56 protein-coding genes (2 of these 56 running past the window's edge) are annotated in these 57,534 nt (G+C 62.6%); 32 read left to right on the top strand and 24 right to left on the bottom strand.

The genetic code is table 11. The annotated features are described in order from the left end of the window. Positions 1-1,299, bottom strand: the 5' portion of a protein-coding gene (locus tag VES88_08200) for an amino acid permease (protein ID HYN81468.1). 117 nt of this gene lie to the left of the window's left edge; 1,299 of the gene's 1,416 nt are visible here — the first part of the coding sequence; its start codon is at positions 1,297-1,299; its stop codon lies beyond the left edge, outside the window. A 96-nt stretch (positions 1,300-1,395) separates the two neighbouring features. Between VES88_08200 and VES88_08195 the strand changes: the two genes are divergently transcribed. The 3 genes from VES88_08195 to VES88_08185 are packed head-to-tail and all read left to right on the top strand — an operon-like array spanning position 1,396 to position 3,450. After that, positions 1,396-1,614, top strand: coding sequence for a hypothetical protein (locus tag VES88_08195; GenBank protein ID HYN81467.1), 219 nt, complete (start codon positions 1,396-1,398; stop codon positions 1,612-1,614). A gap of 13 nt (positions 1,615-1,627) precedes the next feature. Further along, complete coding sequence (locus VES88_08190) at positions 1,628-2,566, top strand: COX15/CtaA family protein (protein HYN81466.1); 939 nt, start codon at positions 1,628-1,630, stop codon at positions 2,564-2,566. Beyond that, positions 2,563-3,450, top strand: a complete 888-nt coding sequence (locus tag VES88_08185; GenBank protein ID HYN81465.1) for a heme o synthase — start codon at positions 2,563-2,565, stop codon at positions 3,448-3,450. Before VES88_08190 ends, VES88_08185 begins: the two co-directional genes overlap by 4 nt. 143 nt (positions 3,451-3,593) lie before the next feature. Here the strand turns inward: VES88_08185 and VES88_08180 are convergent, their stop codons facing one another. After that, positions 3,594-4,478 carry a carboxypeptidase regulatory-like domain-containing protein gene (locus tag VES88_08180; GenBank protein ID HYN81464.1) on the bottom strand — a complete coding sequence of 295 codons (885 nt, stop codon included), beginning with the start codon at positions 4,476-4,478 and terminating at the stop codon, positions 3,594-3,596. Positions 4,479-4,548: 70 nt separating this feature from the next. Beyond that, positions 4,549-6,267: an amidohydrolase gene (locus tag VES88_08175; GenBank protein HYN81463.1), complete on the bottom strand. Its 1,719-nt coding sequence runs from the start codon at positions 6,265-6,267 to the stop codon at positions 4,549-4,551. A 106-nt stretch (positions 6,268-6,373) separates the two neighbouring features. On the opposite strand from VES88_08175, the gene VES88_08170 reads away from it, so the two are divergent. Further along, complete coding sequence (locus tag VES88_08170; protein HYN81462.1) at positions 6,374-7,396, top strand: twin-arginine translocation signal domain-containing protein; 1,023 nt, start codon at positions 6,374-6,376, stop codon at positions 7,394-7,396. A 250-nt stretch (positions 7,397-7,646) separates the two neighbouring features. On the opposite strand, the gene VES88_08165 is transcribed toward VES88_08170, so the two are convergent. Beyond that, on the bottom strand, positions 7,647-8,825 hold the full coding sequence (locus VES88_08165; protein HYN81461.1) for a Xaa-Pro peptidase family protein: 1,179 nt from the start codon (positions 8,823-8,825) through the stop codon (positions 7,647-7,649). Position 8,826: 1 nt separating this feature from the next. After that, positions 8,827-9,459, bottom strand: a complete 633-nt coding sequence (locus tag VES88_08160) for a hypothetical protein (GenBank protein HYN81460.1) — start codon at positions 9,457-9,459, stop codon at positions 8,827-8,829. Between the two features lie 119 nt (positions 9,460-9,578). On the opposite strand from VES88_08160, the gene VES88_08155 reads away from it, so the two are divergent. The 8 genes from VES88_08155 to VES88_08120 all read left to right on the top strand — a co-directional run bounded on the left by VES88_08155 (position 9,579) and on the right by VES88_08120 (position 17,027). Continuing rightward, positions 9,579-10,331 (top strand): DUF92 domain-containing protein, encoded by a 753-nt coding sequence (locus tag VES88_08155; GenBank protein ID HYN81459.1) that lies wholly within the window; start codon positions 9,579-9,581, stop codon positions 10,329-10,331. A 22-nt stretch (positions 10,332-10,353) separates the two neighbouring features. Next, complete coding sequence (locus VES88_08150; GenBank protein ID HYN81458.1) at positions 10,354-11,871, top strand: radical SAM protein; 1,518 nt, start codon at positions 10,354-10,356, stop codon at positions 11,869-11,871. Beyond that, positions 11,864-13,180, top strand: a complete 1,317-nt coding sequence (locus tag VES88_08145; GenBank protein ID HYN81457.1) for an FAD-dependent oxidoreductase — start codon at positions 11,864-11,866, stop codon at positions 13,178-13,180. Before VES88_08150 ends, VES88_08145 begins: the two co-directional genes overlap by 8 nt. Then, positions 13,177-13,650: a flavin reductase family protein gene (locus VES88_08140; protein HYN81456.1), complete on the top strand. Its 474-nt coding sequence runs from the start codon at positions 13,177-13,179 to the stop codon at positions 13,648-13,650. The genes VES88_08145 and VES88_08140 overlap by 4 nt, the downstream gene beginning before the upstream one ends. 1 nt (position 13,651) lies before the next feature. Next, positions 13,652-14,347 carry a methyltransferase domain-containing protein gene (locus VES88_08135; protein HYN81455.1) on the top strand — a complete coding sequence of 232 codons (696 nt, stop codon included), beginning with the start codon at positions 13,652-13,654 and terminating at the stop codon, positions 14,345-14,347. Beyond that, positions 14,344-14,925: an SRPBCC family protein gene (locus VES88_08130; GenBank protein HYN81454.1), complete on the top strand. Its 582-nt coding sequence runs from the start codon at positions 14,344-14,346 to the stop codon at positions 14,923-14,925. The genes VES88_08135 and VES88_08130 overlap by 4 nt, the downstream gene beginning before the upstream one ends. 16 nt (positions 14,926-14,941) lie before the next feature. Next, positions 14,942-16,183, top strand: coding sequence for a beta-ketoacyl-ACP synthase II (gene fabF, locus VES88_08125; GenBank protein ID HYN81453.1), 1,242 nt, complete (start codon positions 14,942-14,944; stop codon positions 16,181-16,183). Positions 16,184-16,283: 100 nt separating this feature from the next. Then, on the top strand, positions 16,284-17,027 hold the full coding sequence (locus VES88_08120) for an aquaporin (GenBank protein HYN81452.1): 744 nt from the start codon (positions 16,284-16,286) through the stop codon (positions 17,025-17,027). 25 nt (positions 17,028-17,052) lie between these two features. On the opposite strand, the gene VES88_08115 is transcribed toward VES88_08120, so the two are convergent. Beyond that, entirely contained in the window at positions 17,053-18,342 is a 1,290-nt protein-coding gene (locus VES88_08115; GenBank protein ID HYN81451.1) for an MFS transporter, read from the bottom strand. A gap of 187 nt (positions 18,343-18,529) precedes the next feature. Between VES88_08115 and VES88_08110 the strand changes: the two genes are divergently transcribed. After that, a complete protein-coding gene (locus VES88_08110) occupies positions 18,530-18,874 on the top strand; it encodes a hypothetical protein (GenBank protein ID HYN81450.1) in 345 nt (114 codons plus the stop codon). Positions 18,875-19,002: 128 nt separating this feature from the next. Here VES88_08110 and VES88_08105 read toward each other — a convergent pair whose 3' ends face one another. The 5 genes from VES88_08105 to ccmA all read right to left on the bottom strand — a co-directional run bounded on the left by VES88_08105 (position 19,003) and on the right by ccmA (position 22,653). Beyond that, positions 19,003-19,542, bottom strand: coding sequence for an inorganic diphosphatase (locus VES88_08105; protein HYN81449.1), 540 nt, complete (start codon positions 19,540-19,542; stop codon positions 19,003-19,005). After that, the gene (hemC, locus tag VES88_08100) at positions 19,539-20,513 is read right to left on the bottom strand and encodes a hydroxymethylbilane synthase (GenBank protein HYN81448.1); all 975 of its coding nucleotides are present in this window, start codon (positions 20,511-20,513) and stop codon (positions 19,539-19,541) included. Before hemC ends, VES88_08105 begins: the two co-directional genes overlap by 4 nt. Positions 20,514-20,598: 85 nt before the next feature. Continuing rightward, positions 20,599-21,261 (bottom strand): cytochrome c biogenesis protein CcsA, encoded by a 663-nt coding sequence (gene ccsA / locus VES88_08095; protein HYN81447.1) that lies wholly within the window; start codon positions 21,259-21,261, stop codon positions 20,599-20,601. Beyond that, on the bottom strand, positions 21,258-21,992 hold the full coding sequence (locus VES88_08090) for a heme exporter protein CcmB (GenBank protein ID HYN81446.1): 735 nt from the start codon (positions 21,990-21,992) through the stop codon (positions 21,258-21,260). Before VES88_08090 ends, ccsA begins: the two co-directional genes overlap by 4 nt. Further along, the gene (gene ccmA / locus VES88_08085; protein ID HYN81445.1) at positions 21,931-22,653 is read right to left on the bottom strand and encodes a heme ABC exporter ATP-binding protein CcmA; all 723 of its coding nucleotides are present in this window, start codon (positions 22,651-22,653) and stop codon (positions 21,931-21,933) included. Before ccmA ends, VES88_08090 begins: the two co-directional genes overlap by 62 nt. 80 nt (positions 22,654-22,733) lie before the next feature. Between ccmA and acs the strand changes: the two genes are divergently transcribed. Beyond that, positions 22,734-24,707: an acetate--CoA ligase gene (gene acs / locus VES88_08080; GenBank protein HYN81444.1), complete on the top strand. Its 1,974-nt coding sequence runs from the start codon at positions 22,734-22,736 to the stop codon at positions 24,705-24,707. A gap of 87 nt (positions 24,708-24,794) precedes the next feature. After that, the gene (locus VES88_08075) at positions 24,795-25,169 is read left to right on the top strand and encodes a hypothetical protein (protein ID HYN81443.1); all 375 of its coding nucleotides are present in this window, start codon (positions 24,795-24,797) and stop codon (positions 25,167-25,169) included. 29 nt (positions 25,170-25,198) lie between these two features. Here VES88_08075 and VES88_08070 read toward each other — a convergent pair whose 3' ends face one another. After that, positions 25,199-25,657 carry a vitamin K epoxide reductase family protein gene (locus VES88_08070; GenBank protein HYN81442.1) on the bottom strand — a complete coding sequence of 153 codons (459 nt, stop codon included), beginning with the start codon at positions 25,655-25,657 and terminating at the stop codon, positions 25,199-25,201. Further along, on the bottom strand, positions 25,654-26,388 hold the full coding sequence (locus VES88_08065; protein ID HYN81441.1) for a thioredoxin domain-containing protein: 735 nt from the start codon (positions 26,386-26,388) through the stop codon (positions 25,654-25,656). The genes VES88_08070 and VES88_08065 overlap by 4 nt, the downstream gene beginning before the upstream one ends. 87 nt (positions 26,389-26,475) lie before the next feature. On the opposite strand from VES88_08065, the gene VES88_08060 reads away from it, so the two are divergent. Beyond that, entirely contained in the window at positions 26,476-27,321 is an 846-nt protein-coding gene (locus tag VES88_08060) for an alpha/beta hydrolase (protein ID HYN81440.1), read from the top strand. A 134-nt stretch (positions 27,322-27,455) separates the two neighbouring features. Beyond that, on the top strand, positions 27,456-27,713 hold the full coding sequence (locus VES88_08055; GenBank protein ID HYN81439.1) for a hypothetical protein: 258 nt from the start codon (positions 27,456-27,458) through the stop codon (positions 27,711-27,713). 28 nt (positions 27,714-27,741) lie between these two features. Here VES88_08055 and VES88_08050 read toward each other — a convergent pair whose 3' ends face one another. After that, a complete protein-coding gene (locus tag VES88_08050) occupies positions 27,742-28,251 on the bottom strand; it encodes a hypothetical protein (protein ID HYN81438.1) in 510 nt (169 codons plus the stop codon). After that, positions 28,248-28,790: a CDP-alcohol phosphatidyltransferase family protein gene (locus tag VES88_08045; GenBank protein ID HYN81437.1), complete on the bottom strand. Its 543-nt coding sequence runs from the start codon at positions 28,788-28,790 to the stop codon at positions 28,248-28,250. Before VES88_08045 ends, VES88_08050 begins: the two co-directional genes overlap by 4 nt. Before the next feature lie 64 nt (positions 28,791-28,854). Between VES88_08045 and VES88_08040 the strand changes: the two genes are divergently transcribed. Next, the gene (locus VES88_08040; GenBank protein HYN81436.1) at positions 28,855-30,399 is read left to right on the top strand and encodes a hypothetical protein; all 1,545 of its coding nucleotides are present in this window, start codon (positions 28,855-28,857) and stop codon (positions 30,397-30,399) included. 33 nt (positions 30,400-30,432) lie between these two features. Here VES88_08040 and VES88_08035 read toward each other — a convergent pair whose 3' ends face one another. The 6 genes from VES88_08035 to VES88_08010 all read right to left on the bottom strand — a co-directional run bounded on the left by VES88_08035 (position 30,433) and on the right by VES88_08010 (position 38,317). Then, positions 30,433-33,057, bottom strand: a complete 2,625-nt coding sequence (locus VES88_08035) for a pitrilysin family protein (protein HYN81435.1) — start codon at positions 33,055-33,057, stop codon at positions 30,433-30,435. Between the two features lie 58 nt (positions 33,058-33,115). Next, the gene (locus VES88_08030) at positions 33,116-33,826 is read right to left on the bottom strand and encodes a hypothetical protein (protein HYN81434.1); all 711 of its coding nucleotides are present in this window, start codon (positions 33,824-33,826) and stop codon (positions 33,116-33,118) included. Beyond that, the gene (locus tag VES88_08025) at positions 33,826-34,737 is read right to left on the bottom strand and encodes an ABC transporter ATP-binding protein (GenBank protein HYN81433.1); all 912 of its coding nucleotides are present in this window, start codon (positions 34,735-34,737) and stop codon (positions 33,826-33,828) included. Before VES88_08025 ends, VES88_08030 begins: the two co-directional genes overlap by 1 nt. Next, a complete protein-coding gene (locus VES88_08020) occupies positions 34,734-35,855 on the bottom strand; it encodes a tetratricopeptide repeat protein (protein HYN81432.1) in 1,122 nt (373 codons plus the stop codon). Before VES88_08020 ends, VES88_08025 begins: the two co-directional genes overlap by 4 nt. Further along, positions 35,852-36,967 carry a tetratricopeptide repeat protein gene (locus VES88_08015; GenBank protein ID HYN81431.1) on the bottom strand — a complete coding sequence of 372 codons (1,116 nt, stop codon included), beginning with the start codon at positions 36,965-36,967 and terminating at the stop codon, positions 35,852-35,854. Before VES88_08015 ends, VES88_08020 begins: the two co-directional genes overlap by 4 nt. 156 nt (positions 36,968-37,123) lie before the next feature. Beyond that, positions 37,124-38,317 carry an aminotransferase class V-fold PLP-dependent enzyme gene (locus VES88_08010; protein ID HYN81430.1) on the bottom strand — a complete coding sequence of 398 codons (1,194 nt, stop codon included), beginning with the start codon at positions 38,315-38,317 and terminating at the stop codon, positions 37,124-37,126. Between the two features lie 55 nt (positions 38,318-38,372). Here VES88_08010 and VES88_08005 point away from each other — a divergent pair, with 55 nt between their 5' ends. Then, on the top strand, positions 38,373-39,566 hold the full coding sequence (locus VES88_08005; GenBank protein HYN81429.1) for a patatin-like phospholipase family protein: 1,194 nt from the start codon (positions 38,373-38,375) through the stop codon (positions 39,564-39,566). 126 nt (positions 39,567-39,692) lie between these two features. Then, on the top strand, positions 39,693-42,479 hold the full coding sequence (gene acnA, locus VES88_08000) for an aconitate hydratase AcnA (GenBank protein HYN81428.1): 2,787 nt from the start codon (positions 39,693-39,695) through the stop codon (positions 42,477-42,479). On the opposite strand, the gene VES88_07995 is transcribed toward acnA, so the two are convergent. Then, the gene (locus VES88_07995; protein HYN81427.1) at positions 42,476-43,054 is read right to left on the bottom strand and encodes a DUF1003 domain-containing protein; all 579 of its coding nucleotides are present in this window, start codon (positions 43,052-43,054) and stop codon (positions 42,476-42,478) included. The genes acnA and VES88_07995 overlap by 4 nt on opposite strands. Before the next feature lie 129 nt (positions 43,055-43,183). Between VES88_07995 and VES88_07990 the strand changes: the two genes are divergently transcribed. The 11 genes from VES88_07990 to VES88_07940 all read left to right on the top strand — a co-directional run bounded on the left by VES88_07990 (position 43,184) and on the right by VES88_07940 (position 54,852). Then, positions 43,184-44,098: a carbon-nitrogen hydrolase gene (locus VES88_07990; protein HYN81426.1), complete on the top strand. Its 915-nt coding sequence runs from the start codon at positions 43,184-43,186 to the stop codon at positions 44,096-44,098. Beyond that, the gene (locus VES88_07985) at positions 44,095-45,198 is read left to right on the top strand and encodes an agmatine deiminase family protein (GenBank protein ID HYN81425.1); all 1,104 of its coding nucleotides are present in this window, start codon (positions 44,095-44,097) and stop codon (positions 45,196-45,198) included. Before VES88_07990 ends, VES88_07985 begins: the two co-directional genes overlap by 4 nt. Next, a complete protein-coding gene (locus VES88_07980) occupies positions 45,195-45,575 on the top strand; it encodes a DUF393 domain-containing protein (protein ID HYN81424.1) in 381 nt (126 codons plus the stop codon). Before VES88_07985 ends, VES88_07980 begins: the two co-directional genes overlap by 4 nt. Positions 45,576-45,638: 63 nt before the next feature. Then, positions 45,639-46,736 (top strand): ABC transporter substrate-binding protein, encoded by a 1,098-nt coding sequence (locus VES88_07975; GenBank protein ID HYN81423.1) that lies wholly within the window; start codon positions 45,639-45,641, stop codon positions 46,734-46,736. Next, complete coding sequence (locus tag VES88_07970; protein ID HYN81422.1) at positions 46,733-48,454, top strand: methyl-accepting chemotaxis protein; 1,722 nt, start codon at positions 46,733-46,735, stop codon at positions 48,452-48,454. The genes VES88_07975 and VES88_07970 overlap by 4 nt, the downstream gene beginning before the upstream one ends. 28 nt (positions 48,455-48,482) lie before the next feature. After that, complete coding sequence (queC, locus tag VES88_07965; GenBank protein ID HYN81421.1) at positions 48,483-49,193, top strand: 7-cyano-7-deazaguanine synthase QueC; 711 nt, start codon at positions 48,483-48,485, stop codon at positions 49,191-49,193. Then, complete coding sequence (gene queE, locus VES88_07960) at positions 49,190-49,822, top strand: 7-carboxy-7-deazaguanine synthase (GenBank protein HYN81420.1); 633 nt, start codon at positions 49,190-49,192, stop codon at positions 49,820-49,822. Before queC ends, queE begins: the two co-directional genes overlap by 4 nt. Positions 49,823-49,959: 137 nt before the next feature. After that, positions 49,960-50,682, top strand: coding sequence for a DUF4331 family protein (locus VES88_07955; protein HYN81419.1), 723 nt, complete (start codon positions 49,960-49,962; stop codon positions 50,680-50,682). 10 nt (positions 50,683-50,692) lie between these two features. Beyond that, positions 50,693-51,298, top strand: a complete 606-nt coding sequence (locus VES88_07950) for a DUF4331 family protein (GenBank protein HYN81418.1) — start codon at positions 50,693-50,695, stop codon at positions 51,296-51,298. Next, positions 51,299-52,630, top strand: coding sequence for a tetratricopeptide repeat protein (locus tag VES88_07945; GenBank protein ID HYN81417.1), 1,332 nt, complete (start codon positions 51,299-51,301; stop codon positions 52,628-52,630). Positions 52,631-52,707: 77 nt separating this feature from the next. Then, complete coding sequence (locus tag VES88_07940; protein HYN81416.1) at positions 52,708-54,852, top strand: TonB-dependent receptor; 2,145 nt, start codon at positions 52,708-52,710, stop codon at positions 54,850-54,852. 53 nt (positions 54,853-54,905) lie between these two features. Here VES88_07940 and VES88_07935 read toward each other — a convergent pair whose 3' ends face one another. Then, positions 54,906-56,072 (bottom strand): threonine synthase, encoded by a 1,167-nt coding sequence (locus VES88_07935; protein HYN81415.1) that lies wholly within the window; start codon positions 56,070-56,072, stop codon positions 54,906-54,908. A 69-nt stretch (positions 56,073-56,141) separates the two neighbouring features. After that, complete coding sequence (locus VES88_07930) at positions 56,142-56,735, bottom strand: hypothetical protein (GenBank protein HYN81414.1); 594 nt, start codon at positions 56,733-56,735, stop codon at positions 56,142-56,144. Positions 56,736-57,106: 371 nt separating this feature from the next. Between VES88_07930 and VES88_07925 the strand changes: the two genes are divergently transcribed. Next, positions 57,107-57,534 carry the 5' portion of an HD domain-containing protein gene (locus VES88_07925; protein ID HYN81413.1) on the top strand. The gene runs 142 nt beyond the window's last position, so the window shows 428 of its 570 coding nt (coding positions 1-428); its start codon is at positions 57,107-57,109; its stop codon lies beyond the right edge, outside the window.

The following is a 57,534-nucleotide window of genomic DNA, read 5'->3' as shown; positions in this document are numbered from 1 at the left end:
CAGGAGGAAAATCGTGGAGAGAATGAAAATCGCCGGAACGAGAGGATAAAGCGGGACGCGAAATGGCGGATCGTAGCCGGCGCGCTTCCTGAACACGAAAACCGACGCCACGGCAAGCGCGTAGAACGGAACGATCGCCGTCACGAACGCATCGGCAAGTTGCTCGAACGTTCCAACGAGCACGAAGGCTACCGCTATCACCGTGATCACGACGATCGAAGTGGAAGGCGTCTTGTACCGGGGATGAACGCGCCCGAGTGAGCGGAACAGCAGACCGTCATCCGCCATCGCGAAAATAACCCTCGGGCCGGTGATCATCGTTCCGTTCAGCGTCCCGAAGGTCGAGATCATCACCACCGTCGCGATGAACGCGACACCTGCGGCCCCCATCAGACGCTGGGCAACATCCGCCGCGACGAGCTTCGACTGGCGCATCTCCTCGATCGGCATCACCGCGAGGTAGGCAAGGTTCGCCAGAGCATAGATCACGATGATCACCAGGGTGCCGGTGATCAGAATCCGCGGAAGATTCCGCTGGGGATTCTTTACTTCGCCGGCCACGAAGCTCACGTCGGCCCAGCCGTCGTACACCCAGAGCACCGACACCAGGGCGAGACCGAACGCACCGATCGAGAAGCTTCCCGGAGGCACCGCCGGCGTGTAGTGACCACCGCTCGACGGAAGGGCGATGACGAACGCGAACGAGATGATGAAAAGCAGGCCGCCCACTTTGGCCAGAGTCGTGATGTTCTGAACCGTCCCCGCCGTGCGCACACCGATGTAATTGGTCGCACCCGCCACGATTATCGCTCCGGCCGCGACGTAGTGCGTGTATCCACTATATGGAGCGACCAATGGATCGTTGCCAGTCACTCGAATGAGATATTCTGAAAACGTGGTGGAGATCGCGCCGAGCGATGCGGCGCGAATCATCACCAGCTCTGACCATCCGAAGAGGAACGCAGCGAGTCGTCCCCACGCTTCGCGGAGGAACACGTACACTCCTCCCGTCTGCGGATAGGCGCTCGCCGCCTCGGCCAGCGTGAGCGCGCCACAGAGAGCGAAGACACCTCCCATCACCCAGACCGAGAGGAGCGGCAGTGGGCCGGGAAGCTTGTCGGCAATTCCTGCGGGCGAGCGGAAGATTCCGGAGCCGATGGTCGAGCCGATCAGAATCGCAACGCCAGTCCAGAATCCGATTCTCCGCGGGAGTATACGAGGGCGCGTCGCCAGCGTGTCCTGAAGCTGCGGGACGTCAGCGACCGTAAGCGGAGGCGTGTTCCGAAAGGGATCGGACATTCGGGAACGCTACTGCAAAGGCGCGGGGGCCGCGAGTAGCTTTCTGCGCGAGATGCATTCCAGTTTGAGACGCCGTGTGCGGGCTGAAGAGCAAACATGAGTCTGCAATTCGCCGAGATCCTCTTCTGCATCGCCGCAGCCTCGTGCGCTGTTGCCGAGCTGGCAATCCTGCGCGCCGTGTTTTCTCCGCACGGCAACGCCTCGTCTTCGGCCCCGATTCCGCATTCACCACGTGGAGCGGAGATGCTCTGGGCAGTGCTTCCCGCGATAGCGCTCGCCGCACTGCTGGCCGCGACCTGGCGCGCAATCCACTGACGAGCGCCGACGGGTGAAGTCCATCCGCCGCCTGGCGTACGCAACGCTTGCCATCGCGTACCTCCAGATCGTCTTCGGAGCAATTGTGCGAATCACCGGCTCGGGACTCGGATGCGGTGACCATTGGCCCGACTGCTACGGCTCCTTTACGCCGGTGCATCGCGGATTTGCGCTTCTGATCGAGATATCCCACCGCTACGGGGCCGCCGCGCTTTCGACCGCCATCCTCGCTCTCGTTCTACTCTCGGTGTTCAAGCGCGGGGAGCCAGGCGTCGGGGGGCCGGGAGGAGTGCTGCGGTCTTCACTGCTTGCGGCGGTCCTCGTGGTTCTCGCGGCACTCGTCGGCGCTGCGACTGTGAAGCTCGGGCTGAACGCTCTCATTGTCGCCAGCCATCTCACTATCGCGATGGCTCTGCTCGCGGTTCTCGCGGTCACCGTGCTCCGCTCCGGCGGCCTCGGCGCCGGAGCCGACATGAAGGGCGCGACTCCGCGAACATGGCGTTCCGCTTTCATTGCGATCGTCCTCGCATCACTGACACTGGTACTCGGAGCGCTGACAGCAAATCTTCCGAACGCCGCGGTCGCTTGCGGGGGCTTCCCGTGGTGCCGCTGGGTGGAAAGCGGAGGCGTCGGACTCTCGGTTCAGATAACACACCGCGTTGTCGCATTTCTGCTCTTCGGTCACTTGTGGGGAGCCGCGGTGGCGATATCAAAACGGAAGGAGCCGCGCGTTCTGGTACTCGCAGCCCGAATAGCGTTCGGCGCAGCGATTCTTCAGGTCCTTATCGCGGCGGCAATGGTTGAAATGCACCTCCCGACAGTTCTGCGCTCGCTTCACCAGGCGGCGGGCACCTTCGTGTGGCTATCGGTCTGCGTGCTTGCGGGACTCGCGCGAATTGCGTCTCCCGCGGCGGCGACTGAGAAGCGGGCCCTGGCGACGGCGGCCGCATGACATCGGTCGCAGCTACTGCGCAGAACACACTCGTGCGCGACATGGTGATGCTCACCAAGCCTCGCATCATCTCATTGCTTCTTGTCACGACCGTCGCACCGATGTATGTCGCAGGCACACCGACCTTCGGACTGGTGCTGGTCGTGATGGTCGGTGGTTATCTCATGGCCGGCGGCGCCAACGCGGTGAACATGTATCTCGACCGCGACATCGACGATCGAATGGCTCGCACTCGACTGCGGCCAATTCCGAGTGGGCGGATGAGCGGCAGGTCTGTCCTCGCCTTCGGGATCGCCCTCGCAACGGCAGCGACGTTTCTCTTTGCCGTGCTGACGAACGTTCTCACAGCGACGCTTGCCCTGGGCGGCTTCTACTTCTACGTCTACGTCTACACGCGGTGGCTCAAGCGAACCACCCCGCACAACATCGTCATCGGGGGTGCTGCCGGGGCGTTTCCACCGCTCGTCGGATGGGCCGCAATGACAGGCAGAGTGGACCTGATTGCGGTGTATCTCTTCCTCATAGTGTTTTACTGGACTCCCCCGCATTTCTGGGCGCTCGCGCTGCTGAAACAGCGCGACTACAACAAGGCCGGCGTGCCGATGGCACCGCTCGTCTGGGGTGAGCGCGAGACGATGCGGCAGATGCTCGCCTACGCGGTGATTCTCGTCGCGATCACCATTCTACCGGTGACGTTCGGAGCATTCGGCATTCTCTACCTCGCCTCCGCCGCCGTCCTCGGTGCACTCTTCATCGGCGGGTTGATCAGAATGATGCGGGCCGCAGATTGGACGGCGCCCGCGTGGTGGGTCTACAAGTATTCGCTTCTTTATCTGGCGCTTCTCTTTGTCGCAATGGCGGCAGACCGCAAGATTCATTTCTGATGGTCGAAGTAGCATCACCGAAGCGTTTCCCGTCGCCAAAGCCGCTCAGCCAGCTCCTTAAAGGCTCCTTCTGTGTTTCTGTGTTTCTGTGGCCAGCTCAGACATCCATCCCCGCACGAGAGGGAGAGGATTCGGACCAGGAGCTAGCGGGCCGGCGCCGCGCTCCGGAGAGATTCGGGCGTCGCAGGCGGTGCGGGCGAGACGTCAGCGGGCGCGCCATTCCCGGGCAGCTTCATCACGACATTCGCCTGGCCTCCGGAGCGGACCGTCACTGTCTGATCCATCACTCCGAGAGCCGGGTGCCACGCCCTCAGACGGTAGGTGCCCGGAGGGATTCCGTCGATCGTGAAGTCCCCCGACTTTCCGGTCACCGCATGGTAGGGGTGATCGAGAACGAGGAGATTCGCCTTGCTCCACGGATGAAGCTCGTCGACCACCTCCAGCTGCGCAGTCTTCTTGAGCAGCTGATCGAACGGCACCACCTGGCCGTTGTCGTTGAACGGAGCAATGCCAACGACTTCGCCAGTGGCTACGTCGATGATCTTGTTGCGGTGCATCACAACGTCCGCGCTGATCACGTTCAGTGTACCTCCGGCAACAACCGTCTGGAGGCGCGGGACCATCACACAGTCCTCGTTCTCCAGCTCGAAGCGGCGCTCCAGCGGAATCGGCCTGCCTTCCCTGATGTCGGTGATCCAGACTGCAGCGCCTGCGACGCGGTTGCCGCTTCTCTCCACGCGACGATCCACAACGGATTGGCCGCATCCGCCCTGCTCGACGCTGAGCTGAATGACCGAGTCCGCCGGAAACGCGCCGTCGAACTGGACGGTTCCCGCGATCTTCCCGCCGCCGGACACGTTGATAGCGCGGTACGGCTGCGAGTGAGCCGCAACCACGGTCGTGCGCGGAGGGACTGAGCCCTCCCTCTTTTGGGCGGGCTGCGCTGCGCTGGCCGGCTTATCGCCTGAACAGGCGGTGCCGAGCGCCATGACACAGGTGACTGCGAGCGCGATTCTGCTGCGATTCATTCGAGGATTCATGTTGTGATGGCAGGGGCCAGTCGGGCAACCGACGTGCCACGCTGCGCCATACATGAATCTACTTCAGCTCATGCACGATTCTGCCACCGAGATATGTCGCCAGAACACGAGCCGCGAGGATCTCCGTTGCCGGCACCTGCATGATGTCGCGGTCGAGCACGACGAAGTCCGCGTATTTCCCGGGCGTGAGCGACCCCAGCTCCTTTTCCTGAAACGCGGCGTATGCGGGCCAGATCGTCATCGAGCGAAGCGCTTCTTCGCGAGTCATGACTTGATCGGGGTACCATCCGCCGGCAGGCAGGTTCGACGGATCCTGCCGCGTGACAGCAGAATGGAAGGAGATCAACGGATTCACCTGCTCCACGGGAAAATCACTACCGTTTGGTATCACGACTCCGGTGTTGAGCAGCGAGCGCCACGCGTAGGCGCCACGCACACGCTGCGGGCCAACGCGGGCTTCCGCCCATCCCATGTCGCTTGTCTGATGACTCGCCTGCATCGATGGAATGACTCCGAGCTCCGCGAAGCGCGGAATGTCTTGCGCGGACACGATCTGCGCGTGCTCGATACGAAAGCGATGGTCTGACGTGGGAACCGCCTTGAGCGCTGCCGCAACCGCATCGAGCGCGACCCGATTGCCGCGGTCGCCAATCGCGTGGGTATTCACCTGAAAGCCACTTCGCAGGCCGAGCTCGGCCACCTGCTGGAGGTGAGCGGGCTGTTTTACGAGCAATCCAATGTTGCCCGGATCGTCCGAGTAGACGGCGAGGAGCGCGGCGCCCCGTGAGCCGAGCGCACCGTCGGCGTACGTCTTGATTGCGCGGACCCAGATGCGGCCGCCGTGGAGACCGCTCCGCGGACCGCGTCTCGTATAGTAGGCGATGTCAGCGGCGATGTCGGAGACCATCACGTAGTTGCGGAGATTGAACTTTCCCTCCGCGGCAAGAGACTCGAATATCTCGATCGCACGCCTCGACGCTCCGGCGTCGTGGATGCCCGTGAGCCCCCATCGATTCGCTTCGGCAATTGCGACGACCGTAGCCTCCCGCAGCGTTGCAGTCGACGCCGATGGAATGTGCCTGTTGACGAGGCCGGCGGCGTTGTCGACGAACACGCCGGAAGGATTTCCGTTCGCGAGCCTGACGATTCTTCCACCGTCGGGGTCTTTAGTCGAGGCGGTGATTCCGGCGAGACGCATTGCCGTCGCGTTGGCGAGGGTCGCATGACCGTCGACACGGCGGAGAACCACAGGGTTGTTCGGCGTGGCACGCGAGAGCGCTTCATGTGTCGGGAAGCTCGTCTCGGGCCAGAGATTCTGGTCCCAGCCCCTGCCCTCGACCCATTCGCCAGGCTTCGCTGTCCGCACGCGCTCAGTCACCCGCCTGATCACTTCATCGTAGCTGCTGGAGCCGGCAAGGAGAACATTCCGCATCGACGTTGCCAGACCCAGCAGGTGCGCATGAGCGTCGACCATGCCGGGAATAACGGTGCGGCCCCTGAGATCCACGAGCCGTGTGGCACTTCCGGCAAGCAGTCGGGCCTCTGAATCGGAGCCGACGAATATGACCCGGCCGTTTCTGACCACGAGAGCGGAAGCCATAGGCCTGGCATTGTCTACCGTATAGATGCGGGCGTTGGTCACGACGAGGTCGGCTCGTGCTGTTGTTGGACGAGACTGGGCCGGGACGCGCTGCGCGTGGGCGGTTGCGGCGGTCAGTGAAATCACGACGAGTGTCGCGACACCGGAGAGGACTCGCGCGGGGGGAACGCGAAGCATTCGATGTAAGCCGCGCCGACAGTGCGGCCGACGGCCCGTCTTGGGGTCCAGGGTCATGCCAGATTCTGCCTCGTTCGCGGAATCGGCGCCAGAGTAACTTGGTTCGATGAACAGGCGGGACGTTCTCACACTCGGCGCCATTGCCACCGTGGTCGGCGGCTGCACTCCCCTTCCGCCCGGCGTCAGAGCACCAACCGAGCTCTGGGCGATCTGGTCTTCCGATTCAAAACAGGTCCGCTCATCTGATGGATTCTCGGCGATTGCCGAGACGTGGATCGCACTCGACAGCGTGAGCTTCAGGCCTACTGTCATCTCATTCGTCGCGCCTCGGGATGCCGCATCCGGCCAACAATCTCCAGCCACTCCGTCCTCTCCGCGATCGGCTCGCCGACTCTCGGTGATCACCTCTTTTCAGGGCAGTCGCTATCACCCCGATGTCATCCGTGGCTTGACGGAGAGCAGCGACGCCGTTGCGGTGACCGCCGGATCCATTGCGTCGCTATTGGCGTCATCACCGGCGGAGGGCGTGATTCTGGATTTTCAGGAGATGACCGCGGCCGATCTGCAGATTCTCATGGACGTCTCCCGGGCAATCGCGGACTCGGCGCGCGCTCACTCCGCGGCGCCGATCACGATGATGATTCCCGCCGCGGACAGCTCGGGTTATCCCGCAAGAATTCTCGCACGAGTCGCCGATCTTCTCCTAATAAGGCTTTTCCCGGAGCACGGCGTCACCACTCCCGCCGGGCCAATCGTCTCTCCGTCCTGGTTCACCCGGCGGCTCGGCCAGCGTACGGGCGAAGCAGGCGTTAACAGGATCGTCGCCGGCATTCCCGCCGATGGAATTATCTGGGACAACCGTGGCGCGCGCCGGATCTCTTACCTGGACGCGGTTCGCCTCGCGCGGGAAGCGAACACTCCGATCATTCGCGACCCCGCATCAGGGAATCTCCATGCGGTGTCGAGCCGCGACGGCTGGGAGGTGTGGGTCGCGGATCACGAGCTGATCGAGCGGCTCATCGAGGAGGGGAGAAGGATCGGCGTCACTCGGTTCGCGTTGTTCGGGCTCGAGGGGGCTGATCCTCAGCTATTGGAATTTGTGCGCGAGGGTCGTGCCCCTGATCGCTAGCACTCGTGCAGCTGAGTATCTGTGAGCTTGCCACAGAATCACAGAACCACAGAAAACGACAAGCGCGGTCGCCGCGCCACTCGAAGGCCTTCGCAACTGAAGGTGTTTACTTTTCTGGGTTAAACTACAACTACAGTCGTAGTTGACCCTGCGGGTGCTGTTCCCCCATTCTTTTCAGTTTTCTGTGTTTCTGTGGCCAGCGCACAGATGCCGACGCAATCGAGATCTGTCCCGACGCGCGCAGAAAGCCTCAGACGATGATCAAATCTTTCTGAATCTTCGAGGGCGTTACGATCAGCTCGTTCTGTCCGACGTACGCATTCACTTCCGTCCGCATTCCGACCTCGCCGGGCACGTACACACCGGGCTCGATGGAAAAGCCGATGCCCGGAATGAGCAATCGCTCCTCACGCGTCTCGAGGTTGTCGATTTGCGGCCCTGACCCGTGCAAATCCTGCGGATCGATCGAGTGGCCCGTTCGATGGATGAAGTAATCGCCGAATCCGCGGGAGGCGATCACCCCGCGCGCCGCGTCGTCCACCTCTCCGCCCCGCACCGCTGAACCGCTGCCGATCCGCGAGCGCAACAGCTCCAGAGCCGCGTCACGGGCATCGCGTATCGCAGTCCACACCGTCACGTCCCGCTCGCTCGGTTCGCCCAGCGAGAACATCCACGTCTGGTCCGCGTAGATGCCATTCCTCTCCCGCGCCCAGAGATCGATCAGCAGAATATCTCCCCTACCGATTATCGATGACTGATCCGCCGATGGCTCGTAATGGGGATCCGCCGCATTTGCACCGATCGCCACGATTGGCCCATGATCGGTCTCGAGTCGGTCGCCGGCAAAGCGGTCGAGTATCCACCGCTGAAGCTCATACTCGTTGAGCGGCGATCTTCCTTTCGCCTTCTCACCGGCATTCGCGCCCGCGTCCATCGCGATTCCCGCTATGACCTCGGCCGCCCGCTTATGCGATGCGAGATTCTCCTCGCTCCACACCGCGTAGAAGCGGGAGACGAGCTCGCCGCTGGAAACGACAGTCGCCCCAGCGGCGCGGACCATCTCGAGAACGCCCGCAGGGACGCGATCGAGGTAGGGAATGGAATCCCCGGGTGAGTACTCCATTGCCACCTGCTTGCCCGAGACCAGGTCGCGAAGCTGGCTCTCGAGCATACGCCAGCTGCTGTATGTCGTCTTTTCCCATTGCGACGGCCAATCCCGCCATGGGCCCTGCTCGATCGCATGGGTGATTGCGGCCGGCCGGCCCTCGCGCGGAATGAGCACGAACGTTCGACGCGTTGCCATTCCGTTGAGGCCGAGGACTCCGCCGGCGATTGGATTGAGTCCGTGAAAATCAAAGATGAGCCAGCCGTCGAGTGACGCCTCGGCCAGCGCGGCCTGCACGGTCGGAAGGGTCTCGAGTGTCAGCATCTCAAGCGGCTTCGTACTGCTGATTGCGCCATTCTGCGCGCCATTCACAGAGTTTGTCGCCGCGCTGGAGACATGAGACGTGGTCGACCAATCCGCCTCCGCTCATCAGAAGGCGCAGCAGCTCGCGCAGGGCGGATGCGTAATAGGTGCATCCGACCGAATGCGGCCCGCTGTTCACTGTCACGGAATCAGTGATGCTGAGTGCGAGCGAGCTCCCGCTGCGCGTCAGTGTCCCGTCAAAGAAGCGAGCGGCGAACTGCCGGAGCTGGCTGAGAGCGAGGGGGCGGGCGAAAATTGAAGGCACGACATGAATCGTTTTTCTGAGCGTTCCCGAGATTGCTTCGTAAACGTCGTTGGCCAGAATCTTTCCGGCGTTGTCGAAAAGCTCTGCTGCGTCGGGCCGGCGTCCGATGAGCGTCCCGAGCCCGGTTGCTTCCGCATACGGAATGGCGTGACCCCTCTTTGCGGCGTCTGAATACCGCCTGATTTGCTGATACACCGTGTCGCTCAACCCAAGTCGCTTGTTGCGCAGCTCCTGGACATATTCCTCCTCCGTGTCAGTCTCGGGCGTGTCCTTGCGGCGAACGGCTTCGAGCAGACTGAGCGGAATTCGAGCGTTGACTGTCGGGGGCATGTGACCAGGTGGGAGCGAAGATTCCGGAAGTTACCGGCGCACCATAAAGCTATTCAATCCGGGATGAACGAGGTAACGTCATCTTTTCGTCGCTCGTAGCGCGTATTCTCGCCGCCTTCGTGATTGCCGGTGTCATCACACTCTCGGCGCGACGCCAGCGCAGCCTTTCGTCGAGTGGGGCGTCCGTTGCCTTCATCATGGGAGTCATCTGCACCGCGGCGGGATGGAGCTGGGGCGTGCTGCTCGTTGCGCTCTTCGTTTCCGCGACCGCGCTCTCACGCTACCGCCGCTCGACGAAGCTGGTGCGAGTCGGGGACATGCTGGAAAAAGGGAGCGAGCGCGACGCGTGGCAGGTCGCCGCAAACGGAGGCGTGTTCACGGCGGCGGCGATCGCTGCGCTGATCCATCCTTCTCCCATCTGGCTTCCCGTCGCCGCAGGAGCGATCGCCGCTTCAACGGCTGACACGTGGGCAACAGAGGTCGGAATTCTGGCAGACCATCCGCCCAAGCTCATCACCACGCGTGAACCGGTTCGCGCCGGTACGTCGGGAGGCGTCACCTGGGCAGGAACGCTGGCAGAACTTGCTGGTGCGGCATGCATCGCAGCTCTCACGGTGCTCCTCGGATGGGGCTTCCGATCGGCGCTCGCTGCGGTTGTGGGCGGAATCGCCGGCTCACTGGTCGATTCGGTCGTCGGAGCGACCTTGCAGAGGCGGCGATGGTGCGATCACTGCGGCCAGCCAACGGAACGGCTCCTGCACAATTGCGGTACAACCACCCGCCCGAACGGGGGTATCCGCTGGGTGGACAACGACGTCGTCAACGTCATCGGCTCCGCGACGGGGGCCGTCGTTGGGTTGGCGCTGGCTTAGCGATCCCTTCCGAGCAGAGCGAATGATCGCAGTTACTCGAAAATCCGACCATCCCCTGCCGGTCGCGCACGCTCCGACAGTCTCTGCGGATCGCGCGCGGGTTCTGCTCGTGAGCACGAATCGCGAGCGCCAGCCCTACCCGGTGGTTCCCAATGGACTGGCGTGCGTCGCCTCGGCGCTCGATGCCGCGGGACACGAGGTTCGGTTTCTGGATCTCTGCTTCGAGCGCGACCCGGTTGCCGCTTCAAAAGAAGCTGCCCGCGACTTCCGCCCGTCCGTCATCGGCGTTTCGATTCGCAACATCGACAACAGCGACGCCATTGCCCTTCGACATTACACGCCCGAGGCGCGACTGGTCTTTCATGCGCTGAGAGCGGCGGCGCCCGAAGCGAAAATGATCGCGGGCGGGGCGGCGTTCGGTGTCGCACCTGAGGCACTGTTCCGCGATTTCGGTGTTGACTACGCCGTCGCCGGTGACGGCGAGCGCGCAAGTGTTGCACTCGTGAACGCACTCGCGCGCGGCGACGCTGTAACATCGCTCGGAGGTCTTGTCCGCGCCGAGGGAGACCGGGTCCATTTCACGCCGCCCGGCGAGGATGCGGATCTCGATTCTCTTCCGTCGCCCGCGCTACATCGGTGGATCGACTTGAAGCGATACGAGCGCAATGGTGCGACGACTCCGATACAGACCAAGCGCGGGTGCGTCTTCAAGTGCGTCTACTGTACTTACCGGAATGTCGAAGGCTGGGGCTACCGAACCCGGTCTCCGGAGCTCGTCGCCGACGAGATCGAGGAGCTGAAGCGCGCTGCCGGTGTGACACACTTCGATTTCGTGGACTCGACGTTCAATTCCCCGCCCGGCCATGCGCTCGAGGTCTGCGAAGCGATCACGCGACGAGAGATGCGCGTTCATCTGGACACGACGAACTTCACGCCAGCCACGGCGTCGCCCGAGCTTCTCTCCGCCATGCGCCGCGCCGGTTTCAGGACGCTCGGCATCACTGCCGAAAGTGCGAGCGATCCCGTGCTGGAGAAGCTCGAGAAGGGCTTCACAGCGGCGCGGGTTCGCGAGGTCGCCGAGCGTGTGGAGCAGGCCGGCATACGAACTCTGTGGATTTTTCTTGTCGGCGGGCCGGGTGAAACAAGCGAGACGCTCGAGGAAACCCTCGGCTTTGCAAAGTGGCGTCTCGAGCGGGGCGATGCGGTTTATCTCACAGTCGGGCTGCGCGTCTATCCTGGAACGACACTTCATCGCATCGCGATGTCCGAGGGTCGCATCACGCCGGAAGACTCGCTGCTCGACCCGACGTTTTACTTCTCAGCCGGGCTCGATTTCGACGCGACGGTCATTCGGCTGAAGCGGTTCGCCGCAGATCACCCGCGATTCATGTTTTCGGCGGATTCGCGGTCGGCAATTCTGCCATACCTGACGCGAGCCGCATCGATTCTCCGACTTCCGCGCCCGCACTGGCAGTACATGGGACTTTTCCAGCGCATTTCCCGCTCGACGAACCGGTTTCTGGCGCCGCAGCATGCGTGATGCGCAGGTGGTCGTCGTCGGTGGTGGTCCGGCCGGATCGTCTGCGGCGTACTTCATGGCCCGTGCGGGTCTCGACGTTGTGATTCTGGATCGCGCGCGGTTTCCCCGTGACAAACCATGCTCGGAGTACATGAGCCCGCAGGCTTCGCGGATCCTGGAGGAGATGGGCGCGTTGAGCGCCGTCGAGAGCTCTGGCGCCGCTCAGCTAACGGGCATGCGCGTGCATGCGCCCAATGGAGCTACCATCCACGGTGAGTTCCTCGCGGATCACGGGTATCGTGGGTATCGCGACCGGGGGCTGGCCGTCCGTCGCACTGTGCTCGACGCGATCCTGCTCGAACGCGCGCGCGAGGCGGGCGCTCGAGTAATTGAAGGCGTGCGTGTCACTGACGTGGTCCGGGATGTGTCGGGGCGAGTCATTGGGGTAAGGACCAACTGCGCGCTGCGGGACTACACTGCGGGCTCCGGACTAAACTGCGGACCGCGGAATAGCGATCAGAGCGGCCCTGCCGATGCCAACAAACTTTTCGCCGACATGATCATCGGCGCTGACGGACTTCGGTCTGTCGTCGGACGGAGGCTCGGTCTCATCCGCTCCAGCCGGTGGCCGCGGCGGATTGCGCTCGTCACGCACTATCGAAAGGTTCGCGGGGTGCATCGATTTGGCGAAATGCACGTGGATCGCGGCGGATACCTGGGCATTGCCGACGTCGGAAATGGCCTCGCGAACGTGGCCGTCGTCGTTCCCGTTTCACGCGCGGCGGAGATTGCGGCCGATCGTACGGAGTTTTTCGAGAGCTGGATAGCGGAGCGACCGAGGATCGCTGAGCTGTTCACGGCGGCGGAGCGCGTCGATCCTGTGCAGGCCACCGGTCCCTTCGCTTCCGCGGCTCGCCGAGCATGGACGCCCGGAGCAGCCCTCGTTGGGGACGCGGCGGATTTCTTCGACCCGTTCACGGGCGAAGGGATTTACACCGCGCTGCGCGGAGGTGAGCTGCTCGCCGGCCACGTAGTTCAGTCGATGGCGGACCGGCGCAGCGCCGCGCGCTCCGCAGGCGACGCAGCGATTCGTGCCTACGACGGGGTGAGACGAGCCGAGTTCTCGGGTAAATGGAGGGTCGAGCGGCTCGTCGGCGCGGCAATAGCGTTCCCCGCGCTGATCAATCGAGCGGCGAACGTCCTTTCGCGGCGGCGGGACATGGCGGACCTTCTCGTCGGTGTCGTCGGAGATTTCGTGCCCGCGCGCGAAGTGCTGAGCCCGCGCTATCTGCTTCGCCTTCTGCTTCCAGCCCCGGCGGGGGGCGCATGATCGACCACGATGCATTTCGTGCCGTCATGGGCCGCTTCGCATCGGGAGTAACAGTAGTGACGTCGGTGGACGCCGACGGTATAGACGAAGGAATGACGGTAAGCGCGTTCTGCTCGCTCAGCCTCGATCCACCGATGGTTCTTTTCTGCGTGGATCGAATTGCATCGATGTTCGAATCGCTGGCCACCGCGCCGGGCTTTATCGTGAATATTCTTTCGGAGAGTCAGGAAGCCCTTGCCCGTCGCTTCTCGGGCCCCGATCCGAACCGCTTCGAGGGGATCGGCTACACGCGGGGGCCTAGTGGCCCGGTGGTCCTCGAGGATGTACTGGGATACCTCGAATGCCGGCGTGTCGCAGCGTACGAGGGCGGAGACCACCGCATCTACGTCGGCGAAGTGGAAGCCGCTCAGTCGAGGGAAGGACGGCCCCTGCTGCACTATCGTGGGGGCTACGCTCAGCTGGAGCGATAGAGTGTCAGACCTCCTCACTCCCCGAAGACGGCGCGGCGTCGAGCTGCTCGACGATCCGTCGGTACCGGCGGAAGTGATGACTCGCTCGATGAGGGACGTCGAGCGGGCGAACCATGTCTTCGGAGGAATGCGCGCCGCGCTGATGGAGCTCGAGCCTGCGCTCGCCGAGACTCGCGGCTCCGCCACGATGCTCGATGTCGGCACGGGCGCGGGTGACATCGCCGAATCCGCGCGCGCGTTCGCCGCGCGCAATGGTGTCACTCTCAAGACCATCGGGCTCGACAGCTCGGAGGCGTTGCTTGGCCGCCACCGCGCGCGCAACGACTGGGTAGTCGTCGGAAAAGCACTCGAGCTCCCGTTCGCTGACCGGAGCGTGGACATCGTGATGTGCTCGCAGCTGCTGCATCATTTTCCCGAGCCTCAAGCAGTTGCCCTGATCAGCGAGATGAATCGCGTTGCGCGCTTTCGCGTAGTGATCAGTGACCTCCGCCGCAGCTGGTTGGCCGCCGGCGGCCTGTGGCTGGCTTCATTCGTGCTTGGATTTCATTCTGTGAGTAGACATGACGGAGTCGTCTCGGTTATGCGCGGTTTCCTGCCGCGGGAGCTGGCCGGCCTCGTGGCATCGGCGACCGGGCAGCCGATTGCTGCGCAGCGCCGGCTGGGGTTTCGTGTAACAACCAGCTGGAAACCGAAATGACCGCGGCGATGCGGGAACCCTGCGAGCTTGGCCCGATGCCGCTGGGACGGCCAATGGAAATCGTCGACGAGCGGCTCGTGCGCGCGCCCTGGCGGACGATGTTCGACATCGCGAAAAACGTCGAGCTCTGGCCGGCCTATCTGCCCCATTACCGGTACGTTCGCTTCCACGAGCGAGCGACCGACGGCGGCGGCCTCGTTGAGATGGCGGCGTATCGGCCATTCGGGATAGCTGGCTGGCCGACGTGGTGGCTTTCGGAGATGTCCGTTGACGAAGGCGCCCCGGCGATCCGTTTTCGACACGTCGAGGGTATTACAAAAGGTATGGACGTCGAGTGGAGCTTTCGTACTGTAGGCGCTCAGAGTGCCGCCCCGCCCGGACGGGCAGCCAGGGGTACCCACGTCAAGATCCTGCACGTCTGGGACGGACCACCAATCCCGCTGCTCGGCATCGTTGCAGCGACGATGATCATCGGGCCGGTGTTCATCCATGGAATTGCATCCCGCACGCTCGAGGGACTTGCCGTGACGGCAGAGCGGGATGTCACAGCACCAGCCGCCGCAGCAGCGTCGGGCTGAGCCAAGAGGGGGAATCGTGTCGAGGCGGAGGGCGGTAATCACCGGGATCGGAGCGGTCACGCCGATCGGAACGACCAGCGATGGACTGTGGGAGGGAATCCGGCGCGAGCGCTCGGCCGTCGGCTCGGTCACTCGCTTCGACCCCTCACCGTTCCGCAGCCACAACGCTGCCGAGGTGAACGATTTCGTTCCCGCAGATCACCTCGAGCACAAGAAAGCAAAGCGCCTCGACAGATTCGGGCAGTTCTCCGTCGCAAGCGCGAAGATGGCGCTCGCCGACTCCGGAATCAACCTGGCCGCGGAGGATCGCGACCGGATCGGAACCATCATGGGCACAGCGCTTGGCGGCGTTGCATACGGTGAAGAGCAGTACGGCTCGTTTCTCCAGAGAGGACTGCGCGGCGTCGACCCGCTGCTTGCGCTGACGGTGTTCGGAGGTGCCTCGAGCTGCAACATCGCAATCGAGTTCGGCGCCTACGGTCCGAATTCGACGAATTCGATGAGCTGTGCGTCGGGCACCATCGCGCTCGGCGATGCGTTCCGTCAGATCCGCGACGGATACGCGGATGTGATGATCTCGGGGGGAGCCGAAGCGCCACTGGCTCCTCTTTGTTTTGGCGCCTTCTCGATCATCAAGGCGATGTCCACGCGTAACGACGACCCCGCGGGAGCATCACGACCATTCGACCGCGACCGCGACGGTTTCGTGATGGGTGAAGGCGCAGCCGTGATGGTGCTCGAGGAGCACGACAGGGCCGTGGCGCGGGGTGCGCGCATTTACGCCGAGGTCATCGGGTACGGCGTGACGAACGACGCCTACCATATGACTGCGCCGCGGCCCGATGGAACGCAGGCCGCGCGCGCAATGCGTATCGCGCTCGAAGACGCGCATGTCGCGCCGGGGGAGATCGATTACATCAACGCTCACGGGAGCTCCACACCGCTCAACGATCCGACCGAGACGCTCGCGATCAAGGACGTATTCGGCGACCACGCTTATCGTCTGCCGATGAGCGGAACAAAGGGTTACTACGGCCACGCGCTCGGTGCGTCGGGAGCAATCGAGGCGGCGATCTGCGCGCTGGCGATGGAGCGCGAATGGCTTCCTCCGACTGTCAATCTCGCCGTTGCCGATGACGCGTGCGATCTTAACTTCCTGCCGCGAAGCGGCAAGAGCGCGCGCGTCGATCACATCCTCACGAATTCCTTCGGATTCGGCGGAATCAACGCAGCACTCGTCCTCCGTCGCGTAAACTGAGGTCCGTCTTCAGCTAGCATGCGGCGCTTGGCGGCCGGCGGCTAGCTTGTAGTCTTCGGCTGAAGATCGAAAGTACTCTCAACGATAACGGAGCCCAGTTATGCGCGACTCATGGCGCCACTTCGTGGCTGAATTGATTGGCACCTTCGCCCTGGTTTTCGTTGGGGGCGCCTCCATCATGATCGCGAAGGACAGCGCGACCCCAACAGGACTCGTTGAGATAGCCCTGGCGCACGGGCTCATCCTCGCGGTCATGGTCAGCGCATTCATGCGCATTTCAGGCCACTTCAATCCCGCGGTGACGATCGGCTTTCTCGCGACGCGACGCATCGAGCCGATCATGGCCGGCGTCTACATCTGCGCCCAGATAATCGGCGCGCTCCTCGGCGCGTATTTCCTGAAATGGACTTTCCCGTTCACGTTGTTTCAGTCGACCCACGGCGGGGGGCAGGCGCTGGCGCTTCAGGTATCGGGCACGCAAGGCTTTGTGCTGGAAGCGGTGGCGACTTTCTTCCTCATGCTCGCAGTTTTTGGAACCGTCGTGGATCCGAAGGCGCCACGCATCGGGGGCCTTGGCATCGGCTTCGTTGTCGCTGCCGACATCCTCGCAATCGGACCGTTGACGGGAGCGGGGATGAATCCCGCGCGCTCGTTCGGCCCGGCGGTGGCCAGCGGATTTTTCGAGGCCCAGTTCCTTTACTGGATGGCACCAATCACCGGTGCAATCGTCGGCGCGCTTCTTTATGAGCACCTGTTCCTGCAGCGCGGCGTCGAGCCGGTGGATCACGGGGTGCTCAAACCCGCGACGCCGGGCAAAGGACGGCACGGAGCGGAGCACGGATGAAAATGAACACCGAGTGATGTTGTTCTCAGCCGGCTGACTTTCGTACCGGAACGGGATGTTCAGCCGTAGTCGGCTCGATCACCGGTGAGCTCTCCGCCGGCGGCGCAAGCTCGGGAGATGGTTTTGGAGCGGACGCAGGCGGCTCGGCGTAACGCTCCATCTGCGATGTGAGCGCCAGGCTGATTAAAACCAACGCGCCCGCGACGACATACGGCACGCCTTTGCCGAGCCTGTCCATCGCGAATCCCGTCGCCAGCGGAAATGACACACGCGATATGCCGCCGAACGTGTGCTGCACTCCCATATAGAGACCGCGCTCCGATTTCGAGACCACGCGCGAAAGCATCGCGGTGACTGCGGGAAAAATGAACGCCGTCCCGAGCGGCATCAGCGTGAAGGACAAGAACAGAATCGGGTACGAATTGATCGCGGCCACAAGCGCGAGACCCGCTGCAAGGAGTACAAGTCCGAGACGGCACAATCTCGCTTCCCCCAGCCACTCGATCATCCGGCCAAGTATCCCGGTGCGAACAATCACGCCAATTCCGCCGAGGTACATGATGAAGTAGCCGACGTTCTGCTCGTCGACGGCGAGGCGATCGGCAAGGATGAGCGGCAAAATCGCTCCGGTGCCGTAGAAAGCGCCGATGGCAATTGCGTAGATCAGGATCAGGCGCGTTGCGGGATCATGGGGATTCATGAGCACTCGCATGACCCCTCCGCCTCCACTCTGCTGATGACCCGCTGCGGCCATCTCCATAGTCGCCGTCCCGCGCGATTCGCGCAGGAACTTCCATGCGAATCCGGCCACGAGAATGCAAAGCGCGGCAGATCCGAGACCGGGTGCCTGCCGTCCACCGAATCGCACAAGCGCGGAGCCGATCGCCGGCCCGATCACTGCGCCCAGACTGGTCACCGCAGACAGCCAGCCGAGCATCTTCGCGCGATCCTTCGTGTCGCTGACGTCGGACACGTAAGCCTGTACTACCCCGATGGTTCCACCGCCCAGTCCCTGCACGATCCGGGAGACGAAGAGGAGCCAGAGCGAGCTGGCGAATGCGAAGATCACATAGGCAACCGCCGAGAGCAGCAAACCGACCAGGATCGCTGGCCTTCTTCCGTAGCGGTCGGAGAGCCAGCCCCAGACGGGGGCCGCAATCATTTGAGCAACGGAGAAAGCGGCGATGAGCGCGCCGATGATTGCGGCGTCGGCACCCAGGTCCTCCGCATAAAAGGGGAGGAGGGGATAGAGGATTATCAGTCCGAGCATGTCTACGAACGCCGTGATCATGAGGACCGTCAGCTTTCCTTTCATCCGTTGCTTCCTCGGGCGAGCGTCTCCGACTACGGACTAACGCGGATCATGGCGTAACTGTTGACTCCGGACCGTCTACGGAGCATCAACTTCCGATGACAAACGGCTGGCGAAACTGGGCGACAAGTATGGAACGTAACCTGCCACGAAACATGGCCGAACGGACGGGGGGCAACAGGAGACCGCTATGAGAGTGTCACGAAGGCTTTTTGTAGTCGCGGCGGTTGGGCTTCTCGCCGGATGCACCAGCTTGCGCGTTCCGATCGATCCAAGTGCGCCGACCACTATCAGAGTTGAAAACCAGGCGACGCTGGACATGAACATCTATGTAATCCGAGGCAGCGAGCGGATACGCCTCGGCACTGCGAACGGACTCAACACCAGCGTGTTCACGATTCCCAGGCACGTGATATTTGGCGCGACGCCGTTGAGATTTCTCGCCGATCCGATAGGCTCGAATCGCTTACCCGTGAGCGACGAGATCGTGGTGACGGCGGGGGATCAGGTCACGCTCAGAATTCCTCCGTTTTAACGGGTCCTGGAGGATTTAGGGCATCTGCGCGGTTCTGAGCACCGCGTCCGGTCGAGCGATGCGAAGGAAGCCACTCGATATCCACGTCATGATCCGGCGGATCTTCGGCGACTTCCTTCATGACGTTATCACGGCCCGACCCGGAAGTATTTCTCGTCGTAGCGTTTGATGGAGTCGGTTATCACCTGCATCGCGACTTCGCTCTTTTCCCATCCTACGATTTCCACGCGCCGTCCCTCCAGATCCTTGTAGATGTGGAAGAAGTGCTCCACTTCCTTGAGGTAATGCTGCGACAGATCCGCAATGTCGAAAGTGTCGTTGTAAAACGGGTCATGCGAGGGCACGGCGATGATCTTGTCATCGGGCTCTCCGCGGTCGAGGAGCTTGAGAACGCCAAGGGGGCGGCAGTCTATCTGGCAACCCGTAAAGGTCGGCTCGTTGATGCTGACGAGAATGTCGAGCGGGTCGCCGTCCTCGTGGAGGGTTCGAGGGATCAGGCCGTAATCGCCCGGATAGTGAACTGCAGAGAAAAGAACGCGGTCCAGTCTGAACTGGCCGGTGACCTTGTCGAGCTCGTACTTGTTGCGGCTTCCGCGCGGAATCTCGATCACTGCGGTGATGCGTTCCGGCGGGTGCGCGCCAACGAGGAAATCGTGCCAGGGATTCACGGGCTAAAGATAGACGAGTCCGCTGCCTTTGCCCGCTCCGCACTCCGGAGCTCAGCCAGGAGACTTCCGGCGCCGCGCTCGCGCAGCTCCGCAGCGAGTGACTCACCGGATTCCTCCGGCAACGAGGGATCGACGCGACGCGAGCCTCGCACGATGGTCCGGCCGCTTGGATCGCTCACGAAGCCGTGCAATGTCATGTCGGCCTGAACGAGCGCACCAATCGGCGCGTGGCCTCCACTGTCGAGCGCCGCAAGGAACGCGCGCTCGGCCCGGATCGCGATGGAAGTGGGTGGATGATCGTGTTCCGCGAGCAGCAGGCGCATCTCATCGTCGTCGGCGCGGATCTGCACTGCCGTCACCCCCTGGCCGGCGACCGGCAGCCAGCCGGGCGGCTCGAACCACGCTGTGATCCTCTGTGTCGCGTTCAGTCGGATGAGATCGGATGCGGCGAAGATCGTCGCGTGGACCTGCCCTCGCTCCACTTTGCGAAGCCGCGTCGGAACGTCGCCGTGAAGCTCGACGACCTCGAGATCGCGCCGGCGAGCGAGGAGCTGAGCCCGACGGGCGGGGCTGGATGTGCCGACGCGCGAACCCGCGGGCACGCTCTCGAGTGAATCGGCCTGCGTTACGGCATTCACGACAAGGACGTCACGCGGGTCGTCGCGCTCGAGGCACGCAACGATGTCGAGATCCGCTGACATTTCGGTGGGCAGGTCGCGCAACGCGTGAACGCAGTAATCGACCTTCCCCTTCGCGAGCGCATTCTCGAGCTCTCGCGTGAACAGACCCGTTTCACCAACGTGACTGGCGAGATCCTTCCGCTTCCTGTCACCGGTGGTTTTGATCGTCACGATCTCGCATTTCGCGCCTGCGGCCTGGAGCAAAGCCTCGACCGTCCGCGCTCTTCTCATCGCGAGCTCGGACGGGCGACTACCGATGCGTATCAGCTTTTCGACCGTACGCGCTTCCACCGCCAGTAGATGGTCAGCGCGTAAATCGCGTAGACCGCGGCTGCCATTCCGTATGCGGCATGATAGAAACCCGCGTTGTCAGGCATCAGTCGCCCTCCGGAAGCTTCACACCATCCCTTTCCACTGCATAGCGATAACGTGCCCTGAGGAGGGCGACGTAAAGCAGCGTGAATGCCGCGAAGGCGATGATGAACGTGCTCAACATCTCATTCGGCAACGAGGGCCTCTCCGGCTTCCCAAGAATCGGCATCGGATGGAGGGTCCTGAAGAGGTAGACGCTCAGATGAATGAAAGGGATTAGAAGCGCGCCGAGTATTCCCAGCACGGCACTGTAGCGTGCGCGCATATCGCGATCTTCGACAGCGCTGCGCAACACCATGTAGGCCACGTAGACGAACCACAGAAAAAGCGTCAGCGTCAGCCGTGCGTCCCACGTCCAGTACGTTCCCCAGATCGGCTTTCCCCACAACGGGCCGGTGATGAGCACGACAGTCGTGAATACCACTCCCACTTCCGCCGAGGACTCCGCGATCCTGTCGAGACGGTCTTCCCGAAGGGCGAGGTAAAGCGCACTGGTGAGCGCAACTAGAAAGAACGCCAGGAACGCTACCCACGCCGACGGCACGTGGATGTAATAAATCTTCTGAGCAAGACCCTGAATCGCCTCAGTCGGCGTGAAGAAAAACACGCGAACAAAGGCAACCACCACGCCGATCGCGGCAGCGATCGATAACGGTGTCGGTTTCATTCCTCGATTGTGAATGGATAGGCGAGCGTGCACGCCACGACGAACAGAAGATCGAAAGCCAGCAGCAATCTAAGCCACGGAAGTGCGTCGCCAACGGGACGCCCGCTCAAAAGCTTCGCTGTGGCCTGCGCCGCGGGAATCACAATCGGCACGAAAAATGGAAGCGACAGTATGGGCAGCAGCAGCTCGGACAGCCGGGTATTCGCGGCCATCGAGCTGAAAAGCGTTCCCACGACAACGAGTCCGATTGCCGCCAGCACGGCAATCGCGGCGAGCGGGGCAGCCACACCCGCGAGGGGAAGCCCGTAGAAGAATGACACCGCGGGAATGGCGATCACCTGAACCGCGAGAACGAACAAAAGATTAGCGAGCGCCTTGCCAAGAAAAATCGCCTCGCGCGAGACTGGCGACGCGAGCAGTCCGTCTATCGCACCCTCTTCCTTCTCGACCGCGAACGACCGATTGAGACCAAGCAGTCCCGAGAACGCGAATATCACCCAGAGCACGCCCGGAGCGAGATCGGCTGCCGACACGGCCGTGACGTCCCACGCGAAGTAGAAAATGACAATCCCGAGCAGAGCGAAGACGAGCACCGCGAGAAATGCGCTCCGCGTGCGGAACTCGATCATCAGGTCTTTTCGCGCAATGAGAAGCGCGTCACGGAACAGACTACCCACCGGCCGACACCATCTGGCGATACCGCAGGTTGAACTCCGACGGAGGGATGGCATCGGCAACGCTGTTCAGAAGCAGCTGTCCCTCGTGCATGATCGCCGCGTGCGTGGCGAGCGACAGTCCCTCGTCGATGTTATGGGTAACGAGAACGAGCGCCGCTCCCGAGCTCCTTAGCTCGCCGAGCAGCGCCGACAGCGCGGTTGCACCGGAAACGTCGAGACCGGCGAACGGCTCGTCCGCCAGAACCACGCCTGGCCCATGAACAGTTGCGCGCGCGATGGAGACCCGCTGCCTCATGCCACGGCTCAATGCACGCACGGGCGTGGCGGCGCGGTCAGCGATCTTCATCCGCTCGAGCGCACGCGTCGCGGCATCGCCCGGATTGGCAACTCCGTAAAGTCGCGCGAAGAATTCCACGTTTTCGCGCGCGGTCAACGCTTCATAGAGGAGCGTACGGTGAGAAATGAGGCCGATTCGCCGCCGAATCTCCGGCCCGCCCGGTACCTTTTCGCCCGCAATGCGTGCAGTGCCGCCCGAAGGCTTGAGCAGTCCGCCGAGCAAGCGGAGCAGCGTGGTCTTGCCTGCGCCGTTCGGACCGAAGACGGCCAGGCATTCTCCGGCGTGGACACTGAGGCTCACCCCATCGACGGCGCGCCGCGCTCCAAATGCCCGAGCGACGGAATCAGCCTCCACCACCGCGGCCGGATTGGAGTTCATGTATCGGAAAGGTGCTACTCTGGCGCGTCCCGTGCAAAACAGGATAAGCTTCGCGAAACACCGCCACTCATCTCCCTGCCATGAACGACATCGACGTTCTCCTTCAGGAAAACCGGAAGTTTCCGCCCAGCGAAGAGTTTCGCGCGTCCGCCATCGTCTCCTCGACCGACGTGTACGACGAGGCCGCGCGCGACCCCGTCGCTTTCTGGGAGCGAAAGGCCGGCGAGCTGCAATGGATCCGCAAATGGGACAAAGCTCTCGACTGGACGCCGCCTCACGCGAAGTGGTTCGTTGGCGGAAAGCTGAACGTCTCGGTCAACTGCCTCGACCGCCATCTCGACGGGCCACGTCGTGGCGCGCCCGCCATAATCTGGGAAGGCGAGCCGGGCGATGAGCGCACGCTGACCTACGCCGAGCTCCACGCCGAGGTCGCCCGGATGGGGTCCGCGCTGCGCTCTCTCGGGGTGACAAAAGGCGACCGCGTCGCGATCTATCTGCCGATGATTCCCGAGGCGGCGATTGCGATGCTCGCCTGCGCCCGAATCGGTGCGATTCATTCAGTGGTATTCGGCGGCTTCTCACCCGAGTCGCTGCGGGACAGGATCAACGACGCACAATGCAAAGTCCTCATCACGGCTGACGGCAGCTATCGCCGCGGTCAGGTGATTCAGCTCAAGCGAAACGCGGACGTAGCGCTCGACGACACCCCGTCTATCGAGAAAGTCGTCGTCGTCCAGCGCTGGCGGGTTGCCGAGGGAGCAAAAGGCACTGACATCGAAGCCCCGATGAAAGAAGACCGCGACCTATGGTACCACGACCTCGTCGCGGAAGTCGCGGCCGAGTGCGAGCCGGAGACGATGGACGCGGAAGACGTGCTCTTCATTCTCTACACTTCGGGGACCACAGGAAAGCCAAAGGGAATCGTCCACACCACAGGCGGCTATCTGACGGGAGCAGCCTCGACGACGAAGATCGTCTTCGACCTCCGCGACGACGATGTGTTCTGGTGCACCGCCGACATCGGCTGGGTGACGGGCCATTCCTACCTCGTATACGGTCCGCTCGCGAATGGCGCGACGTGCGTGATGTACGAGGGAGCTCCGGACACGCCGGCGAAGGATCGCTTCTGGGACATCTGCGAGCGTCGCGGTGTGACAATTCTGTATACCGCGCCGACTGCCATTCGCGCATTCATGAAATGGGGCGCCGAGCATCCGAAGCTCCACGACCTGTCGCGCTTACGACTCCTCGGCTCTGTCGGCGAGCCGATCAATCCCGAAGCGTGGATGTGGTACCGCGAGCACATTGGTGGGAGCAGATGTCCGATCGTAGATACGTGGTGGCAGACCGAGACAGGCGCCATCGTGATCTCACCACTGCCCGGCGTTACCGTATGCAAGCCCGGCAGCGCCACGCGCGCGCTCCCTGGGTATTCCGCCGAGCTGCTTGACCATGAGGGCACGAGAATCGAAGTGGGAGGCGGACTCCTCGCACTGACGCAGCCGTGGCCCTCGATGCTGCGTACAATCTGGGGAGACGATGCGCGATACGTCGAGACCTACTTTTCGAAATGGCCCGGCCGCCCCGATCTTTATTTTCCCGGCGACGGCGCCAAACGTGACGAAGACGGCTATTTCTGGATCCTCGGCAGAGTCGATGACGTGTTGAACGTCGCCGGACACCGCATCGGAACCATGGAAGTGGAATCGGCTCTCGTGGAGCATCCGGCGGTTGCTGAAGCCGCAGTGGTTGGGCGGACACACGAGCTCAAGGGGCAGGCGATCGCCGCCTTCGTGACGCTCCGGGACGGGAAGACCTCGAGCCCCGAGCTCGGCGAGGAGCTGAGGCAGTTCGTGGCGAGGAAGATAGGCGCTCTCGCCCGACCCGACGACATCCTTTTCTCCGCAGACCTGCCAAAAACCCGCTCCGGAAAAATCATGCGGCGCCTTCTGCGCGATATCGCCGAGGGTCGCATACTCGGTGACACTACGACTCTCGCTGATCCGTCTGTGGTGGCAAGTCTGAAGGAGCAGTATGAAGGGCAGGAGAGCTGACGATTCGGAAGTGCACCAGCGCATCTGACCGTGGTATGAACCGTGCCTTAGATTAAGAAAGACGAGAACCAGAAAGAGGAAGGCTTCATGTTCGGTGGTTTGTTCCCTGAATCGATCTTTGGACGCAAGCTCAATCCAAATGCGGAGAGGCGGCTGCGGCTGTCGCAGGCCCGCGCCGAAGAGACGATAATCCGTGCCCACGTCGACAACGCCCTGATGTTCGTCGACACGCTTGCCGAGGATCTTTCATTCGACCGGGCGATCGACACGTACATCAGGGTGATGGGAATCCCCGAGCCGCTGGCAAGCACCGTCGCCACGCGCGCGCTGGTGAGCCTTGGACGTGATCTGGTTCCCTTCCGCCGGCGTGCTCGCGAGGAAGGCCAGGAAGACGAGGAAGTAAAGCCACGCCTCCGTCTCGACGACGCCGCAGCACGAGCGAGGAACGTCAAGCGGGCCTGAAAAACCCAATCGGTGCCTCGGTGTCCAGCTCACAGATCCTGAAGCGTCGACGAGTCCAGCCCGGCGACAGAAGAGCGGTCCCGCAAATCCAGCAGCGCGAAAATGACGATGATCGTCACGATGACAGCTGACACCACGCACCACTGACAGACCGCCTGGATCACGAACAACTCCAGGTACGTGAGCCAGGCCGAGAAAGCGAAGCCGCTGCCAGAGACGAGGGCGAGAATCTTCGACATCCCCACCGACTCGGCGTACCGGTCCTGAAGACTCGCGAGGGCCAGCACGAACATCACGATGTAGAAGCCGACCCCCCACGCCGCCACCGGAGCGCCGAGAAACGTCGCCCATTTGCTGAGATTGACCGTTTCGCACGAACCGATGCTGCAGGCGAGGTTTCCGACAATCCCGAGCTTGTAGAGAAGCAGGTACAGCGCGACGAAGATCCCGGCGAGCGAGAGCGTCGCCACGATCATTCTTTTTGTCATTTCTTCGCTGCTTCGTCCACCATCGCCTTCAGCTCGTCGTAAGAGAGGGCGTTCGCCACCTGCTTGTCTCCGACGATGAACGTCGGCGTCGAGTTGACTCTCCGGCGCTCACCCTCGGCGAAATTTGCGACGATCCGGCTCTGGTGCTTCCGGGTGTCGTAGCAGGATTCGAATTGACTCATGTTGAGTCCGATGCCCGATGCGTAGCTCATGAACATCGGCTTCGGGTTATCCGTTGCCTGTGAGTTCCACTGATCCTGCGCTCCGTAGAGCCGGTCGTGCATCGGCCAGAATTTGCCCTGCTCATCGGCGCAGGCGGCAGCATTCGACGCTGACTGGCTGTTCAGATGCTGCGGCAGCGGGTAGTCGTAGTAGGTGAAGCTCGCCAGCCCCGTATCGATGAGGCGCGTGCGAATATCCGGCTCGGTGATGGTCGCGAAACGCCCGCACGCCGGGCACTCGAAGTCGGCAAACTCGAGAATCTTGACCGGGGCATCAGCCTTGCCCAGGAGATATCCCTGTGGCGGGCCGGCGGTGGCCGAGCTGGCGCTGAGAGGGGCGGGGGCTGCGGCTGTCGATGGTTTGCGGGTCATCGTGTAGGCGAGTATGCTTGCGCCGGCAACTGCGATGAGCAGGAGGATCGCATAAAAACCCTTTGGCCGGGTTGATGCGTTGCGCACGACGTTCGGACGCCGGTCCTTCGATCTTCCAGACGGTGGTTTTGCGGCCATTTGTACGGGTGGTTATTAGCGAGGAATGTGCGCGGCACGAAGTTGGCCGGCGGCAGGGTAGAAAAAAGCTATTGACGAGGTATCGATATGCAAGCTGATGAGCTGCGCGTTCCTGTTGGGCCCGGAGCAATGCACGTAGAGAGGTACGGGCACGGCGGCACCGCGGTAATTCTCATACACGGGTTCGCCACTTCGAGTTTTCTGTGGCGAAACATCGCGCCTTCGATAACGGACGCCGGCCATACGGCATACGCGGTTGACCTCTTCGGGCATGGAGAATCCGACCGCCCGTTCGACGCAGATTTCGGGATTGCGGCGCAAGCCGAGTACCTCGACGCGGCGATGACGGCGCTGCGAGTGGCACGCGGCGTCCTCGTGGGAGTGGATCTCGGCGCCGATGTCGCGCTGCGCCTCGCTGCAACCCGGCCCGAGCGCGTTGAAAAGCTCGTTTTGATAAATCCTCCCGCCTTCGACGAGCTGCCGGCGAAAGACATAACGCAGATGCAGCGGAACACTGCGAAATTCGCCTTCCGTACGAGGCGCGGTATTCTGGGAGCCGCACCCTTGATCGAGGCTGTGCTCAAGAAGAGCGTTTCCGATCCTGAGAAGCACATGCCGACAAAGCTTATTGCTCGCTATCTCGCCCCATTCGTCGGGAAGGACGGCACGAATCATCTATTGGCACTCGCCAGCTCGATCAGCGCCGAGGATCTGGAGGACATCGATCTCCGCAGCATTCACGTTCCTTCGATCATTCTCTGGGGAGAGGAAGATCCATTCGTGGAAGGCCGGGTAGCCGAAAAACTGGCGAATGCCCTGCCCGACGGTCGGCTGGTACGAATGCCGGGAGTCGGCCGGCTGCTGCCGGAGGAAAACCCTGAGCGGTTGGTTGAGATGCTGCTCGACTTCATGAGGAAGCGCGCCGTTGCCTGACCCTTAGCGGATGAGTGGCTCGCTGGCGAGCAATTCCTGAGGCCGACAATGACTGAAACGCGGCGTTTACAGCAATTCGCGGCACTTATCCGTTAGATTTGGGTATCAGAATCACCAACATTCAACCAGAATTGATGAAGACTCAGAGGAAATACAGGAGAGAGGTCGCGCCGGCTGCAGCGCCGTTTGTCGAGGCGCGCGACGAGATGTTCCAGCATATCATGAAGTGCGGAGTTATCGGTGCGGCCGCCGAAGATCAGCAGGAGTGGTTCGACGGCACGATGGCGTACCTGGCCGACCGGTACCATGAGCTGAGCGAGGAAGAGATCGCCCAGCTGCGCGTTCTCGGCGAGCGCTTCATTCAGCCCGCCAAAGTCAAGACAGCAGTCTAGAAGCCCCCATGCCCTGCCGGAGCGCGGATTATCGCCGCTCCGCAGTGGCTCGGCGGACAATCACGCCAATGCGTGTTCCGCCCCCCAATCCAAGCTCGAATGAAGGCGTAGCCCCGCTGTAATCGGGTCCGTCCAGACCGAGCAGCAACATGAGATACGCTCGCGCCTTTTCGCCGCGGTCGAACCTTCCCGACAGCCCGCCACCTCCATACGGCGCCCAGCGACTCTGCCTGAAAGGATCGAAATGGAATCGGGCCATGCCGTCGAGCCTCCCGCTCAGCCCATCGCGACTGAATCCTACGCCGGCCACCGCTCCGGTGCGAACGTAAGTCCCCGCAGCGGTGGTGAAGCCTGCGCCCGCGTGGAGGGCGCTCAGGGTGGCGATGATTGCGTCCAGCCGTACTTCAGGGGCGACCTTGCCCGGGCGATTTTCGGGTGGCGGAGGTGCGGGCGGTTGTTGCGCCTCTGCCCTGCCGGACGCAAAGAGCGATGTAACCGCGCACAGGACGAAAGTCGCTGTGCGCGATGGCAAGCTCATCGCGACGCCTGCCTGGCCCGCGACCTCGCTCGCGAAAGGGCGATCGTATAGTCGATGATCGAGATGGCGGAAACACAGCCGATGATTGCGATGAGGGGTCCGGTAGCGCTCTCGAAATGAAGCACGGCAACGAGAGCTACGAGCTGCAGCATCGTGACGGTTTTCCCGAGCATTCGAGCCTGAAAGGCGGACGCGCCGAGGCCGGGAATGAATCGTGCCACCACAAAGCCGACCGCTGTGGCAATATCCCGCGACAGAAAAATGAAAAACTGCGCGGTCGACAGAATGCCGTCGATCAGGTAAGCCGAAATTGCGGTAAGGACGAAGACACGGTCGGCGAACGGATCGATCAGTGCGCCGGCAACGGATGAGCTGTTTCCCATGCGCGCGAACCAGCCGTCGAGAAAATCCGTTGCGCCGGCAGCGAGAATGAGAAACGTGCGCTCCCATCGGCCGTCGACCAAAACGAACGCAAGCGCGAGGATGAGGCGTGAAAGCGAGATGCTGTTGGGAAGATTTAACAATGCGCCGCGCTTCATCTGCCAAAGCTAGATGCGCTGTGATGTGCTTGCCACCTCATTGCGTGACACCTAGGTTCCGGCCGTGTCAGCCGCGCTGAACAGTGACCACCTGCTCGCCGTCGCCTTTGCCGCGGTGGCGGCGATTCTCATCATGTGGGACGTCCTGGTCGCGGGAAGAGTAGCGCAGCTGCGCCGCGCACCCCGGTCATTCGCAGCGATTACCGCGTTCGCGGGCCTGCTGCTTCTTCCCGCCCTCATAGTCGCGTATTCAGCTGCGTCGATTCTCTACGGACGAGCTATCCAGCCCATTTCCTGGATCTGGCCCGTCACCGCGTGCCTCTGTGCAATTCAGTCCGCGTACGCTCTCAGCCGCCGGTTCGTCACGCCCTGGTTCGGCGTTCCTGTCGCCGTTTACAACGCGATAATCGCAGTGGTCGTCGTGGCGCGGTACGTAGTGTCGAAGGGTGGATCGCCCCCCGAATTCTCGCTGGCTCTGTCGGCGGCGCAGACGGCCAGTCTTGGATTTTTCTTCGGTCCCGCCGCGCTGTGGAGCGCTGCATATCTCATGGTGCCGGTGCTTTCGCCGTCACTGCCGGCACGATGGCGAATGAGCGGAATAATCCGCGGCCTCATCGCGGCATCGGTCGCTGCCATGGCGGGCCTTGTCCTGATCGAGATGCCGAGCGCCTTCGAGACTATGCGCAGCTACAAGAAGTACGCGAAGGAGCAGCTGCAGGAGCACCCTGAGGGCGACTTCGAGCTGGGCCTGAAGATCTTCCCCGACCTCGACGGACCACCTCCACCGCTCGCGCTCGAGCAGGACGCGAAACTGGCGGACTCGCTCGGCCTCGATGCCGTGTCGATCGTGGTCGACGCGCGCGGCGCTCGACTCTCCTCACTCGACTCGATTGCCAGTACAGTCGACGTCCGGCGCGCGGACAGTGTCCGGATCATCATCGCGCTCGGCTATCCCCCCGACGCGACTCGCCAGTTTCGCGAGTCTGAGGCGGAATACACGAGAAAGCGACTGGCCGACGTGGACCGCATTTCACGACGACTGCGTCCGGATATCCTCATTCCCGCGCTCGAGCCATACGCCGCGGGGTCGAGGGCTCTCGGTATACAGGAGCCCGAGTACTGGATCGATTATCTGACGCGCGCGGCGGCGATAGCACACCACGTGAACCCGCGGATACGCGTCGCCTTCGCCGCGTCGAGCTACGGTGCGCGGGACAGCACTCTTTTCGCGTGGGCGGCATCGCGCGGCTCACCCATCGACATCGTCGGTTTTTCACTGATGCCCGGGTTCGACGGCGCGCGCTCACTCGACACTCACATGCGCGTCGCGCAGAGGTGGATGCGGCCGTTTACGGCGCGGCCCAAGCCGGCGTGGGTGTTCGCGGCCGGAGGGTATCCGATCGCTCACGGGGAGACGAATCAGGAGCTGTCACTCTGGGGCGTGCTCGCCTGGGCGACGAGTCAACCATCGATCAAGGGCTTGATCGTTTACGAAGCCGGGGATTACGACGCAATGCGAGGACTCCGGGCGCCCGGTGGCCGGCTGCGATCCTCAGTCGCGGCTGTCAGGCGGGCTCAGACCGGGCTCAAGGAAACTGCTGTTAGATAAGGTCAACTGATACCTTGCCTTTATCAGTTGATTTTAGACCGTCCTTCCAACTCCTCTGACGATTCCTTCAGCTCGCCGTGCCGGATCGAAGTACTCCTGAGCCAGACGGAGCACGTCATCGGCCGTGACGGCCGAAACGCGGGCGTCATGCTCCTCCAGCTCCGACAGCCCCGTGCCGAGCATCCACGCGTCCATCATGTCACCGAGTATAGCGCCGCCGCGTTCCTGACGTATTGCGCGCGATCCGATCGCGTATCGCTTTGCGCGATCCAGCTCGTCGGTCGTCACAGGCTCCCGGCGCAACTTCTCGAACTCGGCGAGGAGCCCGGCGCGGGCAACATCTTCCTTCTCGGGGGAAGTAGCGATGTACGCCACAAATGCGCCCGCAAGCTGATGCTCGCTGTTGAACGCGTGCACCGTATAGGCGAGCGACTGACGATCCCGCAGCTCATCGAAGAAACGGCCGCCCAGGCCGCTGCCGATGCTGGCGACGATGCGGGCGGCGAACCGATCGGGATCTCTGCGCGCCGGGCCGGGGAATGCTATCGCAAGCGCCGTCTGTGCCTTGTCGCGTGAATCATCCCGCGCGGACATTTCCGCGGGCCACTCCGGCGACGGCAACGGGAGTGGCGTGGATGCTGAAAGCGATCCGAACTCACCAGCAACGATGCGCGCGGCCTCCGCCGGATCGACATCACCGACAATGCCGGCGACCAGCGTGCCCTTCAGAACGCGTGAGCGATACCAGTCCCGAACGCTGCGTACCGAGACTTCGCGCAGCGAGCGCTCGGTGCCGAGCGACGAAACCGCATACGGATGACCCTTGAACGCAGCGCACATGACGAGGCGAACCGGATACCTGTACATGTCGTCGCGCATCGCAACGACGTCCGCGACTGCAACTGCGCGCTCGGTCTCGATCGCGTCTTCGCCCAGCGCCGCATTCTGAACGACATCGCCGAGGAGCTCCGCCGCCGCGGCGAGATGCCGCGCGGGGACCGACAGCGTCCATCCGAAACCTTCCAGTGCTACGCCGGCCTTGAGTCTGCCACCGAGCATCTCGACATCTTCCGCGAGCTGAGCGGCGCTTCGCCGCCGCGTTCCCTTGAGCATCGAGCGCGCGACGAGCGTGGTGATTCCCTTCAGCTCACCGGGCTCGTCGCGGGCACCTCCGGAAGCGAATACACCGAGGTGGACGATCGCCGAGCCGCGCTTTGGACGCACCAGCACTGGAAGGCCGCTGCGAGCTCGAAAGACGGAGACTCCGGCCTCTTCACGCTCGAACGCCGGCGCGGTCGCGCCAGGCGTGAGCGGAGCCCGGCGTCGAGGCGGCAGCGACTCGAGCGGCCGGGCGGGCTTGCCGCGAAGTATGCCGAGCATCTCATCCATACCTGACGCCACGGCAGGAGAGGCACCTGGACGGTACAGCACAACACCTGCGCGCTCCGTCGTGAGGTAACGCTCCGCTACTCTCCTGACATCGGCGGCTGTCGCGGACATGAATGCTGCTTTGTAGTCCTCACCAATCTCCCAGCTTCCCAGAGCTTCCCACTCGGGCAGATAGTTTGCCTGGCCCTCCATGGTTTCCAGGCGGCGGATCCAGCGAGCCTCGAAGACATGGCGAACACGCTCGAGGTCGGCGGTGGGAATGGGGCCCTCGATGAGCGCGCGCATCTGTGCCGCAATTGCGAGCGCCGCCTCCTCCGCGCGCTCGGGATTGGTCTCAGCGTGCACAACGAAGACACCGAGCTCGGTCGGCGTATAGTTGTAGGCCGTGACCGACGAGGCGAGCTGTCGCTCCCGCAGAGCGCGGTACAGCCGCGAAGCGCGGCCGGTGCCGAGCAGTGAAGCCGCTACATCCAGCGCCGCAGTATCCTCGTGCAAGGTACGTGGAGTGCGCCATCCGAACACCAGCTGCGATTGGGAAATGTCGCCGGACATTTCCCGATAACGAAAGTCATCGTGCGGCGGCTCAGCCGGCCCGGGATTGCGCGCCGGCGATGAGTCCGGAAGCGGTCCATAGAGATCCGACACACGCGACAGCGTCTGCGCTGTATCGAAATCGCCGACTATCGAAAGGATGGTGTTGGACGGCTGATAGAAGTTCCGGTAGAACCCGACAAGGTCTTCGCGGCTCAAGCTGCGAAGGCCGGGTTCGTGGCCGATGCGCCAGCGGCGGATACGATGCGCGTCGTGTATCAGCTCGTAGAGCGATTCGACGGCGAGAGCGCCCGGCGTGTCCGTTTTTCTTTTCACTTCCTGGATGATCACCTCGAGCTCCTTCGTGAGCTCGGCGGCGTCTATTGCGGAGTTCGCGTATGCGTCGGCCTGGATGTCGAGTCCGGCCGCGAGGCCGGACGAAGGAAGCACCGTGTAATACGTTGTGCTGTCATAGATCGTATGGGCGTTCAGATACCCGCCGCTCGCCTTTGTCTCCTTCGCGATCTCGCCAACGCCGCGTCGATTCGTTCCCTTGAAGAACATGTGCTCGAGAACGTGGGCGATCCCCACGATGTCGTCGGTCTCGTCGAAGTAACCCGCTTTCACATGCGTCACGATCGCGACGACCGGAGCTGAGTGATCCGACCGGAGAAGGACCGTCAATCCGTTCGGGAGGACGGCTCGCTCGACCGAGCCTGGCTCTATCAGCGCAGCCACTGTCGGTAGCGGCGGCGAGCCACGCGAGTGAAAGTCATCGGGACGCTACCGTTTCCGATCATCCGATTGGGCGTTTCCAGAGGACGACGAGTCCCGCGACAAAGCAGATCGCGCTGTAGCCGAGGAGCCACACAACTGCCCGGGTGTCCACCGTCCCGAGATTGACGAGGTCGTTGGGCGACAGCTGGTGCAGGGGCGGAAGGATGTTGCGGATGAAGAGCTTCCAGCCTGTTTCCAGTCCCCAGAATCCGTTCACCAGGGCGGACCCGAGGTAAATCCCCGCGAGAATCGGCCAGTCGTACCTGAACAGGCTGGAGACGAGAAACGCAATCCCCCCGAACGAGAGATACACGAGCGCGCAGAACGCGAGCGCACCGACCGGATTGATTGGTCTGATGACAATCGCAAAGACGCCGAGGAGGAAAACGAAAACCGTGAGAAATCCAACGACGGAGACGACGAAGTACTGCGTGTAGTACGCGGGGATACTGACGGGCTTGGAGAATAGAAAGCGATAATAGCCGAGCTTCCTGTCGGTCGAGACGATTCCATTCAAGGCGATGAACGCGGCGATGAAAACGACCTGCGGAAGCGCGAGTATCAGAATGCGCTTCGCATCGGCCTCGCCGATATTCGAGCCGAGCATCGCCCGCATCGGTGCGACCACCGTGAACCCCAGCAGCACGCTGGTGATTATCAGCGCCAGTCCGCGCTCTCTCACGAAGTCGCGGAAGTGCCAGTACGCATAGCGTGTGAGGTTCTGCGCCATCAGTTCTGTTCTCCTACTGCTTCGCGGAATTGCTGCTCGAGCACGGAACGCGCGGGCATGACCGCGGCAATCAGCACCCCCCCTGCGATGAGCCGCGAGAGCGCGGCGTTGAGCTCGACGACGCTTCCTACTGAAAGCTCAAACTCGCCCTCGCCGGTATCGACCGCAGCCGGAAAAAACTCCCTCACACGGGGCGCCCCGGCGGCGATCGACAGGCGATACTTGCCGCCGGTGTCAGTCGCCTCGTCGTAGCCCGTCTGAACCAGGCGTTGAAGCCGGCCACGGTCGATGATTGCGACGCGGTCGGCGAGCCGCTGCAGCTCATCGAGATTGTGCGAGGCGATGATTATTGTCCGTCCCGGCCGCCGGAGCCCTTCGACGATTCCCCGGAATCGCTGTGTCCACACGGGGTCGAGGCCGTGCGTCGGCTCGTCGAGAATCATTATCTGCTCGTCGCGCAGGAGGGACTGTGCCACTCCCAGCCGCTGCAGATTTCCCTTGGACAGCGCCTTGATCTTCTTATCGCGATGCTCGCCGATTCCGAGCTCCTCGATCACGGCGTTCACACGAGTCGGGATTTCACGCGGCGGCACCGCGGCGAGCGTGGCGAACCGCGTCAGCGCATCTTCCGCCTTCCAGTTCGGGTTGATCGACATGAGCTCCGACAGATAGCCGATGCCGTTTTTCTCGATGAATGCGCGCGGATCCATTCCGCGAATCAGGACCGTGCCGCTCGTCGGTTTCAGATAGCCGAGGAGAAGCGAAAGCAACGTGCTCTTTCCCGCCCCGTTGGGCCCGGCGATCCCGAGGACTTCGCCTTCGGCAATATCGAGCGAGAAATCAACGACCGCCGTTACCGAGCGGCCGAACAGGGGGCGATAGGTTTTAGAGGTGTTCTTGAGTTCGATCACAACGGCTGCAATGGCTGCTGCATGCACGAGCTCCAGACGCCGGGTCCGGCGCGGCTCAGGAAGCGCTGCGCTTCCTCCAGCCTGTTGAGTCGTGCCATGGCGCAGCCCAGGTAGCCCTGCGAGCTCTTGTCGTCCGGGTTCACCTGCACCGCGCGAACGAAGAATCGGCGCGAGAGCTCGTAATCCCCGGTCGAGAAAAGGATCAGTCCCATCTCGCGGAGCGCTATTGCGTTCTTCGGCTCGAGACGGATGGCAGCTTCCAGCTCGCGGCGCGCCGTGTTCACATCGCCGTCCTCGCGCGCCATGCGGGCGAGAAATACGTGCGGGGTCGCAAGCTCCGGATGCTCGCGAACGATCCGTGAGAATTCTCCGCGCGCGGCTTCACGCCGCCCCGTCTGCATCATCGTCACCGCTTCGTCCATGATCTTCGCCGGATCGCTGCGTCTTGCAATCAGCGCATATGCTCCGATTGAGCCGACGATTATCACGACCACGGACAGAATGAACCACAGGTTCTGCGGTATGCGCCGCGTGGCGGACGCGTAGGTCGGAGCCGGCTCTACCGGCGTCGAATACTCCGGCGGCGGCGTTGCTCCCGGCGTCGAGCGGTACACGCCGGGGGCGAACGGAGAGACGGGCGACGTGCGGTCGCGCGTATAACCGCCGGGCGCATAGGGCGAGCTCGCCGCGGCGCCTGCCGCAGCGCCGGCAGCCGCGCCTGCCGCAACCTCGCCTGGACGCGGGGGAAGTGGAGGAGCCTCGACAGCTCCAGCCTCCAGTCCGGCCTCGAGCTGCCGGAAGCCTTCGCGTGCGACTGCGACGTCGTTATCGGTGGCGCGGTATGTCGTACGGTTGGCACGGTCGCGCGCGCCCAGGAATTCTAGAAGCGCATAGGCCTGGCCGAGCGAGATGAGCTCGAGCTGGCGAAGCTCGCGGATCAAAGCCTGGCCTCCGAGCGACGACCCGCCCATCAACGCGCGAAGTGCCGTCTCCGTTCCCTGCCAGAGCTCCAGAATGTCTGCTGCCCGATCCTCACCATCGCGTGAGCGATCGAGCCGCCCTGCAATCGGTGACACCGCCCGCAGCGCGGCTAGAGCGGACTGCTGATTTGCGTTCATCTGACTATCCGCAGAAGTCCGGCATCGGCACTTCCGCGGATAAAGCTCTCCGCATCCTCGGTGGGGATGGTGCAACCGGTGAGCGAGTAGCCTCGACGCGCCTCGTTCACCATGAACTCCTTGATGGTTCCGCCTGCTTCCCCGCCCCGTGCGTCGCTCAGCTTCAGCAGAATCTCCTCCCAGGTTCCCTCGAACGAGTGATCCTCGTCGATCGTGATGCAGTGCGCTGTCGGCCCCAGGAGCTTCTCTTTTGCGAAGCTGCCGAGAAGTGCGCCGAACAGCTCGAGCTGTCCGCGCGCGTCGTTATCTGCCGACTCGGCGGCCCTGGCTTCGATCTCGGCGAGCATCTCGTCGATATCGTCGGGCTCGCCCGCCAGCTCGGCGAGGCGCTCCTCCCAGGGCTTGAGCTCCGGGTCGTTGTCTCGCAAACGGTAGACCATCTTCTTCAATTCTATCAGGCGCCAGATGCCCAATTCGTCCCAGTGGTCGTCGGGGGACGTCCGATCCAGATGGTACAGCGCGGCCTCGTAGTCCCCGCGGTCGTAAAAGATGTTTCCGAGGTAAATCCGCGCTTCAGTGTGGTCCTCGTCGATTTTGAGAGCCCGCCGAAGCGTGGCAATGGCCGACTCGTCGTCGCCCGCGCGGTGCTGGGCGTAGCCGATGCAGGAAACGGCTTCGGCGGAATCGGGTGTTTGCCGCGCCGCGATCTCGAAGTATTCGCGGGATTCGTCGATCAGTCCTTCGCGGAAAAGCGCCCGGCCGATCTGCAGCATGAGCTCGATGTCGTCCTCATAGCCGAGCTCGAGCGTGTGATGGAAACTCTTGAGGGCCGCGGCTTGCTGGCCGAATTTGAGAAGGGTCTCACCGAGTCCGGCTAGCGCGTCCTCATGTTCGGGGTCGAGGACGAGTGCCTCCTCGAAGCTGCGGCGGGCCCACGCGAATTCTTCGCGCGCGTGGTACGCGTAACCGACGCCAATGTGCAGCTCTACCGAATTCGGGTAGAGTGCGAGCCCCTCGCGAAGTACGTCCAACGCCTCGTCGTACTGGCCTTCGTTGTACAACTGATGCGCTCTCTCATCATACTCCTCGGAACTCAGAAACGGGGTAGCCATGGCGGGTTATTACCTCCGACTGATCGAGTTGCCCTATTGTACTATCGAAGCGCCGTTTTGTTCAAGCCGAAATGCTAAGGGTTCGAAGAGTTTTTCCGCAGACCACCTCCGCTTTTCTGAACGATCACGAAAAAGCGTTCCGGTCGTTGCCTGGACTCACGTCACGACGGCCGTTTGCTCGCTGAAACGCTGCCACTTTCCACTCTCCAGAATCTCTGCGATCGAGCCGACGACTTCCTCGATCTCCTCGTCGCGAGTGAAGAAATGGGGAGCGACCCTGATGCCCGCCCCCACTCTGTAGTCGACGAGGATCTCGCGAGCGAGCAACTCCTGAGCAACTTCGTAGCCATGATCGACATCGATCGCTACGGTGCCTCCCCGGCGCTCAGGATCCCTCGGCGCATTGACGCGAAAGCCGCGCTCGTCGGCAAGCTCAATCAGACGCGACGTCAGCTCGGTGCTCCGCGCGCGAATTGCTTTCATTCCGGCTCGACGGAGTATTCGCGGCCCCTCCGCGGCGGCATAAAGCGCGGGAATGACTGGCGTGCCGTTCAGCCAGCGGAACGGACCCGACGTGTACTCCATCTGCTCCTCGAACGCGAACGGACGCGCGTGCGCCTGCCATCCGGTGATGGCGGGCGCCATCTGGTCGCGCACACGAGGTGAGACGTAGAGAAAACAGCCCCCCGGACCACCACACAGCCATTTCAGAACGCCGCCGGTCAGAAAGTCCACGCCGCTCGCTTTGACGTCGACGGGCAGAATGCCTACCGAATGAAACGCATCAAGCGAGACCAGCGCCCCCATCTCGTGGGCTCGTCGGCAAATGGCGTTCGCGTCCATGACAAATGCCGATTTGAAGATCACGTGCGATACAGCCACGAGCTTCGTCCTCTCGTCGATCGCCGCGAGGAGCTTCTCCTGGTCGATACCGATGCCGTCCCCGGATTCCACGACCACCACACGCGCGCCGAACTTCTCGGCCAGCGCATGATACGCGTAGAGCACGGATGGAAAGTCCAGCGCCGTCATCACGATCGTATTTCTGTCGGCCGAGAAATCCATCGCCGATGCGACGGCTGACTGAGCAATGGATACGTTGGGCATCATCACGACTTCGTCGGCGCCGGCGTTCATCAGAGGCGCGATCTCGTTTCCGACTTGAACTGGCATTTCCCACCAGCCGCGTGCCCAGGCTTTTACGCCGAGGCCACCCCAGTCGCGCGCGTATTCGGCGAGCTTCCCGGGCACCGTCCTCGGCATCGGACCGAGGGAGTTCGACACGAGGTAGGTCGTCTTCTCGAGAATCGGAAATTCTTCGCGGAACGCGAGCAGCTGATTCGTGGACAAGTCTCGTTTATCCAGAGGCTGAGGTGGACTGATAACATTATAGCGTGCACACGAAATGTCGGAGTCGGATGACTCGCGGGAGTCGGGCCTGAAGGCGAAGCGCAAGACTTCATCGCGGCGCGCTCGTAAATCGACCCAGCCGCGACCGCGCATCGCGCTCGTGCTCGGAGGCGGCGGGCTGAAAGGGTTCGCACACGTCGGCGTACTGCGGGCGCTCGCCGAGCGGGACATAGTGCCAGCGGTTTATGCCGGAACGAGTATCGGCGCGCTCATCGCCTCTGCCGCCGCGGGAGGAATGCCCATTGACGACATGGCTGCCCGGGCGCGCGCTCTCAAGCGAAGCGACTTGTTCCGCCTCAACAGGCTCGGAATGGTGCTCGACCGAATGCACTTGCCGGCAATTTATCTGGAGAAGCCGTTGCGCGAACTGTGCGCGGCGGTTGCGCCAAAGGGGAAATTCCACGAGCTCGCCAACACGCTCCTCGTGAACACCGTCGATCTTCAGCGTGGAACGCAGGTGGTGTGGGGACTCCCCGGATTGAAGGACGTTGAGATCGCCGATGCAGTCTACGCGTCGTGCGCACTGCCGGGTTTTTATCCGCCGGGTCACGTCGACGGACGGCCCTGCGTCGACGGCGGAGTTATTGACAACCTTCCGGTTGCGATTGCCGGACGAGGAATGGACGCGGTTATCGCCGTCGACACTGGAAGCAGCGCATTGCTCACCGAGAAGGACATCGCGAAACACGGGTTCAGCGCGATCTACATGCGAGCCGCCACGACGATGATGCACGCGCTTCAGCTGGCGCCTCTGGAGCACTGGGCGGGGCCGCCGATGACGCTGATCCGGCCGAGGGTGACGCACATCGGGTGGTTCAGCTTCACCCATGCAGACGAGCTGATGGACGCCGGTTATCGCGCCGCGACGGAGGCGCTCGAGGGATTCGAGAGCACGCTCGGTGCCGGGACCGGGATCTTCCCCCTGCGCTCGATGCGGATCACGGTAGACCGGGACAAATGCATCGGCTGCACCCTGTGCGCTGCGCTCGCACCGCAAGCGATGGCGATGGACGAATTCGGGAAGGCGGTGCCGTGGACTCCAAACGTCGAGTGGTCGCCGGCCGATGGTGATTTCGTGCAGCACTGCCCGACGTACGCCATTGAAGTGACGCCGGCCGAGGGGGCGAGGATGGAGAATCCGCCTGAGGCACTGGAGGTTCCGCCGGCTGAAAGCGCGGGCGCCGCGTAAAGACAAGAGCAACCGAGAAATGTGCTAGATTTAGCGTAGCCTGCCGGAGCGAACTATCTACAGTCCGGCAGTGGCTCCGCGAACAACCGGCACGCGCACGGCGCGGCCTGTTCCAGAGAAAGACAAATGACAAACCCGAATTCTTTCGGCAGCCGCACGACACTCGAAGTCGGCGGACGGCAGTACACGTATTACCGGCTCGACTCCCTCGACTCACTCTCCGGCGGCAACGCCGCCCGCCTCCCGTTCAGCCTCAAAATCCTCCTCGAGAATCTCCTCCGCAATGAGGACGGGAAGTTCGTGAAGCCGGCTGACATCGAGGCCCTCGCCAAATGGAACGTGAGAGGCAACGTCGAGAAGGAGATCGCATTTCGAACCGCCCGGGTTCTCCTCCAGGATTTCACCGGCGTTCCAGCCGTGGTCGACCTCGCCGCGATGCGAGACGCCCTCGCGAAGCTCGGCGGTGATCCGAGGAAGATCAATCCGCTTCAACCGGTCGATCTCGTCATCGACCACTCGGTGCAGGTTGATGAATACGGCACTGAAGCGGCGTACTTCATCAACACCGGAAAGGAGTTCGAGCGCAACAAGGAGCGCTACGCGTTCCTGCGCTGGGGTCAGAACTCGTTTCGGAACTTCCGTGTAGTTCCGCCGGGCACGGGCATCGTTCATCAGATAAACCTGGAATACCTCGCCAAGACGGTTTTCACACAGGAAGAGAATGGCGAGACACTCGCATATCCGGATTCTCTCGTCGGCACCGACTCGCACACGACGATGATCAATGGGCTCGGCGTCCTTGGCTGGGGCGTCGGGGGAATCGAGGCGGAAGCAGCAATGCTCGGACAGCCCGTATCGATGCTGATTCCTGAAGTCGTGGGATTCAAGCTCCACGGCAAGCTGCCGCCCGGCGCAACTGCAACCGATCTCGTGCTCACAGTCACCGAGCAGCTCCGCAAGAAGAAAGTCGTCGGGAAGTTCGTCGAGTTCTATGGCGCCGGATTGTCGTCACTCTCGCTGGCCGATCGCGCGACAATCGGCAATATGTCGCCCGAATACGGTGCGACGATGGGGTTCTTCCCGGTCGATGCGGAAACGGTCAAATACCTGCGCTTCACCGGGCGCGACGAGCAGCAGGCCATGCTCGTCGAGGCGTACACAAAGGCCCAGGGATTGTATCGCACGGACGATACGCCCGATCCGGTTTTCTCGGATACGCTCCAGCTCGACCTCGGCAGCATCGAGCCAAGCCTCGCCGGGCCGAAGCGGCCGCAGGACCGCGTGCCGCTCAAGCACGCAAAGACGATGTTTCGCGAGGCGCTGCACGCTGACCTCGATCGGACGGGAACACTGGCGGCCGCCGCGGCTGCGCGACAGGCAATGTCTGTCGCCGCGTCGCCACAGCTTTCGCATACGGTGATCGCCGCAAATCACGAGGAGCAGGCGGGCGAGCAGTCGGCTGTACAGGTGACGATGAACGGCGAGTCGTTCGGACTGCGTCACGGTGCAGTGGTCATCGCCGCGATCACCAGCTGCACGAACACATCGAACCCGAGTGTGATGCTCGCGGCTGGACTCCTCGCGCGCAACGCGGTTGCTGCGGGACTGAAAACGAAGCCGTGGGTGAAAACGAGCCTCGCCCCCGGCTCGAAGGTGGTCACCGACTACTTCCGTAAAGCGAACGTGATGGACGACCTCGACAAGCTCGGGTTCAACGTCGTCGGTTACGGGTGCACCACGTGCATCGGCAACTCAGGGCCCCTGCCGCAGCCTATTGCCGACGCTGTCGAGGAGCACAAGCTCGTGGTTGCCGCGGTACTCTCGGGAAACAGAAACTTCGAGGGACGAATCAACCCTCTCACACGCTTCAATTATCTGGCCTCGCCGCCACTCGTCGTTGCCTACGCTCTCGCCGGAAGGATGGACATCGACTTCAACACCGAGCCGCTCGGTATTGGAACGAACGGGCCTGTTTTTCTCCGGGATCTATGGCCTGCGCCAAAGGAAGTCGAGGAGGAGATTCTGCGCTCGGTGAAGGCCGAAATGTTTCGCGACCAGTACGCCAATGTCTTCCGCGGCGACGACAGCTGGCGCTCCCTCCCCGTACCCGAGGGCGATCTCTACGCCTGGGATGAAACCTCTACCTACGTGAAGAATCCGCCGTTCTTCGACGGCATGACGCTCACGCCGCCGGGAGTGAGATCGATAGCGGGTGCTCGCGCGCTCGCGATGGTCGGCGACTCGATTACAACGGATCACATCTCTCCGGCCGGCTCGATTCCCGCCGCGAGCCCGGCGGGTAAATGGCTCATCGCGCAGGGAGTGAAGACCCTCGACTTCAATTCCTACGGCGCACGGCGCGGGAACCACGAAGTGATGATGCGCGGCACGTTCGCGAACATCAGGCTCAGAAACGAGCTCGCGCCGGGAACCGAGGGCGGGTGGACAACGACGACACCCGGAGGCGACGCGTCATCGATTTACGATGCCTCGATGGAGTACCAGCGTCAGGGCGTGCCGCTGGTGATAATCGCCGGCAAAGAGTACGGCACCGGATCGTCGCGCGACTGGGCGGCCAAGGGCACACTGCTGCTCGGCGTCCGCGCTGTTATCGCCGAATCGTTCGAGAGAATTCACCGCTCGAACCTGGTCGGGATGGGCGTGCTTCCCCTCGAGTTCGTGGATGGCGAGACGCGCGCGACGCTCGAATTAACGGGATTCGAGACTTACGAGATTCTGGGTCTCGCCGGGGACATGCGTCCGAAGGCCAAGCTCACGGTGAGGGCGAAGACGGACGATGGAACGGTCAAGACGTTCAGCGCTGTTTCGCGGATCGATACACCGGAGGAGATGAGCTACTACAGGCACGGCGGGATTCTGCCGTACGTGCTGCGCCAGCTCGTGTCGGCCTAGGCGCCGCGATTTTCTTTTTTCTTGAAATGCAGGCGGGGTATTGATTCCTCGATCTGCTCCGTAACCTCGTTCTCGATCTGCTCGGGATCGAGCGGACGCAACATCTCGCGCAGCTCGGGATCCTCTCCCATGGTGTAGCCGAGCCTGGTGTAGAGGCCGGCGACGAGGTGCAGCGTCTTCGTCACCTCCTCTTCGATGCGCAGGTTGATCTGTAGCGTCAGCTCTTCCCGCAGCTCGCCGATTGCCGATTCGCGGCTCTGGCTCATGAGGACAAAGGTCGAAAGGAATATCGCCTCGAGCGAAACGATCATCGTCAGGAGACCGAACGGGTAGGGGTCGAACTGGGGCAGTCCGAACAGCCCGAGGTTCCAGATGATCCACGCCGCAAAAGCGAAAACGTGGAAGAAGAAGAAACCAGTGCTGCTCGCAATATCAGTCAGTCGCGCCGCGAAAATCTCCATACGGCTTCGATCGCCCGAGTGTCGTGCCTTGATGGCGCGGAATGCGCTGGTGTGCGCGGCGCTGCGGCGCGAGCGCCGCTCTCCACCGACTCTGATGCCGGGTGTCTCGCCCACGGAGTGTTGGTCGGACTCGTGTTGGTTGGACTCGTTTTCCATCAACGCTGACTGAATAAGAAATGAGTACGTCGGATGGCTCGCACGGCTACTTCCTGCGCCCGGATAAACCTATCACCTTTCACTTCAATGACCACGCCATTCACCATCGGACTCGTCCAGGAATCGGTGACCGCCGACGCGGCCTCTAATCTCGAGCACGCAGTCGCCCGGATACGCGAAGCGGCGGGCCGCGGCGCGCAGATAATCTGCCTGCAGGAGCTCTTCAATTCTCCCTACTTCTGCAAAGCGGAAAAGTGCGACCGGTTCGACCTCGCGGAGCCGATCCCCGGGCCGACGGTCGAGCGCATGCAGTCGCTCGCGAAAGAGATGGAGATCGTTGTCATCGTGCCGATCTTCGAGCGGCAGGCTGCAGGGGTCTACCGGAATTCAGCGGCCGTGATAGATGCCGACGGCTCATTGCTCGGCGTGTACCGGAAGATGCACATCCCCGACGATCCGCTGTTCTACGAGAAGTATTACTTCACGCCCGGCGACTCACACGTCCAGTACGACGGAGATCATAAGGGATCCCATGGATTTCGCGTGTGGAAGACGCGTTACGCGAAGATCGGGGTGCTGATCTGCTGGGACCAGTGGTATCCGGAAGCGGCCCGCATCAATGCCTTGCTCGGCGCCGAGATCCTGTTCTATCCCACGGCGATAGGCTGGCACCCGGCCGAGAAAGCGGAGTTCGGCGAGTCACAGCTCGATGCATGGCGGACGGCGCAGCGCGCTCACGCAATCTCGAACGGAGTGTTCGTCGCGGCGCCGAATCGTGTCGGTCACGAAGATGAAGCGGGAACGAACGGAATCGAATTTTTCGGCCACTCTTTCGTGTGTGATCCGTTCGGGAGAATCATCGCCGAGGCAGGCGGGAAGCCCGCTGTGCTGGTCGCCGAGTGCGACCGCGGGCTCATCGAAGAAACGCGACGCAACTGGCCATTCCTGCGGGATCGCCGCATTGACGCATACGCGCCGATCCTCAATCGCTACATAGGATGACCGGCGCAAAGCCCGCGACGATGTCGCGGGCTGGCGAATCGGAGGGAAGCACCCGCTCGCGTTACACGATGCCCGCCGAGTGGGAGCGGCACGATGCCACGTGGATCGCCTGGCCGCATCACGAGCCCGACTGGCCGGGAAAGCTCGGCGCAATCCCATGGGTGTACGCTGAGATCGTCCGTTCCCTCCACACTCGCGAGCGCGTCGAAATTGTCTGCAACGACGAGAATGTCCGCGCCGCCGCCATGGCAATGCTCGCGGCGCACCACGTCGCCGAGGACGGATACCGCCTGCACGTAGTGCCCACCGACCGTGTATGGCTCCGGGACTCGGCTCCAACTTTCGTCTGGACCGACGACGGCTCCGTCGAGATGGTCAGCTGGCGCTTCAACGCCTGGGCCAAATACGACAATTATCGACTCGACAACGAGGTCGGCGCGGCGCTAGAACAGATTACCCTACTTCCGCGTATCGAGGCTCTTCGGGCTGACGATCGAAATCCGCTGGTCCTCGAGGGTGGCGGGATCGAGGTGGATGGCGCGGGGCGCGTGCTTGTCACGGAAGAGTGGCTCCTGAGCGACGTCCAGGTGCGCAACCCGGGAATGACGCGCGAGTCGTACGAAGAGGCATTCGCGCATTACCTCGGCGCAACTGAAACAGTGTGGCTCGGCAAGGGCTCCGCTGGCGACGATACGCACGGACATATCGACGACATCGCGCGCTTTGCTTCACCCGGCACCGTGCTGCTCGCGTTCGAGGAAAATCGAAGCGATGCCAATCACAAGCCTTCAGTCGATAACCTGAAACGTCTCGAGGCGATCGCGGCGGAGCGGCCGCTTCGCGTCGTGAAGCTTCCGTATCCCCGCCCGGTGATGATGGAAGGACAGCGCCTGCCCGCCAGCTACGCCAATTTCTACATCGCCAACGGCGTCGTTCTGGTGCCGACGTTCAACGACCCGATGGATCGGGTCGCACTCGACATCATCGCGGCGGAATTTCCCGTCAGGGAGATCGTCGGAATTCATTCAGTAGACCTGGTCTGGGGGCTTGGCACGCTTCACTGTCTGACTCAGCAGCAGCCGGCGCCGCGAACGAAGTGACCGCCCAGGTCGGCCAGCGCGAGTACACCGTTGTCTACGATGGCAGCTGCAATGTCTGCAGCCGGATCGTAAGCGTCCTCCAGCGGAGAGACATGGACGAGCGGCTGGAGATCATACCGTCCCGCGATGTCGCAGTCCCGCAGCGCTTCCCCTGGATTCCTCCGGGCGCATACGCAGAATCGCTGCAGGTGATTCGCACGGCGGACAACCGCACGTGGCAGGGTGCTGCCGCTGTCGAGCAGCTGTTGGACGTACTGCCCAAGGGCCGGTTTATCTCGTGGATATTCTCGATTCCGTTCGCCCGCCCGCTCGCTGAGAGGCTGTATCGCGGCTTTGCCCGAAATAGGTACAGGCTGGGCTGCAAGCTGCACTCGTGACCCCCGCGCGGGGACTTCGTCTATCCCCCGGGCGGTCTGCAGCCGCTCCCCGGGAGAAAACGATTGAAATACACGCGATTTGCGCTCCCCCTCTTTCTGCTCGCCGCGTGCGAGCGAACGAGCGGGACATACACCGTTGGCGCGGCCGGACCCTGGAAGGAGAGCTACGGCGTGATGTCGCGGCGGGGAATCGACCTCGCCGTCGAGCAGATCAACCGCGCAGGCGGCATTAGCGGGACGCGCCTTCGCCTCGTCGCCAGGGATGATGAGGCCGACGGCACGCGTGCGGCGGCAATAGCGCAGGAATTCGTGCGCGACTCCGAGGTGCTTGCTGTGATCGGACACGTGAACTCCGGTGCGATGATGGCTGCGGCGCGTGTGTATCACGGTGCACTCACCGCGGTGGCGACCAGCGCTTCATCGCCTGACCTCACCGGCGTTTCCCCGTGGGTTTTTCGCGTGATCTCGAGTGACTCTCTGAACGGCGCGACGCTCGGCCAGTTCGCGTCGCAGATCGCCGGCAACGATCCTCACATGAAGCAGGCCGCCGTTCTCTACGAAAACGACTCTTACGGGCGCGGTCTGGCCGATGCGTTCCGTCGCAACTTCCGCGGCACTGTGATCAGCTTCGACCCCATAGACGCGAGTCTCACCGAGGCTGAGCCGTTCGTCAGCTACCTCAAGTCGCGCCGACCGGGAATTGTCTTCGTTGCAAGTCGCGACCAGGCGGCACTCGCGATTCTGCGCGAGTCAAAGCGCCAGCAGCTTGAAGCTGTTTTCCTCGGTGGTGACGGCTGGCAGAGCATCGTGTCCGACTCCGCAGCATCGGAGGGAGCATACGTCGGCAGCTCTTTCAACGCGGACGATCCAGCCCCGGAAGTGAAGCGCTTCGTTCAGGAGTTCCGAAAGAGGTTCGGAGTCGTGCCCGATGCGTTTGCCGCATTGAGCTATGACGCGACGATGCTCGTCGCTCGCGCCATTGCAAAGAGGGGGAGCGACCGCGCGGGAATTCGCGATTATCTCGCGTCTCTCGACGCGGAGCATCCATTCGAGGGCGTCACCGGTCCCGCGTACTTCAGCCCCGGCGGAGACCCACTCGGCATGGGCTTCCGCGTTGCGCGTATCAGTCACGGGGCACTCCGCACGGGAAGCGCGCAATGATGAGGTTGCCAGCGCTTCCCACGAATTCCATCGGACGGACACTCGCTCTCGGGTTCGCGGTTCTGGTGCTGCTGCTCGTCGCAGCCGGGGTCTTCGGGTGGGCGACAATCTCCGGAATCTCACGCGAGGTCAGTGAGCGGTTCGCTCATGCGAACGATCTCACGAGGCAGTCGGCCAGCTTCTCGCACACCATTACGCAGGAGGTACAGGCTGCTACGTCGTATCTCGGAGATTACAGTCAGAAGTCAGCAGCTGATTTCCGTCGCCTCGGGTGGGAAGCACACCGTATGCACCGGAGCTTCACCTCGCGCAGGAGCGAGCTTGCGGATGAGGTCACGAACACCGTCATGGTCGATGCGAAGCTCTCGGAGGTCGAGAACGCCTACACCCTCGCGCACCGTCTGAGCGACCTTGGCCGGCCGGATGAAGCCGCTGCGCAAGCGCAGGTTGCGGCGGGGCTGGTTGGTCAGCTGCTCACGGAGCTTCAGAGAGTCGACAACGCGAACAATCTCGCGTTCGCGCGCGCGGCCGATTCGCTTCGCAACAACGCGATCCGCCGGTCGGCGATGCTGGTCACAGTCATCGCCGGCGCACTGATACTCGCCATCGCAATCGTGCTGCGAACCTCGGACGCAATCGGGAAGCCGCTCCGCATGCTTCTCAAGCACGCGATGCAGCTGAGTCGCGGAAACCTTCAGGTGCGCACCCGCACCGCGGGATTGCCGACAGAGTTTCGCACGCTCGGGGAGGCGATGAATCACGCCAGCGAGTCGCTCGCGCGCGTTGTCCTCGGTGCAGTGTCCACCGCTGACGACGTCGCTCGCTCTGCAGGCGAGCTTGCCACCGCATCGCGCCAGATCTCCAATTCAGCGGGACAGATTGCCAATGCGGTGGGCGACGTGTCTCACGGTGCAGAGAGTCAGGTCTTTCAGATACGGACGGTCAACAACGCGCTCGACGGGATCCGCAGCCGCGCCGGGGAAATGGTCGGAGGTGCAGAGGAAGTACATGCACTGGCCGGAGCGATTGAATCTGAGGCCGAGGCAAAGCGTGGAGAGATGGGTCGCGCGCTGGCGATTCTGCTGGAGGTTCGAGACAGCGTTCAGCAGGCGGCAGCCGAGGTGAGTGGCCTCACGGTAACCGCGGGTGAGATCAACGATTTCGTGGTTTCCGTGAGCCGCATCGCCGAGCAGACCAATCTCCTCGCGCTCAACGCTTCTATAGAAGCGGCGCGGGCAGGCCCGGCAGGTCGAGGGTTCGCGGTAGTTGCGACGGAGGTTGGCAAGCTGGCCGAGCAGACGCAGGCCGCAGCCGATGACGTGGTAAGGTTGACGGAGGCAGTGACAACTCGTGTCACGACGACCTCGCGGGCGATGGAGAACAGTGCCGCATCGGTGTTCGAGATCGAGCGCGTGGGACGCGAGCTCGACAGTGCGCTGACGACGATCGTCGCCGCGGCCGAGAGAACGCGCGAAGCCGCAGCGGCGGTGACGGCGCTGGCCGATCACAACATGCGCGCTGTTGAGGATGCAGTTACGAATCTCGGTCTGGTTACTCGCACCGCTGAGGGTCAGGCGACCGCCGCGATGCAGGTGAGTGCATCAACGGAAGAGCAGAGCGCGGCCTGTGAGGAAATGACAAGTGCGTCGAGCCAGCTGTTGCAGGGAAGCCGAGAGCTTCGGGGACTCGTCGGGGAGCTAAAGACGGCCGCTGCGTAGCGCGACCCCCGGGCGCTTATCTTAAGGCATGGAGCGCAAGCGAGCGGTTTTGTTGCTGAGTGGCGGCCTCGATTCGACCACGGTACTCGCCCTGGCGACAAGCGAAGGTTACGCCGTTCATGCGCTGAGCTTTGAGTACGGCCAGCGCCATTCAGCGGAGCTGTCCGCAGCGGCGAACGTCGCCCGCAGATACCGCGTCGTCCAGCATGCCATCGCTAAGATCGACCTGCGTGTCTTCGGCGGCTCCGCACTGACCGCGGACATTCCTGTACCAAAGGATCGCGAGCTCAAGTACGACGACGACGAGATTCCCAGCACTTACGTACCCGCTCGAAACACAATCTTCCTATCCTACGCGCTTGCCTTTGCCGAAGTCGGAGGCGCGCGCGAGATATTCATCGGCGTGAACGCCCTCGACTACAGCGGATATCCCGACTGCCGTCTCGAGTTCATCGAGGCCTTCGAGCGGATGGCGAATCTTGCCACTCGTGCCGGCGTCGAAGCCAAAGGCGAGCCGGCGATTCGAATCCGTACTCCGCTCATCGGGATGTCCAAGCGCGAGATCATCGAGCTCGGCTTCAAGCTCGGCGTCGACTACTCGATCACCATCAGCTGTTACGATCCGGGCGCGGACGGCGAGGCGTGCGGGCGATGCGATGCGTGCCAGCTCCGCCTGCGCGGCTTCAGCGAGGCGGGCGCGAACGACCCTGCCACTTATGCGGCGGGCGCGACGCATTGACCTACACCGTCAAAGAGATCTTCTACACTCTGCAGGGAGAGGGCGCAAACGCGGGACGCGCCGCCGTGTTCTGCCGTTTCTCAGGATGCAATCTGTGGAGTGGCCGCGAGGAAGACCGATCGCGCGCCGTTTGCAGATTCTGCGACACGGATTTCGTGGGCATTGGACCTGACGGCGGCCGCTTCGAGAAGCCCGATGAGCTGGCCGATGCAGTAGCTCGAGCATGGCGGGGCGACGACGACTCGGAGCGGCTCGTAGTCTGCACCGGGGGCGAGCCTCTCCTTCAGCTCGACGAGCCGCTTATCGAGACAATGCAGTCACGCGGCTTCAAGGTCGCAATCGAGACGAATGGAACGCGTCGTGCTCCGCATACCATAGACTGGATCTGCGTCAGCCCCAAGGCCGGCGCGCCTCTGGTCCAGCGCGCGGGTAACGAGCTCAAACTGGTATACCCGCAACCGGATGCGCCGCCCGAGAACTTCGAGACGCTTTCCTTCGACCACTTCTTTCTTCAGCCAATGGACGGGCCGCACACCGCCGAGAATACCGGTCTCGCCATTGATTACTGCATGGCGCACCCCCGCTGGCGGCTCAGCGTGCAGACCCACAAGATTCTCGGCGTCCGATAAATCCGATAAATCCGGGATCGCATTGACGTCGTAGAAGACCCTGACAAAGCCGGTTACCTCCGCGAGCGCGCCGCGGCGATGACCAGATGCAGTCGCAGCGCTACTCCACCACCCTTTTTTGCCGAAGCGGAGAATCAATGAGTAACACCTTTCTGAAACGCGGCCGATACATGCCGATCGTCGTTGCCGCAGGAGTTGTGGCCAGCGTCGCGGGCATCGGTGCGCTGCTCGCGTCCGATCACCAGGACACGCCCGAAGTCGAGCTGAATCCGGCGATGGACATCAACGATGTCTACGCGTTTCCGGGAGCGACGGCTGACCGGGTCGCGCTGATCATGACCACCTCTTCACCGATTGCGGGAACGGGAGCGTCGTTCGATCCGAATCTTCTCTATCAGCTCAAGATCGACAACACGGGCGACGCGGTCGAAGACCTCGTTTTTCAGATCACCTTCAGCAGCGGCCTGAGCGCGGCACAACAGGTGAGAGTCGTCGGGCCGGTCGCGCCCACGGTCATTGGTACGCGAAGCGCGCTGGTGAACAGTAGCACGCTGGTCGAGGGCGCAGTCGGAACCGCGCTTGGCACGTCGACAGGCGTTCAGGTATTTGCCGGGCTGAGGGCCGACCCGTTCTTCATCGACCTCGAGCAGTTCTTCAAGATCCTGCCGGACCGTCGGCCGGCGACGGGCCCTCTCTCCGGGCCGGCGACCCCAACGGCGACGAGCTTCCGAAGCCCGGGAGTCGACCTTCTCCGGCCTTTCAACACGCTTGCGATCGTCATTGAAGTTCCAAAAACACAGCTCGTCTCCTCCACCACAGCCGACGCAAAGTTCGGTGTGTGGGCCACTACCAGCCGCTAGGACTGATCTCATGAAAATCACCAACACCGTCCCGGCGACTCCGAGGCTCGCGATCACCGGGCTGGTCACGCTGGCCCTCGCGCTTTCAATCAGCGCCTGCAACGACGACACAAGCCTCACTGGTGTGGACACAAACCGCACCTATACGCAGATCGAGCGGCTGGGCAATCCGCTCGTGTCCGAGGTGTTCTTCCCGAAGCGCGACCACGGGCTGCACAACAACAAGGGGCCAGTCGACGATACGAAGACGGTGGACCAGGGCGGCACCGACGTCAGGGGACATATCTCGAGTTTTGTCTCACAGTTCCCGAATCGCACGCAGACGACGATCACGACTCTGGGTGCGGTGCTCGCTCCTGACATGCTCATGGTTTTCCCGAATCGCGCCACAGGCGCGGGCAACGTCGGGTGGCTCACGTGGGCGCTCAAGCCAAACGTCGGCTACGGCGGCCGGCTGCTCACCGACGACGTCGTGGACATCGGACTCTCGGCCGTTTTCGGAAATGCGCTCGATCCGGTTCAGCCGGTTCTCGCAGGACTTACGTCGGACAACGTGGGGCCGAGCGTCAGAAGCTTCTCTGCGACGTTCCCGTATCTCGAGGCGGCGCGCCCGTAAATGAATCGTCGCGTCGCAGCGACTCTCGGCGTTTCGGTCCTGGTCGTCGCAGGCGGATGGCTCGGTGCGCGCAGGGTTGGCGCCTTCGAGCCATCCGCAGCGCGGCCTGGATCAGGCGAGCCCGCCGCGATGTCAGAGATCACACAGCGCGACACGCAGATCCGTGTGTGGACGACTGCACTGCAGCAGGATCCGCAGAGCGCCATCGCACTTACTCAGCTGTCGGGCCTTTACCTCCAGCGAGCGCGCGAGACGGGCGACGACAACAACTACGTTCAGGCGGAGCAATACGCGCGGCGGTCGCTTGCGCTTCGCGTAAATCGCAACGGACCGGCATTCGTAACTCTGACCGCGGCGCTCGTCGCTCAGCATCGCTTCCACGAAGCCGAGCAGGTTGCGAGAGATCTTGTCGAGTTCGATCCGTCCGTACCTCAGTACCGCGCGCAACTCGGTGAAATTCAGATGGAGCTCGGCGACTACGCGGCCGCCCGGCAGTCATTCGATTCACTGTACGGGGTGCGGACCCATCTCTCGATCGCGGCGCGGCTCGCGCGCTGGGCCGAGGTGAATGGCAACACGGCATACGCGCGGAAGCTTCTCTCCGACGCTCTCGACGAAGCGCACACACGGCGAAATCTCCCGAAAGAACAGCTGGCCTGGTTCTATCTGCGGCTAGGTGACATCGACCTGCGGAATGGTCGTTTGCGCAGCGCGCGGGCGATGTTCCAGAAAGGTCTGGAGATCGAGCCTGGCGATTATCGCCTTCTCGATGAGATGGCACATCTCGAGGCGATGGCTGGAAACCCGAAGAAGACAATCGAGTACGGGGAGAGAGCCAGCGCAGCCAAATTCGATCCGGGCTTGCTCGGAACGATTGGCGAAGCATATGCGACGCTGGGGGATGACGTCCGCGCTGAGGATTATTTCAGAAGGATGGAGACTGCCGCCCGCGCCGCGCCCGGAGGTCATGATCGAGGCGCGAGCATGTTCCTGCTCGATCGCAATCGGCGGATTCCGGAAGTCCTCGCGAACGCTCAGAAGGAGATCGAGACGCGAAAGGACATCTACGGCTACGATCTCGTCGCGTGGGCGCTTCACAAGGCCGGTCGCAACGCGGAGGCGCGCGCTGCCATGAATGAGGCACGCCGGCTCGGCACTCGTGACGCAGTCTTGTTTTATCACGCTGGAATGATCGAGCTCGCTCTTGGGGACGCCCCACGTGCACGGCATTCCCTCAGCGAAGCCTTGAAGGTGAATCCGAGCTTCGATCCTACACAAGCGCGCGACGCACGCGCCGTGCTCGATTCGCTCGACCGGGAGCTGGGACGATAACGTCTGATCGGTGCGACGCCCGCGACATCGCGACGTACCCGTATACATTTCGGACAAGATGAAGACCGTGCGATAAGATGATCCGGCGATGGCGCATTCTTGTCGTCGCGTCACTTTGCGGCTCCGCCGCGACGGCTCGCTCCCAGGATTCGACGAGCGTGCCTCCTCCAGCTACGCCGGTCGCGTCCGATTCCGTCGCACCGCGGAGAACTACGCTCGATCCTGTCGTGATCACGGTTACGCGAGGAGGAAGCACATCTCCGCTCGACGCACCGTTCGCGATGAGTGTCCTCCGCCCCGACTCCGCGCGCCCCGGACAGCGGCACACCGCACTCGACGAGTCGCTGGCGCTGGTCCCAGGGCTTACGGCCGTCAACCGCACCAATCCATCTCAGGATCCGCGCATATCCATCAGAGGATTCGGAGCGCGATCTGCGTTCGGCGTGCGCGGCGTGCGCGTCCTCCGCGACGGAATGCCGCTGACTCTTCCCGACGGGCAGACACCTGTCGACTACCTGAGTCTCGAATCCGTCGATCGGATCGAAGTAATTCGCGGCGCCGCATCGGCACTCTACGGAAACGCGTCCGGAGGCGTAATCGATTTGCGGACCGCAGCTCCACCGCCGACAAAGTTCGCCGGCGAGGTACGGCAGTGGCTGGGTGACTACGAGTCGTCGCGCACCACGATCAAAGCAGGAGGGATCTCGGGACCGGCTTACTACCAGGCTGATGCGTCGCTCACGCGAAATGGCGGGTTTCGCATTTATTCGCGCCAGCGCTCGACAAGCGGATTCGCCCGGCTTGGCGCGATTCTCGGCGGAACTGATTACGCCGTCCAGGTGCTCGCTCTGGACCTTGGACTCGCTGAGAACCCCGGGGCGCTTACACTGGCGCAGTTTCAGTCGAACCCCAGGCTAGCGGACCAGCCGTCGGTCAACAAGCTGGCGCGTAAAGAAGTCCGGCAGGTTCAAGTTGGCTTGACGGCCAACAGACTGCTCACCCGTAACGAGCTTTCCGCGTCTGTCTATATCGGTGGGCGATCACTCTACAATCCGTTGACTTTCGCCGTGGTGGATTTCGGGCGCCGGACCTTCGGAGCAAGCGGGCGCTTCACTCACATTTTCGCTGCAGCGTGGCCGAACAGGCTGACCGTCGGCTTCGATCTGCAGGGCCAGAACGACTCGCGGCGGAACTTCACGAACTGCAACGACAACCCGCCGCCGACTACATCGACGCCTTCGTGTCCGGTACTCGGCGCCGAGCGCGGGAGTCTGACTCTGGATCAGCGGGAGATCGTCTCGGGCGTGGGTGCATACCTGAATGACGAGATACGACTCGGCGAGCGCTTCCGCGTGAGCGGCGGCCTGCGTGCAGACAATGTCAAGTTCGAAGTGCGCGATCGGCTCATTGCCGGCGCGAATCCCGATGATTCCGGCGAGAGAACGCTCCACGCAGTCACGCCGTACGTTGGAATGGTGTCGAGAATCGCAACCAACCGATCGATCTACGCGAACATCTCGTCCGCGTTCGAGACTCCCACGGCAACCGAGCTCGGCAATCATCCCGACGGCAGTGCCGGAATCAATCAGGACCTGGCACCACAGAAATCGACCACTTATGAGCTCGGGTCAAAAGGGGGCATCGGTCGCTCGGTTTTCTACGATGTCGCGTTGTTCAGCACGCGCGTACGCGACGAGCTCGTTCCCTACGAGATTCTGGGCAGCGGAGGGCGGCGCTATTTTCGGAATGCGGGCCGGACCAATCGTCGCGGTGGCGAGCTGGGAGTTTCGGTTGACGCAGGCTCCGTCGTATTCAGCAGCTCGTACAGCTACTCTGATTTCCGGTTCGCGCGCTTCGTGACCGATTCGAGCGTGTTCGACGGAAACCGGATTCCGGGGATTCCCATTCATCGGGGGCAGGCAAGCACCACGGTTTCCCGAGGGATGGTATTCGGCGTCATCGAGGCCGAGGCGGCGGGGCGGTCGTTCGTCGACGATGCGAACTCGACGCGGGCGCCATCCTATCAGGTTGTCCATTTGCGCGGCGGGGCGCAGCGGCTGTTCGGGCTGCCTGCGGCATCAGTCGTAGCAGGCATTCAAAATCTATTCAATCGGGCGTACTCGCCCTCGCTGAGCGTGAACGCGGCGCGCGGGAAGTTTTTCGAGCCTGCGGCCGGGCGTACTGTCTTTGTCGGTCTCACCCTTGGGCTCGCGGCCCGATGAGACATGCGCGTGGAACGCTGGGCTATTTCGGCATAATCCGCACCGCGGGAACGCTACCGCATGGCCTCGATGTACTTGATTCCTGCGCCGGTGTTGAACAGCACCACCTGCTCGTCGCGCTCGATCTCGCCGCGCTCGAGAAGCTTTCGAATTGCGGGCAGGCACGCCGCACCTTCGGGTGCGACGAACAATCCTTCGTGTCGCCCGATCTCGCCAACAGCAGCGAGGAGCTCCTCGTCAGACACGGCAACGGCTGTCCCGCCTGAGGTCCGTAGAGCATCGAGGATCAGGAAGTCTCCAATGGCTTTAGGAACGCGCAGGCCCGACGCAATAGTCGCCGGGTTGGGGAATTCGTCCGCGTGACTCGAGCCTGACTCGAATGCGCGTACTATTGGCGCACAGCCGGATGCCTGGACACTGATCATTCGCGGACGCTCCGATCCTATCCATCCCATCGACTCGATCTCCGCGAAAGCTTTCCACATCCCCACCAGTCCCGTTCCACCTCCCGTCGGATAGACGATCACGTCGGGCAGCCGCCAGCCGAGCTGTTCCGCCAGCTCGTATCCCAGTGTCTTCTTCCCTTCGACACGATACGGCTCCTTGAGCGTCGAGACGTCGAACCATCCCTCGGCATCCTTTCTTCGCGCGATTTCATGTCCGCAGTCCGTAATCAGTCCGTCGATCAACGTGACGTGCGCACCCGTCTGCTCGCACTCGACGACATTTGCGCGCGGCGTATCGCGAGGCATGAAGATGTGCGCTTCGAGTCCTGCGGCTGCTGCGTAAGCTGCGAGTGCACCACCAGCGTTTCCCGCAGATGGGGCGGCGAGCTTGCGGACGCCGAGCTCCAGGGCCATCGAGACTGCAGTCGACATTCCCCGCGCCTTGAAGCTCTGCGTCGGGTTGAGGGATTCATCCTTGATCATCAGCTGCTTCATTCCAATCGCGGCACCCAGCCGGCTAGCACGCAGAAGCGGCGTCCAGCCTTCGCCGAGCGAAATGATGTCCGCGTCGTTCTCGACAGGCATCACCTCGCGGTACCGCCACATATCGGCGCGGCGCGATTTGAGAGAATCGCGGGTGAGCGATCTCGACGCCCTGGCAAGATCGTAGCGGACGAGAAGCGGCTTGCCGCACGCAGTACAAAGATTGTGAAGCTGGCCCGCGGCGTAGCTCGCGGCGCAGGCCGAGCATTCGATATGGGTGACGTTGGTCATCGCGGTAACATAAAAACGCCCCGTCCGACGAGCACGGGGCGTGTGGATATGCTTCCGAATTCCGTGTCTCTAGATGCACGTACCCCCGCTGCAGCTCCCAGTGCAGCAGTTCGGTGCCCCACCTGGACCGCAAGCTCCTCCGAGCGGCGCCTGTCCGGTCTGACCGCAAATATTGAATTCATTACAACCCTTAGTGGGGTCACCAGCGAAATCGGCGCACTGCTCGTCCTGCGTGCAAGGCTGACACGAGGCAACTGTCCCCACACCGGGGCTCGCCTGGCCGTAGGCCCTCGTGGCCGACAGCGTCGCAATCGCGGGAACAAGCATTGCCGCCGCTCCGGTAAGCGCGAGCTTGCGAATAAGGTCACGGCGCGGGACATCGACAAGCGCCGCCGGCGAAGCCTCGGTTGGTTCCAGCAAGTCTGCGTTGCGCAGCTCTTCGAGAGCCAGAGGAAGGAAAGCCTCGTTCGGGGCGACACTTAGCCGAACGGCCAGCTCGGCCGTGATACCTTCGCTCGTCCATCCACCTTCCTCGAGCAGCTCCAGGACGCACGCCGTCGTGGGATCGAGCAGATGAACTCGATCGTCACGAGAATCGTATATGAGCACCTGGTTGTCGAGAGTGTGGCGCAGCAGGCCCGATCGAATACGAGGGAGAGTCATGCGAGTACCCTGAAAAATGGAATGGTTGGTGACAGAATCCGACGGCGGCTAATTTGCTATGCAAAATTCGATTCAAACCGTGCAGACAGGCTGACCAGCGGATCGTTGATCGCCGTCGGCGTTTCCACCTGGAATCTGTACAACAGGGTAATTCCCCGAACAGTCCGCGTCAACGTGGGAAAATCGCCCTATGCTGCCATTTGCCGCAGGCAACGGCTTCCAATCCGGTCATGCTGATGTTGATTACACTGCTCTTGCTTCAGCTTGCCGCGTCGGTGAGCTTTGCCCTCTTCCCGGGAATCAGGAAATGCTGAGCGAGAACCCGATTGGTTGATAATCCATTCCCTCCGCGGACGGAGACCCTCGCTTTGATGCGCGAGTACACGGCAAGCGATTCGCTCCGGAAGCACATGCTCTCAGTGGAAGCAGCGATGCGCGCCTACGCGGAAAAGTTCGGCGAGGACCCCGATCGCTGGGGTACGACGGGGCTCATCCACGACTTCGATTACGAGCGATACCCGAATGCCGAGCATTCACCGACCGAGGGACATCCGGCCGAGGGCGTGCGAATTCTGCGCAGCCGTGGATACCCGGAGGATATTCTTCAGGCGATACTGGGCCACGCGACATACAGCGGCGTCGCGAGAGAAACGGCGATGGCGAAGACGCTCTTCGCTGTGGACGAGCTGACAGGACTGATAACCGCCACGGCACTCGTGCGGCCGAGCCGGAGCGTGCACGAGGTCGAGGCGAAGTCAGTGCGAAAAAAGATGAAGGACAAGGCCTTCGCTCGCGGAGT

The organism is Gemmatimonadaceae bacterium, from assembly GCA_035633115.1.
Taxonomy (GTDB): Bacteria; Gemmatimonadota; Gemmatimonadetes; order Gemmatimonadales; family Gemmatimonadaceae; genus UBA4720.
This window is presented reverse-complemented; position numbering and strand designations above follow the sequence as displayed.

Excerpts from the sequence above, each read along its gene's own strand:
- VES88_08195 (HYN81467.1), top strand. The coding sequence starts at position 1,396 with ATGAGTCTGCAATTCGCCGAGATCCTCTTCTGCATCGCCGCAGCCTCG.
- VES88_08185 (HYN81465.1), top strand. The coding sequence starts at position 2,563 with ATGACATCGGTCGCAGCTACTGCGCAGAACACACTCGTGCGCGACATG.
- VES88_08180 (HYN81464.1), bottom strand. The coding sequence starts at position 4,478 with ATGAATCGCAGCAGAATCGCGCTCGCAGTCACCTGTGTCATGGCGCTC.
- VES88_08175 (HYN81463.1), bottom strand. The coding sequence starts at position 6,267 with ATGCTTCGCGTTCCCCCCGCGCGAGTCCTCTCCGGTGTCGCGACACTC.
- VES88_08170 (HYN81462.1), top strand. The coding sequence starts at position 6,374 with ATGAACAGGCGGGACGTTCTCACACTCGGCGCCATTGCCACCGTGGTC.
- VES88_08165 (HYN81461.1), bottom strand. The coding sequence starts at position 8,825 with ATGCTGACACTCGAGACCCTTCCGACCGTGCAGGCCGCGCTGGCCGAG.
- VES88_08160 (HYN81460.1), bottom strand. The coding sequence starts at position 9,459 with ATGCCCCCGACAGTCAACGCTCGAATTCCGCTCAGTCTGCTCGAAGCC.
- VES88_08150 (HYN81458.1), top strand. The coding sequence starts at position 10,354 with ATGATCGCAGTTACTCGAAAATCCGACCATCCCCTGCCGGTCGCGCAC.
- VES88_08145 (HYN81457.1), top strand. The coding sequence starts at position 11,864 with ATGCGTGATGCGCAGGTGGTCGTCGTCGGTGGTGGTCCGGCCGGATCG.
- VES88_08140 (HYN81456.1), top strand. The coding sequence starts at position 13,177 with ATGATCGACCACGATGCATTTCGTGCCGTCATGGGCCGCTTCGCATCG.
- VES88_08130 (HYN81454.1), top strand. The coding sequence starts at position 14,344 with ATGACCGCGGCGATGCGGGAACCCTGCGAGCTTGGCCCGATGCCGCTG.
- VES88_08120 (HYN81452.1), top strand. The coding sequence starts at position 16,284 with ATGCGCGACTCATGGCGCCACTTCGTGGCTGAATTGATTGGCACCTTC.
- VES88_08115 (HYN81451.1), bottom strand. The coding sequence starts at position 18,342 with ATGAAAGGAAAGCTGACGGTCCTCATGATCACGGCGTTCGTAGACATG.
- VES88_08110 (HYN81450.1), top strand. The coding sequence starts at position 18,530 with ATGAGAGTGTCACGAAGGCTTTTTGTAGTCGCGGCGGTTGGGCTTCTC.
- ccsA (HYN81447.1), bottom strand. The coding sequence starts at position 21,261 with ATGAAACCGACACCGTTATCGATCGCTGCCGCGATCGGCGTGGTGGTT.
- VES88_08090 (HYN81446.1), bottom strand. The coding sequence starts at position 21,992 with ATGCCATCCCTCCGTCGGAGTTCAACCTGCGGTATCGCCAGATGGTGT.
- ccmA (HYN81445.1), bottom strand. The coding sequence starts at position 22,653 with ATGAACTCCAATCCGGCCGCGGTGGTGGAGGCTGATTCCGTCGCTCGG.
- acs (HYN81444.1), top strand. The coding sequence starts at position 22,734 with ATGAACGACATCGACGTTCTCCTTCAGGAAAACCGGAAGTTTCCGCCC.
- VES88_08075 (HYN81443.1), top strand. The coding sequence starts at position 24,795 with ATGTTCGGTGGTTTGTTCCCTGAATCGATCTTTGGACGCAAGCTCAAT.
- VES88_08070 (HYN81442.1), bottom strand. The coding sequence starts at position 25,657 with ATGACAAAAAGAATGATCGTGGCGACGCTCTCGCTCGCCGGGATCTTC.
- VES88_08065 (HYN81441.1), bottom strand. The coding sequence starts at position 26,388 with ATGGCCGCAAAACCACCGTCTGGAAGATCGAAGGACCGGCGTCCGAAC.
- VES88_08060 (HYN81440.1), top strand. The coding sequence starts at position 26,476 with ATGCAAGCTGATGAGCTGCGCGTTCCTGTTGGGCCCGGAGCAATGCAC.
- VES88_08055 (HYN81439.1), top strand. The coding sequence starts at position 27,456 with ATGAAGACTCAGAGGAAATACAGGAGAGAGGTCGCGCCGGCTGCAGCG.
- VES88_08050 (HYN81438.1), bottom strand. The coding sequence starts at position 28,251 with ATGAGCTTGCCATCGCGCACAGCGACTTTCGTCCTGTGCGCGGTTACA.
- VES88_08045 (HYN81437.1), bottom strand. The coding sequence starts at position 28,790 with ATGAAGCGCGGCGCATTGTTAAATCTTCCCAACAGCATCTCGCTTTCA.
- VES88_08030 (HYN81434.1), bottom strand. The coding sequence starts at position 33,826 with ATGGCGCAGAACCTCACACGCTATGCGTACTGGCACTTCCGCGACTTC.
- VES88_08020 (HYN81432.1), bottom strand. The coding sequence starts at position 35,855 with ATGAACGCAAATCAGCAGTCCGCTCTAGCCGCGCTGCGGGCGGTGTCA.
- VES88_08015 (HYN81431.1), bottom strand. The coding sequence starts at position 36,967 with ATGGCTACCCCGTTTCTGAGTTCCGAGGAGTATGATGAGAGAGCGCAT.
- VES88_08005 (HYN81429.1), top strand. The coding sequence starts at position 38,373 with ATGTCGGAGTCGGATGACTCGCGGGAGTCGGGCCTGAAGGCGAAGCGC.
- acnA (HYN81428.1), top strand. The coding sequence starts at position 39,693 with ATGACAAACCCGAATTCTTTCGGCAGCCGCACGACACTCGAAGTCGGC.
- VES88_07990 (HYN81426.1), top strand. The coding sequence starts at position 43,184 with ATGACCACGCCATTCACCATCGGACTCGTCCAGGAATCGGTGACCGCC.
- VES88_07985 (HYN81425.1), top strand. The coding sequence starts at position 44,095 with ATGACCGGCGCAAAGCCCGCGACGATGTCGCGGGCTGGCGAATCGGAG.
- VES88_07970 (HYN81422.1), top strand. The coding sequence starts at position 46,733 with ATGATGAGGTTGCCAGCGCTTCCCACGAATTCCATCGGACGGACACTC.
- queC (HYN81421.1), top strand. The coding sequence starts at position 48,483 with ATGGAGCGCAAGCGAGCGGTTTTGTTGCTGAGTGGCGGCCTCGATTCG.
- VES88_07955 (HYN81419.1), top strand. The coding sequence starts at position 49,960 with ATGAGTAACACCTTTCTGAAACGCGGCCGATACATGCCGATCGTCGTT.
- VES88_07950 (HYN81418.1), top strand. The coding sequence starts at position 50,693 with ATGAAAATCACCAACACCGTCCCGGCGACTCCGAGGCTCGCGATCACC.
- VES88_07945 (HYN81417.1), top strand. The coding sequence starts at position 51,299 with ATGAATCGTCGCGTCGCAGCGACTCTCGGCGTTTCGGTCCTGGTCGTC.
- VES88_07940 (HYN81416.1), top strand. The coding sequence starts at position 52,708 with ATGATCCGGCGATGGCGCATTCTTGTCGTCGCGTCACTTTGCGGCTCC.
- VES88_07935 (HYN81415.1), bottom strand. The coding sequence starts at position 56,072 with ATGACCAACGTCACCCATATCGAATGCTCGGCCTGCGCCGCGAGCTAC.
- VES88_07930 (HYN81414.1), bottom strand. The coding sequence starts at position 56,735 with ATGACTCTCCCTCGTATTCGATCGGGCCTGCTGCGCCACACTCTCGAC.